Source organism: Pseudarthrobacter sp. S9, from assembly GCF_050156545.1.
Classification (GTDB): Bacteria; Actinomycetota; Actinomycetes; order Actinomycetales; family Micrococcaceae; genus Arthrobacter.
The window spans coordinates 1,868,768-1,925,606 of sequence record NZ_CP189576.1; the positions used below are offsets into that span (position 1 = coordinate 1,868,768).

The window sequence follows — 56,839 nt, forward strand, 5'->3', positions numbered from 1 at the left end:
CGATCAGGGCGAGCTCGTCGATCTCCCGCTCCCGGCCGGGGCGGTGGACATCGGACAGGGCCTCGATCCCGCCCTCCGCGTAACGGTTGCGCCACTTCAAAACCGTGGGTGCCGAAAATCCGGTGATCTTCTCGATCCGGATATTCGGGATCCCTTCGGCAGCCAACAAGACCGTGCGCGCCCGCAGGGCGACCGCCGCGGTGGATGATCTCCCACGAGTCAGCGCCTCCAGAGCTCCCCGGTCCCCTTCACGCAATTCCAATGCCCTTGCCAGATACACCATGGATCAAGTCTGACAAACAACCAGACCCAAAGAAATCAACGACACGCTACACTATGGACGTCCTGACCATTGAAGATGCCCTCGTCCTGGCGGCCCAGGTCGCCCCGTACGTGGACATCCTCGAACTGGGCACTCCCCTGGTAAAAAATGCTGGCCTCTCGGCCGTGACCGCCATCAAGAAAGCGCACCCGGACAAGATTGTCTTCGCCGACTTGAAGACGATGGACGCCGGTGAGCTTGAAGCCGACATCGCCTTCAAGGCCGGCGCCGACCTGGTCACCGTACTGGGCTGCGCAGACGACTCAACGATTGCCGGCGCGGTCAAAGCCGCCAAGACCCACAACAAGGGCATCGTCGTCGACCTCATCGGCGTCGCGGACAAGGTGTCCCGCGCAAAGGAAGTGCGTGCTCTCGGCGCAAAATTCGTTGAGTTCCACGCGGGCCTGGATGAGCAGGCCCAGCCCGGATACGACCTCAGCGTATTGCTCACGGCCGGGGAACAGGCCAAAGTCCCCTTCTCCGTCGCGGGCGGCGTCAGCCTGGACACCGTGGCCAAAGTCCAACTGGCCGGCGCGGATGTGGCCGTGGCCGGCGGAGCAATCTACGGCGCAGAGGATCCTGCAGCGGCAGCCAGGGAACTGCGCGCGGCCATCATCTAGAGCGGCTGCTTCAGGGCGTTGTGCATGGAACGGATTCTGTCATGCACAACGCCCGCAGGGCCGATTCGGGCGGACCGGTTCCCGCAGCATTCCAGGCCGCCACCGCCAACAGGCGATCCCATTACCAAATCCTGAAAGTCCGACTAATGCTTCATACAACCCCCGGCCCGAACTTTCGCCCGGATGATCCCGGCGAAGGTCACAGCGCGCCCGACGTCGGCCCGTGTGCCCTCGTGCTTTTCGGTGTCACCGGGGATCTGGCCCGCAAGAAACTGATACCCGCTGTCTATGACCTGGCCAGTCAAGGACTGCTGCCGCCCACATTTTCCTTGGTGGGATACGGGCGGCGGGGCTGGGACCATGAAGTATTCGTCAAGGAAGTCAAGGAGTCCGTGCAGGACTATGCCCGGACTCCTTTCGTTGAATCCGTCTGGCAGGAGCTGGCCCGCGGTATCCGTTTTGTCTCCGGAGACTTCAGTGATCCTTCAGGGTTCCGCCGGCTGCGTGATGTCCTGCGGGAGCTGGACGAAAACCATGGGACGGCCGGAAGCTACCTTTTCTACCTGTCCGTGGCCCCCAAGGCCTTCGGCGTCATTTGCGAACAGCTGTCACAGCAGGGGCTTGCCCGTTCCGGACGGGCGGCATGGCCCAAGGTGATCATAGAAAAGCCGTTCGGCCACGACCTGGCATCCGCGCGGGAGCTCAACCGGACGATCGAAACCTTCTTCGATGCGGCGTCGGTCTTTCGGGTGGACCACTATCTGGGGAAAGAGGCCGTTCAAAACGTCCTGACGCTGCGTTTTGCCAATCGACTGTTTGATGCCCTCTGGAACGCCGAACACATCGACCATGTACAGATCACCATGGCCGAAGACATCGGTGTCGACGGGCGGGGCGGGTACTACGAAGGTGTCGGCGCGGGCCGTGATGTGATGCAAAATCACCTCCTCCAGTTACTGGCCCTGACCGCGATGGAACGGCCGCCGTCGTTCACTGCCGAGAACATCGCTGAAGAGAAGGCCCGGGTCCTCTCCGCCGTTCGGATCCCGGCAGACTTGTCACAGCATTCCGCCCGGGGCAGATACGGCGAAGGCCGGCTCGGCGGTCAGAAGATCACGGGCTTCCTGGCGGAGGCGGGAATTCCCGCGGATTCAACAACGGAGACTTACGCGGCGGTCCGACTTGCTGTCGACACGCAGCGCTGGAAGGGGGTTCCCTTCTACCTGAGAACAGGAAAGCGTCTTGAGCGCCGCGTTACTGAGATCGCCGTTGTCTTCAAAGCCTCGCAGCACGTGTCCCCTTCCGAACTGAACTCCGAAAACGCCCTCGTGATCCGGATCCAGCCGGAACAGGGGGCCACAGCGCACCTGAGCTCGAAGGTTCCGGGGCGGGGCATGGAAATTCGGGACGTCACCATGGACTTCAATTACAGCACCGCTTTTTCAGAAGAGAGCCTGGAGGCATACGAGCGCCTCATTCTGGATGCCCTGCTGAATGATCACCTGTTGTTTCCCCCGCACCGGGAAATCGAGTTGTCATGGCAGGTGATGGATCCGATTGAACGCTACTGGGCAGCGGCGCCGGGCGCTCCGGAACACTATCAACCGGGGAGCTGGGGCCCGGCGTCGGGCGACGCCCTGATGACCCGGGACGGGCGTTCCTGGCGGCGTCCATGACTGTCTGCGGCTCTGCCGTTCGGGACCAGCGCGTTCGGGACCAGCGCGTTCGGGACCAGCGGTCAGCCTAGAAGAAGGTCGTCGCGGACGAACTCTCGCCCGGCTCGACGCCCGCCCTTCCACATCACCCCGTTGCTCTATCACTTACGGCTCCCATATGCCGGTTAGTGGGTATCCGGTCTGCTCAGGTTGGCTGGGTGCACGCTCGGACTTGAGCTAATCGCGGACTATTTTGGAGTACCAGGAAGGGTTCGGCGACGAACAGGTCTGTTTGGGGCTCTCTTTTGAGTGTCGCTGACACAACCTGAGCTAACCGGATACGCACTTGCCGGTTTTAGGGACCAGGAGTGATAGGGCAACGGACAAAGGGGGTGGTCAGCGACGATGTGAAGTCAGAACAGACTAGCGTTTGCCCTTTTTGCGGGATCCCTTGCCGCGGCCCTTGTCCGGGTTTGGCGCGTAGCGCTGGGCCACCTTGGGCTTTTTGACTCCGGTCCCCCGCCGGTCCGGCTTCGGTTCCTTCTTGGGCTTCTCTTGCTGCGCTGAGGGCTGGCGGGAGCTCGCCGCGGTGCGGCCGCGGACAATCCCGATGAACTCCTCGACCACTTCATCCGTGGACTCGCTGGGCCAGGCCAGGGCGATCGCCGTGGTGGGTGCCCCCGTGAGCTTCCGCGCCACGGTGTCCTTGACGTTGAAATGCCGGGCCACGGACATCGGCAGGATCGCGAGTCCGGCGCCGGAGGCCACCACCTGCAGGGCCATGGCGGGGCCGCCGAGTTCCTGCACGTCGAGGAAGGTCTCCGCGGACAGGTCCGCCAGCGCGACTTCCTCGAACAACGAGATCTCATGCCCCTTCGGCGCCACCACCACCGGCTGTTCCTCGTACAGCGGGATGACGCTGAGGCCTTCGCGTTCCACCGGAAGGCGGACGAAGCTGAGGTCCGCGGCGCCGTCGCGCAGGACGGTGAGCTGGGCGCCGTCGTCGGACATAAAGGAGCGCAGCGGAACGTCGGGCATCCGCTCTTCCCAGCGCCGGATCCACTTACCGGGGGTCACGCCGGCGACGTACGCGAAGCGCAGCTCGCGCACTTCAGGGGCGGGGACGTCGTGGGCTTGGGGGGATTCATCGTCAGCGGACACACGTTCACAGTACCGCCCGCACCGGCCCATGGCGCCGACGGGTGGTGCGCTGTCGGGTGGTGCGCTGTCGGGTGCCTGGGTGGTGCGCTGTGGGGGGCTTGTGTGGTGCCCTGCGGGCCCCGCGCCGGATACCCTTGAAGTATGACCTCTGCAAACTCCCAGTCCATGAAGCCGGCCACCGTTGCCAAGAAGCTTGGCATCTACCTGCCCGCAACACCCCAGGAGTTCCAGGATTCGGTTATCACCCGCGCCGATTTCGCCGAGCTCCAGGCCAACCCGCCGGAGTGGCTGGCGGAGCTGCGCCGCAACGGCCCGCACCCCCGCCCCGTGGTGGCGCAGAAGCTGAACGTCTCCATCAGCGGCCTGGCCCGCGGCGGCATCGAGGAAGCCCTCACGACGGCGGAAATCACCGCGCTGCTGCAGGCTCCCCCGGCGTGGCTGGTGGCCGAACGCTCCACCCACGCCGCGGTCCGCGCCGAAGCCCAGCGGGTCAAGGACGAGGCCGCGAAGCAGGACGCCAAGAAGGCACGCGCGACGGCCGAGTAAACTCCGGGCCGTTGGCTAGCCCACAGCCGGAATGACTGCGAGCAACGCGATGGCTGCGTCGTGTGGCTTCTGCAGGTCAAGGCCGGTGTATCTTTCGAAGGCCCCAATCCGGTTGACCACCGTATTGCGGTGGCAGCGCAACCGCTCTGCGGTCCCTACCAGACTTCCTAGTTCCAGAAATACCGTGGCTGCTTCAAGGATCCGTTCGCGTTCCTGCTCCGTGCAGGAGCGAAGCAATGGGAAGACGAGCTTCCCGGGATCGCATCCGACCTGCGCCAGCCTGTGCACTGTGATGGACAATAGCCGGTCCCGCAGGGAGAAGACTCCCACGCTGCCCATCGGGAGGTCCTTCATGATCTCCCGGGCAGCGCTGACAGCCGTCCGCAGGCCCGCAATTCCCTCGGCGTGCGGCGCAATCCCCACGGCCATCTTGTCAAAAAGTGACGCCTCCTGGAAAGTCAGCGCCTCGCCCGCAGACTTGGCGCGCCGTCGGATGACAAGTGTGTGGTGCCCTTGGTCATAAGTGAAGATGGCGGCGTCCTTCGGTGGCCGCGCGCGGAGCCGGCGGCGGATCGTAAGGCTGTCGTTCCGGTCGATGGCGGCAACCAGGAACGCTGCGTCCGCCTACACCCGCAGGGCTCCCGCAATCCGCGTCAGATCTGCAGCCGATGGCTCCCCGGGGGCGAGAAGCTGCGTGAGGTATTGGTGCTGGAGGTCGGCATCCGCCCGCTGGATTTCCTCGAGTTCCGCCACATAGCGCTCCTGGACGCAGGAGGCGAAGAGATCCACGGTCGCCCAGACCAGCTCGGCCTTCTCCACGAGCAGAGTGGGATCGGCGCCGAAGGCCGGTGCGGACAGGGCGTCCCAGAGAACTGAGAAGTCCAGGCGGATCGCCCGCACCAGGCTCTCCAGCGGAACGCCCTGCCGTGCCCGGCGCGCCCCAAGATCCGCGGCGATGGATCCCAGCACCTCCATGTCCGAACTGCCACCACCCAATGCGGCCAACATGGCCGAAAAAGAACTCTGACTGCTCCTTCGCAGGTCATCAAGGGTCAGACCGGACTCCCCATAGGCCGGATCGAGGAGAATGCGGCCCAGGAAGTTCTCCACGAACTCGGGCAGCTGCCCCGCCACCGCACCAACCAGCTCTTGCCACCGGGCGTCGTCCGTCATCTCATCCTCGGTGCAGTGCCTGTTCCCATCATCGCGGACGCCACCTTCCACGTCCTTGTACTTTCGTACATTGATTGGCCGCTTTCTGAGGCTGCTCCGTCATGGGCAGCCCGCCCCGGGCTTGGGACGATCGAAGTCAGCCGCTTCGTGGCGGCAATCACACTTTCACCGGCCAGGAGTTTCCATGACCACCATTGACCCAGTCGAGGAGCGGACAACGGCCGTCCGCCCCGACGAACAGTCCGGATACAAGAAGGGCCTGTCCAACCGGCAGGTCCAAATGATCGGCATCGGCGGGGCCATCGGCACCGGCCTCTTCCTCGGGGCCGGCGGGCGGCTCGCCACCGCCGGCCCCGTGTTGCCTGTCATCTACGCCCTGTGCGGCCTCTTCGCGTTCTTTATCTTGCGTGCCTCGGCGAACTCGTCCTGCACCGTCCATCCTCCGGCTCCTTCGTCTCCTACGCTCGCGAGTTCTACGGGGAAAAGGCGGCCTACTTTTCCGGATGGGTCTACTCGCTGTCGTGGGCGCTCACGGCGATCGTGGACATCACCGCCGTCGCGGTCTATCTGAACTACTGGACAGCTTTCAGCAGCGTTCCCCAATGGATCCTCGCCCTGGCGGCACTGCTGGTGGTCACCGGCGTCAACCTCATTTCGGTAAAGCTGTTCGGCGAGCTGGAGTTCTGGTTCGCCATCATCAAGGTGGGCGCACTCGTAGCGTTCCTGCTGGTGGGCGGGATCTTCCTGGCCGGCAACTTTCCGGTGGCGGGCCACCAGCCCGGCTTTTCCCTGATCGCCGACCACGGCGGCATGCTCCCCAACGTGCTCCTCCCCGCCGTCGTGATTGTCCTGGGCATCGTGTTCGCCTACGCCGGCATCGACATGATCGGTGTTGCCGCCGGGGAAACCAAGGAGCCCCGAAAGATCATGCCCAAGGCCGTCAATGCCGTGATCTTCCGCATCGCAGTTTTCTATGTCGGTTCCACCGCGCTGCTGGCAGTCCTCCTTCCGTACACCGCGTACAAAGCCGGCGAGTCCCCCTTCGTGACGTTCTTCGCCAGCATCGGCGTGCCGGTGACGTGATGAACTTCGTGGTGCTCACCGCGGCCCTGTCGAGCCTGAACGCCTGGCTGTACTCCACCGGCCGGATCTACCGCTCCATGGCCCAGACCGGGGCGGCCCCGCGCTTCATGGCAAGAATCAGCCGCGGGGGCGTGCCGTATGGCGGCATATTGTTCACCGCCGCGTTCACGCTGCTGGGCGTGGCCCTGAACGCCATCGGTCCCAAAATGGCGTTCGAGATCACCATCAACGCCACGGCCCTTGCCATCCTGTGCACGTGGGGCACCATCGTCCTGTGCCAGCTCAAGCTCTACAGGTGGTCCAAGGCCGGGCTCATTGCACGCCCCACGTTCCGCCTCTTCGGGGCACCGTGGACCTCGTACCTGACCTTGGCGTTCCTGGCCGCCGTGCTGGTACTGATGCTCTTTGACTTCCCGGTCGGAACGTACACCGTGGGGTCCCTCGTCATCATCATTCCGGCCCTGATAGCCGGCTGGTACGCCGTCCGCGGCCGTGTCAATGAGCTCGCCCGGACCCGCCCCCCTGACCGGCGCCTTCGCGGTCTTGGAAACATCATCAACACCCAAATCATCAACTCCCAGCAACGAGGAGCCCACGTCATGACTGCCGCAGCAACCCGCCCCGCCCACGCAGATTCCACCGCCTCCCACGGTTCGGTCACCGAATCCGGCGCTGAGTCCTTCCTCCGCGACTTCCGCAGCCTCTCGGCCATCGGCGAAACCCCCGGGACCGGCCTGGACCGCCAGGCCGCGACAACGGCAGATGCCCAAGCGCGGGCCTGGTTCACCTCGCTGGCCGCCCAGTACGGGTTCCGCACCGAAACGGACGGGATCGGCAACCTCTTCGCCCTGATCGAATGGACCCGGGAGCGCCCTACGTCCTGGTCGGATCGCACCTGGACAGCCAGCCCACCGCCGGAAAGTATGACGGCGCCTACGGCGTGGCCGCCGTGCTGCACGCCGGACGCCGGCTCGCCGAGCGCGCCGAGGAAGCCGCCACCTCCGCTGGCGCAGCGAGGCCGAGGTATAACCTCGCCGTCGTCGACTAATTCAACGAGGAAGGCTGCCGGTTCGCACCGTCCATGATGGGCAGCTCGGTCTACACCGGAAAGCTGCCCGCCGACGTCGCCCTTGCCGTGACGGACGTCGAAGGCAGCAGCGTGAGCGATGCCCTGGCCGGGATCGGTCACCTGGGCAGCGGCAAGGGGCCGGAGGCCGCCGCCTATGCCGAAATCCACATCGAGCAGGGGCGCTCACTCGAGGAATCCGGAACCACCATCGGGCTGGTCCACTCCTGCTGGGCCGCGGTGAAATACTCCGCCACGATCCACGGCGAACAGGCCCACACCGGCTCAACCGTCATCGCCGACAGGAAAGACGCCCTGCTGGGGGCATCCCGGCTGGTGGTCCTGCTGCGGGAAATCGCAGACCACTTTCCCGGCGCCGTGCTGCACACCTCTGTGGGCCAGCTGACCGTGTACCCGAACTCACCCGTCGTAGTGCCGTCCAAGGTGGAACTGGTGATGGACATGCGCACCGCGGACGAGGACGTCCTGGCCTCTGCCACGACGCTGCTGCGGGCCGGGATCGCCCGCATCGAGGCAGAAGCGAACGTCACCATCGCCGTCGAGGAATCCCATGCGTGGGGCATCAACCCCTACCAACCGGCCGGAGTGGAACTGGCCGAGGAATGCGCCGCTGAACTCGGCCTCAGCCGCCGCCGGGTCTTCACCCTGGCCGGCCACGATTCCAGTGCCGACCGTGATGCTCTTCGTCCCCAGCGTGGACGGCATTTCCCACAACGAGCGTGAATACACCAACGACGACGACGCCTGCGCCGGCGTGGACATGCTCACCCGCGTAGTGGAACGGTTGTGCAACGGCGACTTGGACGGGGCACAATGACGGCCCCCCGTGGCGACGGGCTCGGCATCGAACCCGGGAGTGACGGCACCAGGAGTGACGGCACCGGCCGCCTCAAGGTGGCCGTCCTGCAGGCCACAGGCCTGGTCAATTCTCCCCAGCAAAATCTGCACGGCCTCGCCGGCCACGCACAGGAAGCGCACCAGCAGGGGGCCGACCTCCTGGTCACGCCCGAGCTCTTCACTGCCGGCTACGCACCCAGCCTGGTCCACAGCACAGACGGGGCCCCCCAGCGCAAACGGCTGGCGGAGATCGCCTCCTCCCTGGGCATGGCACTTGTGGCCTCCACCGTGGAGCATCATGAAGGCAGGCGCTACATTTCTGCCTCCTTCTTCGACCGGGACGGCACCGAACTCACCCGCTACCGGAAGCAGCACCTCTTCGGTCCGGCCGAAAACCAGGCCTTTGACGCCGGGCAGGAACCCCCCGCCGTCGTGCCGTTTGGAGGGATCAACGTGGCCCTGGGGATCTGCTTTGACATCGAGTTTCCGGAATTCGCGCGGGCAGCCGCCGTGGCGGGCGCGGAACTGCTGTGCATCCCCACGGCAGTCCCGCTCCGTTCAGGGGACCCCTCCCGAGAGGAAGATGGCGCCGGCGGCGATGGGGATGGCGGAGTTGCCGATCCGTTCGACACCCGGCTGATCCCCTCCATGGTGGTACCCACCCGGGCCTTGGAGAACCAACTGTTCATCGCCTACGCCAACCATTCCGGGCCGAATTTCGCGGGCCTGAGCACGATCGCCGACCCCTTCGGGCGGCGCCTGGCAGCCGCAGCCGACGACTCCCAGCTCATCCAGGCCGAGGTCGAGCTGGTCACGCTCCGCGAGGCCCGGCGCAGCACGGACTACCTCGCCCACCTCAGCATCGGAACCCCCGCCGCCCGCCCACATGCCGCAGCCCATTCCAGTAAAGGACCCCAGTGACCATTGCAGCCACCAGTACATCGACTGCCAGCCCCTTGAGCATGCTTATCCCCGATTTTCCTTTTCCGTACGACGAGTACCTCGGCCACGCCGCCGGAATAGGCTCAGTCCCTGAGGACATGTACGGCACGGAAGTGGCCGTCGTCGGCGCAGGACTCTCCGGCCTCGTGGCCGCTTACGAGCTGATGAAAATGGGCCTTAAGCCTGTGGTCTACGAATCCGCGCGCATCGGCGGACGGCTCCGCGCCGGAACACAGCCGGGCCAGTCCGGACCTGTGGCCGATCTCGGCTGCATGGGCTTCCCACGGTCCGGCATGTCCTTCTTCCACTACGCCGACCTCGTGGGCATCGAGACGAAGCCGTTCCCCAACCCGCTGACGCCGGCCGCCGGCCGCCGGCCGCCGGGAGCACCGTGATCGAACTGGGCGGCAAAGCCCACTACGCCGAGACCCCGGCGGACCTTCCCGCGTTCTTCGGCGCGGTGTCCCGGGCCTGGGACGACTGCCTCGAGGAGCGCGCCCACTTCAGCGCCATGCAGGAGGCCATCCGCAGCCGGGACCTGGCAACGATCAAGAAGCTGTGGAACGAACTCGTCGCCCGGTTCGACGACGTCTCCTTCTCCGGCTACCTCGCCACGTCCCGGGCCTTCTCCGCCCTGCCGTTTGAATACCGTGAAGCGTTCGGGCAGGTCGGCTTCGGAACCGGCGGCTGGGACACCAACTTCCCGCACTCCATCCTGGAAATCCTCCGGGTGGTCTACGTGGACGCCGACGCCGATCAGCACCGCATCATCGGGGGCGCCCAGCTCCTCCCGGAACGCCTTTGGAGCCACGCCCCGGACGGCCTGGCGCACTGGCCGGAGGGCACCAGCCTCACCTCCCTGCACAACGGACACCCGCGCCCCGGCGTGTCCGCCATCCGCCGGCTCCCTGCAACGGACGGCAGCACCCCCGCCGGGCCTGGCCCGATTGAAGTCACCGACAAATGGGGAAAAACCGCCCGCTACCAGGCTGTCATCGCTACCTGCCAAAGCTGGCTCCTCTCGGCCAGGATCGACGTCGACGAATCGCTCTTCAGCCACAAACTCTGGACGGCGGTCGAACGCAGCCACTACATGCAGTCCTCCAAGACCTTCGTCGTCGTGGACCGGCCCTTCTGGAAGGACATCGATCCGGAGACCGGCCGGCAAGTCATGAGCACCACCCTGACGGACCGGCTCACCCGTGGAACCTACCTGCTGGACAACGGCCCGGGCCAGCCGGCGCTCATCTGCCTGTCCTACACCTGGAATGACGACGCCCTCAAATGGCTGCCCCTGGAGGCCGACGGACGCGTGCGGCTGATGCTCCATTCCCTCAAGCAGATCTACCCCACTGTGGACATTGCCTCACACATCGTTGGCGAACCCATCACGGTGTCCTGGGAGGACGACCCCAACTTCATGGGCGCCTTCAGCGACAATCTGCCGGGCCACTACCGCTACCAGGAACGGCTGTACACCCACTTCATGCAGGAGGGAACCGACCCCCGCCCACCGCGGCATCTATCTCGCCGGAGATGACGCTTCCCGGACGGGCGGCTGGGCCGACGGCGCAGTGACCACCGGCCTGAACGCCATGTGGGGTGTCATGACCCAGCTCGGCGGCAAGACGCACCCTGAGAACCCGGGTCCCGGTGACCGGTTCGACGAACTCAGGCCCGTCCGCCTCCCCTGACAACGACGGTTCTCTGCTGGATCGGCCACCTCCAAGGATGGCCGCTGTCAGCCCCCGCGGCGTCTCACGCAGCGGCCCTGTGCGGGTCGGCTGGTGTGGGGCGCCGCGCTGCGGTTCAGTCCTGGTGCAGCTGGACGAAGTTCCCGCAGCCGTCATCAAGCACCACGGAGGTTCCGCCAGGCCCCTCGGACGGTTCGCCCTGGAACATCACGCCCTTGGCCGTGAGCCGCTCGAATTCGGCCCGTACATCCGGCACGCCGAGGACAATCGCGGGCATCCCGGCGTCGTGGAGTCCGTTCATGTAGGCGGCCCCGATCGGGTTGTCGCTGGGCTCCAGCAGCAGGCCGACGGCGCCTGCGCCGGAGGCGGCCGGGTCCTTGACGATGAACAGGTTCTGCTCCGGCATTGCCATGAGGCTTTCAAAGCCCAGGGTCCCGGTGTAGAACTCATGGGCGGCGGCGGGATCCTTGACATGGATGCTGCACATTTTCAGTCGCATGGCCCCAAGGCTACGCCGGGACGGCCGGGGTGTGAACCGCAGGCTTGGCCGGGCCATTGACGGCCCGAACTCCAGGGATTCCAATGGAACTAGCGGAACCGCGTCCGCCCGGACTGGTTCCCTAGAAGCGTGTCCTAGACGCGCATCCTGGAGGTGTGTCGGAATGCCATCCGTATCAGAATCCGCCCCGCTTGGGATCTGGCCGTTGTTTGCCCTGGCCGCGGTGGTCGCGTGCGCTGTTGCCGTTTCCGTCTATCTGGCGCGGAAGCACATGAAGGCCGACGCCGGATTGCCGGATGCGGTGTTCTGGGACGGTTTCACAGGACTCGCCGTGGTCGCGCCCGCCGTGATTCTTCCCTCCCTGGCGTCGCCGTGGGCCGGCCTGCTGCTCGGACTCGTGGCGGCCGCCACCGCCGTCGCCGCCTACCGGTGGACGCCCCGTCTCCTGAGCCGGCAGGAATCCCTGCGGACATCCCGGGAAACGGTGGCTGCCAATGAGGCTGCGGAGGTCCGGCACCGGAGCGCCCTGGTCAGGTGGCAGCGCTACGAACTCGACCCCGCGTACTGCATCGACTTCCCCGCCATGAGCGATCCCAGGCAGCCGGAAACGGCCGCCCTCATCAGGGCGATGAAGGCGGCCGATCTCCTGGGCGGCCGCACGCAAACGGGGTACGGCCCGGCCGTGGCACGGCTGGAACAAGCCCTGGCCGACGCCGAACGCGCGGCCGGCGTCGGCCTCAACACCGGGCTGCCCGCCCCAAGACAAGTGCACGGCTGAACCTGCAATTCGCGCTCATTCCCGGAAGGAAGCACCATGACAGACATCACCATCATCGGCAGCGGCAACATGGCCAGGGCGATCGGCACCCGCGCCGTGGCAGCCGGTCGCGAGGTCCAGATACTGGACCGGACTCCGGACAATGCCGCCAAGCTCGCGGCCGAGCTCGGCGGCAACACCACGTCGGGAGGACTCGAGGAAGTTCCGGCCGGCGACATTGTGGTCGTGGCCCTCTACTTCGGCCCGGCCAAGGAAGTTGCCACCCATTTCGGCGACACCCTCAGCGGCAAGATTGTGATCGAGATCAGCAACCCGGTCAACACGGAAACCTTCGACTCGCTAGTCGTCGAGCCCGGCACGTCTGCCGCCGAACAGATCGCCGCGCTGCTTCCGGGCGCGCTTGTGGTGAAGGCTTTCAACACGACCTTTGCCGGACCGCTCACCGCGGGCTCCGCCGGCGGGCTGTCGTTGGATGTCTTCATCGCCTCCGATTCCGAGCAGGCCCGCAACGACGTCGCGGCCTTCGCGGCCGCTGCTGGCCTCCGGCCCCTGCAGGTCGGAGGACTGCACCACGCCCGTGAACTTGAGGGACTGGAACTGCTGATCATGGCGTTGCAGATCAACCCCGCCTATGAATCCTTCAATTGGGGCACGAGCCTCAAAATTATCGACTGAGGCAGCAACCGCTTAGTTTCCGCGGGGGATCAGATCCCCCGGGACAGGACCCGGCCCTTGAAGAACTCCGGCCGGATCCTGGACATGACCAGCATGAGCACCACGCCGAGCAAGATCACGCCCATGCCCAGGATGAACACGAGGCCCAATCCTCCGATGGATGAACCGGAGCCGTACTCGGGATCCATGGAGTCGTAGGCGGTCTTGACGAACATCACCAGCAGGATGACGCCGCCCAGCAGCGGTGCGAGGAACTTGAAGATGAACGAGTGTGCCCCGCTGAAGGCCTGGGCACGGAAGAACCAGACGCAGGCCAGGGCGGTGATGCCGTAGTAGAAGCAGATCATCATGCCCAGCGCCGTGATGGTGTCCCACAAGGCGTTCTCGGAGGTGGTCCGGGTGATGACGTAGAAGGCGGCGGCAGCCACGGCCGAGGCGATGGTTGCATAGCCCGGGGACTTGTGGCTCGGGCTGATCCGGCCGAACTTCTGCGGCAGCGCCTTGTAGTGGCCCATGGACAGGAGCGTACGCGCCGGGGAGACGAACGTGGACTGCAGCGACGCGGCCGAGCTGCTCAGGATGGCCAGGGACATCAGGATGGCGAAGGGGCCCATCACGGGGCCGGCGAGGACGGCGAAGATGCTGCCCTGGTTTTCCGGGTTTCCGGTTCCCGGCCCGGTGTCGCCGGTGCCGGCGAAGGACAGCGTGGCCAGGGCGACGGTCATGTAGATGATCACGATGACCAGCACCGTGACGGTGGCGGCGCGGCCAGGGGTCTTCTCCGGATTCTTGGTCTCCTCGTTCATGGTCAGCGTGACGTCCCAGCCCCAGTAGATGAAGATGGACAGCGAAACACCGGCGGCGAAGGCGGAGAAGGATTCGACGGCGAAAGGGTTGAACCAGTCCGGCGCGATGGCGGTAGCGTCAAAAGCCGTTCCGTTGGCGACATGGCTGAACGCGGCCACGGCGAACCAGCCGAGCACCAGCAGCTGGAATGCCACGAGCACGTACTGGACACTCTTGGTGGTCTCCATTCCGCGGTACGAGATCCAGCACGCCAGGGAAATGAACACGAGAGTCGTGGCGATGTTGAGCGGCAGGATCTTGCTCAGGTCGCCCAGCTCCGGATTGCCGAAGATCTGCGCCAGCATGAGGTAGAAGAAGTCGACCGCGACGGCGGCCAGGTTCGACAGCACGATGATGGTCGCCGCGATCAGGCCCCAGCCGCCCATCCAGCCGATCCACGGACCGAAGGCCCGCGAGGCCCATGTGAATGAGGTGCCGGCGTCGGGCATGGCGTTGTTCAGCTCGCGGTAACCCAGTGCCACCAGCAGCATCGGGATGAAGCCCACGAGGAAGATCGCCGGAAGGTGCACCCCGACCTCGGAGACTGTGGGGCCCAGCGCGGCCGTGAGCGTGTAGGCGGGCGCAATACAGGACACGCCGATGACGACGGCGCCGATCAGCCCCACCGACCCGGCCTTCAGTCTTTTGTCGCTCAGCCCGGTGTGTTGTTCGGTGTGCTGCTCGCGGTACTTTTCGGTGTGCTGTTCGGTCTGCGACGCCTTGGGCGTCGCGTGTTCGGTGCTCATTTTTGTGTCTTTCCGGAAGTTTCATTCGACATTGAATGGGTTGAGCCACCCGGCGCAGGGGTGGCCTCGTAGTTGCTGGGGACCACGATCATCGGCACCGGCAGGGCGCGCAGGATACGGTTGGCGGTGCTACCCAGGAAGATGGACCGGTACCGGGCCAGGCGGCTGGATCCGATCAATAGGACTTCGCCGTCTTGCCAGTCGAGGTGATCAACCGCTTCCTCAATGCTCCGGCCCTGGGCCACGACCACTTCCGGCCCGCTGGCGTCCTGGTCTGCGCTGCCGGGCCGGGCTGCGGCGATGATCTTCACCGCGTGCTCACGGGCGGCCTCGGCCGCCTTCAGCGAATCGCCGCCGTCGAGCGACAGGAGCGACACCACCCGCAGCGGCACCTTGCGTTCGGTTGCCATTCCCGCGGCGAACCCCAGCAGCTTACCGGCACCGGTCCGGCTGCCGAGGCCGCAGCTGAGCCGCGTCAAAGCCTCCGTGTGGTGGTAGCCATGCGGTGCGAGGGCCACCGGGACGGTGGCTGCGTGCAGCAGCGCACTGGCCACCGAACCGACGGTGAACCGCTTGAACAGCCCGCTGCTGGTTGCCCCGATGATCAGCATTTCCGCCTGCAGTTCCTCGCTCGCCTCGATCAGAGCCAGCGCCTCGGAATCACCGCTGCGGATATGGGCTTTGGCCGGGACGTCGTCCGGGACCAGCGCCAGGGCCTCGTCGATCCACTGGCGGGCCTGCTCGTTCAGCAAGTTCTCGAATCCCGCTTTGGGCGCATGTGCCGCGCCGAACTGCGAGACCTCGGGAACCACCAGCACGAGCTCCAGGACGGCGCCCCGGCCGCGGGCCAGAGAGACGGCAAGATTAACGGCGTCGTGTCCGCGGGCGTCGGCTGAATACCCCACTACACCGCATCCGGACGTCCTTTCTGAGCTGCTGTGCGGATACCTAGTGTCACGTGTTAATGGTTTGTTTTCGTTTGATCTTGCCCGGTAGGTAGTCGGCGTTTGACCCACCGGAACGGTTTGGCTCTCTCGTTGTAGCTGGCAATGTAGGTCTCGATGGTGTCTTCGAGGTCCTGGACCGAGTGGAAAGACCCGCGCCTGATCGCCTGGCGGGTGACAAGGCCGAAGAAGATCTCGACCATGTTCAGCCAGGAGCAGCTCGTCGGGGTGAGGTGCAGAGTCACCCGGGGGTTTTCTGCCAGCCAGTCCATGACATTCCGGTGGTTGTGGGTTGCGTAGTTGTCGCAGACGACGTGGAGCTCGACGTCCGGATGCGCGGTGGCGACCTGACCCAGGAAATCCACGAATTCCAGGCTGCTGTGCCGCTGGTAGAACGAGCTGGCACTGACCTTGCCGCTGAGCACATCCAGGGCAGCGAACAACGTGGTGGTCCCGTTGCGCCTGTAATCGTGGGTGTGCTGGGATGCATGGCCCGGGGACAGCGCCTGATCAGCATGGGTACGGTCCAGGGCCTGGATCTGCGTCTTCTCATCAATGCTGACCACGACCGCGTTCTCCGGCGGGGACATGTAGAGACCGACCACGTCCCGCAGTTTGGCCTCCAGCTGCGGGTCGGTGGAGAACTTGAACGTCTCGATCCGGTGCGGCTGGATCTTCCACTTGCGCCAGATCCGGGCCACCGAGGAAAAGGAAACCCCGAAGCGCTCAGCCATGATCCTGGCCGACCAATGCGAGATCCCCAGTTCCGCCGGCGGCTTCCCGTCGCTGGTCAGGGTTTCGGCAATCGGCGCCAACTCATCGATCACCGGTTCCCGGCCCGGTCGGGGCGAATCCTTCAGCCCCTCAACCCCGTCCCGGACGTAGCGGTTACGCCACTTCAAGACCGTGGGAGCTGTGAATCCGGTGGACTTCTCGATCCGGACATTCGGCAGCCCGTCGGCAGCCAGCAACACCGTCCGGGCCCGAAGAGCCAGCGTCGCCGAGACGGACTTCCCGCGCGTCAACGCCTCCAGCAACTCCCGGTCACCCTCACGCAATACCAGAGCCTCCGCCACATAAACCATCCTTCAAGTCTGACGGCCAACCAGACCTAAAGGAATCAACGACACGCTACACTAGGGTGTGACCGAGGCACGGTCCGCGGCGGACGCGACCCGTGCCGCCGTGCGACGGCCCATGCGCACGGCGCCGTCGACGTGCTGGTAGCCCTCGGCTGCCAGATCGGAGGAGGACCAGTAGATGGGTCCTACCGGTGCGTGCTGGTCCTTGCCGTAGCGGTGCAGGCCGCCGAGGTCGTAGCTGGAGGCGTAGGCGCCGCGGGTCCACTCCTCGGATCCCCAGTCGGACTCGTAGTAGACCTCGGGTTCGAGGGCCTTGTCGCCGAGGAAGCCGGCGATGGACTCGAGGATAGTGCGGCGTCGTTCCTCGGCGCTGAGCTCGAACATGGCGTCGGCCTTTTCGTCCGAGATGAAGCCCACCAGCGTGCCGCGGGGATCCTCGTGGTTCGTGTTGTCGTAGACCTCCTGCACCACGGCGCCGGCACCGAAGCAGGTTCCGGAGAGGCCGTCTTCGCGCCAGAACGGCGAGCTGTAGACGGCGTGCACCTTGATGACCAGGCCCAGAGACTGGTGCTGGTGCATCTGGTGCTGGCGGCGGGGCAGCGGCGGGTTGAAGGAGACCCGGGAATAGAGGTTCGGCGGCACGGCCATGATGACAAAGCGGGCGTTCACCGTGGCGCGTTCGGAAACGGCGGTCACCCGGTACCCGCCGCCGGCGGCTTCCTCCCAGTTGATCGTGCGGACCGGGCTGTCCAGGACGACGTCGTCGCCCAGTTCGGCCGCCTGCAGCAGGGACACCTGCTGCATCCCGCCGATCACCCGTTTGTCCAGGATGAAGTCCTCATCCGTCAGGTGGGTGAAGGATCCGGCGGACGCGGCCATGAGCACTGCCTGCAGCGCGGAGAAGGAGTGTGCCGGCTTGGTCAGCATGCCGCCCGCGATGAAGAGGCCGATGTTGTTGCAGGCTTCCTCGTCGGAGGAGTTCCGGCGCAGCCAATGGTGGAAAGAGATGGTGTCCAGCTCGCGGGCCTTGGGGTGTGCCCACGGCTCGGTGGGGCCGATTTCCGCTGCCAGCGAGTCGAGCAGGGCAGTGAGCTTGTCCATCTCCGCGGCGGTGGTTTCGCCGACCGGGAAGGTGTCCCCCGTGTACAGGGTGCGCCTGCCGTCGGCTCCGATGTAGACGGACTTGCCGTCGCGGTAGCGGGAATAGGTCTGCAGGCCGAGCTCGCCCAGGAGGGCCAGCAGTTCGGTCTGGTCCGGCGAGACCCACTGCCCGCCGATCTCGAGCATGGCACCGTCAATGGTGTCGGTCCAGGTGCGGCCGCCCACGCGGTCCCGCGCCTCCAGTACGGCCACGCTCAGCCCGGCCTTCTTCAGCTCCCGGGCTGCGGTCAGCCCGGCGGGGCCGGCTCCGACGATAACGACGTCGCGATCAAGTTCCAGCATGATGTCCTTTCCGTGGCCGCAAGTGATGCGAACCACCACTAAATGAATGCCGTTCATTTATGACGACTATAGCGGGTTCCGCCGCCATGGGGAAGACCCCCGCGTAAAGAAGTGCACAATGGAATAATCCTTGGGACATCGACCAGAAAGGCCAGGAATGCCGGCAGCCACCAGCGCCCCTGCAGATCCCCACCCCGCTGACGCCAAACCGCGGCGCCGGGCGGGCAGGCCGGCCGCTGCCGTGCTGGACCAGGACGGCATTACCTCGGCAGCCCTGCAGTTGGTCGGGAAGAGCGGCTACGAGGGCTTCACCATGGCCGCCCTCGCGAGGACCCTCAATGTGGCACCGTCGGCCCTTTACAACCATGTCTCGTCCAAGCGGGACGTGCTTGTCCTGGTCCAGGACCACCTGACCTCGTTTGTGGATGTGACCGCATTCGACGCCGAACCCTGGGACCAGGCCGTCCGGGACTGGGCCTGGAGCTACCGGGACGTCTTCTCCAAGCACACGCCGCTGATCCCGGTCATCGCCGTGCTGCCCGTGACCGACGCTCCGAAGACGCTGGCCATGTACGAAGCCGTGAGCGCCGGGTTCAGCCGGGCGGGCTTTCCGCAGGAGCGCATCGTCTCGGCCATCGTCGCGCTGGAGTCCTTCATCTTCGGCTCCGCCTACGACGCCACTGCGCCGGCGGACATCTTCGATGCGGGCAGCATGGCGGAGTCGACGCCGAACTTCACCTCTGCCGTCGACAGCCTCGCCCGGCAGGGATTCGAAAAGCCTGCCGATGTCGCGTTCAGCCTGGGCCTGGAAGCGCTCATTGCCGGGTTCGGGGCGTTGCGGCGGTAGGCGCGAGCCGTTCCCGGCTGAAGTGGCCCATCATTGGCCTCGACCGGCAGGCCGCGCCAGGCTCCCGCTACCGAAGGGTACCCAAAACCGGGCCAGTCCCGCAGCCCCAGGGGGTTTAAAACAAAAGAACCCCGGTCCGAAGACCGGGGTTCCCAATAATTGCGTGCGCGAGGGGGGATTTGAACCCCCACGCCCTTTCGGACACTGGCACCTGAAGCCAGCGCGTCTGCCGTTCCGCCACTCGCGCGCAACTTCTTCCACTCGGACAGGGCCCGATTTCCGGACCGCCAACCTCGTAAAAGCAGCGAGATCAAGCATAACGGACAACTGCGGGAAAACACCAATCGGGATCGCCAAGCACGGTTTTCCGGCGTTTTGCGGGAACCTGCCGCGACGCCGTCGGGACCCCGCAACCACGGCGGCGCCGCGGATGTCACCCCACGTCAGTGCCTGTTCGCCGCAGTTTTCCGCTACGGAGCGGCGGCGCCCATTAAGGCCATTCCCAGCCATGCCCAGTAGTATCTGATGTAGGAGTGCCCGGTGACAGCGGCTCCCGCAAAAGTTGGAAACCGAGTTCCGGAACGAACGCTGCCCTGCAGCCATCAGGAAAGGAGAAGGACCATGGGATTGCTGGACAAAGTCGAGCGCGGCATCGAAAAGGCCGTCCGCGGAGTCTTCTCCACCGGTTCTCGCGCCCAGGTTGAGCCCGTCGAGATCGCCAGCCGCCTCCGCAGCGAAGTAGACAACAAGGCCATCACCGTCGCCGCCGGACGCACCCTGGCCCCCAACGTTTTTGACGTCCTTCTCAGTGATGACGATTTCCAGCGGGCCCAGGAATGGGGCACCCCGCTCGCGGAAGAACTCTGCGACGTCGTCATCAACCACGTGCGCAGCCAGGGCTACACCCTCCAGGGACCGGTCCGCATCAGTTTCCGCCGGGTTGAAGAGCGCCGCGCCGGGGATTTCGAAATCACCTCCCGGACCGCGAAGACCTCCGCCCCTTCCGTCCCGGCACAGTCCGGAACGCACGCCAACCTGCCGGCGGCCCCGACACGCCAGCCGGCGCGGTTTCAGCCCGTGCTGGACATCGATGGCCAGCGCTACTCACTGAATGCGCCGTCCATCGTCCTCGGACGCTCCTCCGAGGCAGACATCCTCATTGACGACACCGGTGTTTCGCGCCGCCACCTGGAAATCCGGACAGGGCCGGGCACGGCCCAGGCCATCGACCTCGGTTCCACGAACGGCAGCTATGTCAACGGCCACAAGATCGTGGGCACTTCCGAACTCACCGATGGCTCCACCATCACGATGGGACGGACCAAGATCATCTTCCGCCTACTGTCCGCCAGCCCAGGCGGCCGCGCATGAGCGAACTGACCATCACGGCCCTGCGCTTCGGATTCCTCATCCTCCTGTGGGTGCTGATCTTCAGCATCGTCTCCGCCATGCGCCGCGATCTGATGATCGGACGCAAGGCAGCGGCCGGAGCTCCCACGGCGCGCCAGGTGCGCAAGAATCCCGCTCTGGCCGAACCGGTGCCCGCCCCCGTGAAGCATCAGGCGCGGCAGCTTGTCGTGACCGAGGGCCCGCTCAAGGGCACCACCATCGCCCTGGCAGCAAGCCCCATCCTGCTCGGCCGGGCGCAGGAAGCCACCCTGGTCCTCGAGGACGACTACGCCTCCGGGCGTCACGCGCGCCTGTTCCCCCAGGGCAGCCGCTGGTTCATCGAGGATCTCGGCTCCACTAACGGCACGTATCTGGCAGATCAGCAGCTGACCCGGGCCCTCCCGGTGGAGTTGGGTGTCCCCGTGAGAATCGGCAAGACGGTCATCGAATTGAGGCCGTAGCCGTGGCTGCACCGGACCTTCCCGCAGCCAAGGCGCCAGCCCCGAAGCGGCCGCTCATCATGCGCTACGCCGCGCGTTCCGACGTCGGCCGCGTCCGCGCCAAGAATGACGACTCCGCCTACGTAGGCCGGCACCTCGCCGTCGTCGCCGACGGCATGGGCGGCCATGCCGGCGGCGATGTTGCCTCCGCGGCCACCGTGCTGGACATGATCCACCTGGACCACGACAACTACGACGACGACGCCGGCACCGTCCTCGCCGACGAGATCCAGACCGCCAACTCCCTGTTGTCCGAGCTGGTCCACATCAATCCCAAGCTCGCCGGGATGGGCACCACGGTCACGGCCCTGCTGCTGGCGGAGGGCAAGCTGCATTTCGCCCACATCGGCGACTCCCGCGCCTACCGCCTGCGCAAGGGCGAGTTCGAACAGGTCAGTGTCGACCACACGTTCGTCCAGCGGCTCATTGACGAAGGCCGGCTGCGCCCGGAAGAGGCGGAAACGCATCCGCACAAGAACGTCCTGATGCGTGTCCTGGGCGACGTCGATGCGAGCCCCGAACTGGACCTCGACACCCTCGATGTCCACCCCGGTGAACGCTGGCTGCTCTGTTCGGACGGCCTCAACTACGTCGCCGGCCACGCCGTGGAGCGCACGGTCCGGGAGATAAAGAACCTGCGCGAGTGCGCCGAACACCTTGTTGAGCTCACCCTTGAGGCCGGCGCGCCGGATAACGTGACGGTCGTGCTGGTGGACATCGCCGAGCAGACGCCCGACGACGTCCGGACCGCCGCCGTCGACATCGTCCCCCTACCCGTGGCGGATCCCGCCCCTGCCGCGGTGCCGGAAACTGCCACAGCTGCGGTGCCGCCGACCGGGAGCACCTACGGTGCCGCGACGGCAACGGCCGAATCCCCTGAGTCAGCGGAGCCAGGGCAGAAGGCCGACGCCGGCAAGGCCGACGGGACGGAAACGGCACCCAAAGCCGGCACGGCAGCAACAGCGCCGGACCCGGACAGCGCATCAGACAGGGCATCAGGCAACACACCGGATAGGGCCGCGGACAGGAAGGAACCCGAGCCCACCACCGATCCGCACCTGGGCGAACACCTTTCTGCCGAGGTCCTGCGCGAAGAACTCTCCACCCGCCCCCACGAACTCGTGGGCGCCGCCGCCACCGCGGCGGAATCCGGCTCCATCCCGTCAATCGCCGGGCGCACCGTGGCGCGCAGGGCCGCCACCGTCCTGACCCACAAGTCGGACCAGGCACGGGAAGAGGCCGAGGAATACAAGCCGGCCGGCCGGCCCCGCCGCTGGCTGACTGTGTCCATCGCAGCCGCCATCGTGGCCCTCCTCGCGATCGGCCTTTGGCTCGGCTACGCGTGGACCCAGACGCGGTACTACATCGGCGAACACGATCAGCATGTGGCCATCTTCAACGGGGTCTCCCAGCGCCTGGGGCCCATCCAGCTTTCCACCCTCGAAGCGGTGACCAATATCCGGATGTCAGACCTGCCCGAATTTTCGCAGCAGCGCGTGCGCCAGACTGTGCCCGCCCGCGATCTCTATGACGCACAGCGGATCGTGAAAAACCTTGAGCGGACCGGCACCACCGCGCCCGCGGATGAATGCCTCACCCCCTCCCCCGCGGCCACCGCCTCCGGAACAACAGCCAGCCCAATACCCAGCCCCGGGGCGTCCGGAACGGCCCCGCCGTCGGCCTCCCCGACACAGACAGCTCCGAACTGTGAGGGGGGCAAGTGACACCGATCGACACCGTGCCCAAACCACGGCGGAACGTGGAGCTGGTCCTGCTGGTCCTGGCCCTCGCCGTCGGGATCGGCGCCAATGCCCTGGTGGGCGTGGACCGGGAGAAGGCCTTCGATACCGACTTCTGGTTCCAGTCCAGCCTGCTGGCCGCTGCAGCACTGGGCTTCCATGTTGTGCTCCGTATCCGCGCTAAATATGCCGATCCGGTAATACTTCCGATCGTGGTGGCCCTTAACGGTTTGGGCTTCGCCATGATCCACCGTCTGGACCGCGTCGGGGAGGACACCGGCAACAACCAGCTCCGCTGGACACTCGTTGCCATGGCAGTCGCAATCGTCGTGATCTGGTTCCTCAAGGACCACCGCATCCTGCGCCGCTTCACCTACATCTCTTTGGCGGTCAGCGCCGTACTGCTGGTCCTGCCGCTGGTTCCAGGCATCTCTGCCGGCGAGATCCTGGGTGCCAGCGTGTGGATCAAGATCGGTTCCATGACATTCCAGCCGGGTGAGATCGCCAAAATCACGCTGGCCATATTCTTTGCGGGTTATCTTTCCTCGAACCGTGACCTGATCCTGCTGGCGGGCCGCAAGGTCGGTCCCCTGCAGTTCCCGCGGTTCAAGGATCTGGGTCCTATGATCACGGCGTGGCTGGTGAGCATCGGCGTGCTCATCTTCCAGCGGGACCTTGGCACGTCGATCCTGTTCTTCGGTCTGTTCCTCGTCATGATCTACGTCGCGACGAGCCGCATCAGCTGGGTGCTCATCGGCGTGGCCCTCATGGTCGCCGGCAGCTTCGTGGCCGCGAAGGTGTTCTCCCACGTGGCGCTGCGGATCGACGGCTGGATCAACGCGTTTACGCCGGAAGTCTACGGCCGGGAATTCGGCGGCAGCCTCCAGATCGTGGAGGGCCTCTTCGGCATGGCCAACGGCGGACTTGTGGGCACGGGCCTAGGCCAGGGACGTCCGAACCTCGTCCCCTTCGCCAACAGCGACATGATCATCGCCTCGTTCGGCGAGGAACTCGGGCTGATCGGCCTCTTCGCAATCGTGCTGATGTACCTCCTGCTCTTCACCCGCGGCTTCCGCGCCGCGCTCGGCACACGGGACGCCTTCGGCAAGCTGCTGGCTTGTGGACTGTCCTTTGCGATCGCGCTTCAGTGCTTCGTCGTGATCGGCGGCGTCACCCGGCTCATCCCGCTCACTGGACTCACCACCCCGTTCCTGGCAGCCGGAGGTTCCTCCCTGCTGGCCAACTGGATCATCGTCGGGTTGCTGCTCATGATTTCGCACACGGCACGGAGCCCGGTGGACACCACACCGATGGCGCCCGGACAGGTCCCCGACGCCAGGAAGGGCACCCCCGCCATGCCTTCACGACCGGCAACAGCGTCCGGCGCCGGCCGGAACAGTCCGGACGCTGCCACCGAGGCGGTGAAACAACTGTGAACCAGGCCATCCGCAATGCATGGATTGCCGCGATCGCGCTGTTCGCGCTGATTTTCGGCGCCCTCAGCTACGTCCAGGTGGTGGGGGCCGACGAGCTCAAGGCCAACGCCTGGAACAAGCGAGCCATCCTGCAGACCTATTGCAACGACCGCGGCGCGATCATCGTCGGCGGCACCCCGGTGGCACAGTCGGTGGCCGCCACGGAGAGCTGCAAATTCCAGCGCACCTACACGCAGCCCCAGCTGTACGCGGGCATCACCGGTTACTTCTCGAAGAACTACGGCCTGACCGGTTTGGAGCTGGCCATGAACGACCAGCTCGCCGGCAGCTCGGACCAGCTCTTCCTGGACAGGGTCGGCCAGCTCTTCCTCGGCAACCAGCCCAAGGGCGCCTCCGTGGAGCTCACCCTGGATCCCAAGATCCAGAAACTCGCCTACGACCTCATCCCCGAAGGCCAGCGCGGGTCCATCGTGGTGACCAGCCCCAAGACCGGGGCCATCCTCGCGATGGTGTCCAAGCCGTCCTACGATCCGAACCTGGTCGCCACGCAGGATGCGGATGCCGAACAGGCCAACTACAACGAGCTGAACAAGATCCCCGGGATCAACCTGAACCAGAACGTCAGCGGACCGACCGGCGCCCTGCTGGCGCCTGGATCCGTGTTCAAGCTCGTTGACACGGCAGCAGCGCTCAGCTCGGGCAAGTACAACAAGGACAGCGTGCTGCCCAACCCGGCAGAGATGCCCTTCCCCGGCATCCAGTACAAGCTGCCCAACTACGCCGGCGGCAACTGCTACACCCGGGACACCGCTACTTTCGCCTTCGCGCTGCAGCAGTCCTGCAACACGCCGTTCGCCAGCATCGCCCTTGACCTGGGCGAGAAGGCCATCGCGGACCAGGCGGAGAAGTTCGGCTTCGGCCAGGAGTGGGGCGAGCAGCTGAAACTGGACTACGCCCGGAGCGTCTTCCCCAAGGACCTCGACCAGGCCGGGCTGGCGCAGTCCGCCATCGGCCAGCGCGATGTCCGGGCCACCCCGCTCCAGATCAACCTGATGACCGCGGCGATCGCCAACGGCGGCGTGCAGATGCAGCCGAACCTGATCAAGGCCTTGCGGTCCCCGGACCTGCGGGTGCTCAGCGAGCCCAAACCCCAGGCCCTCAGGACCTCCACCACGCCGGAAATCTCCCGCCAGATCACCGAGTGGATGACAAGCGTTGTCAGCGACGGCATCGCCGGCGGGGCGGCCGTGCGCGGGATCCAGGTGGCGGGCAAGACCGGCACCGCGGAGCTCGGTACCGGCCTGAACAACTCATGGTTTACCGGGTTCGCCCCGGCGAATGACCCGCAGGTGGCTGTCACCATCGTCATGCAAGGCGTGGACATCACCACCGGCGCAAAGCTAACCAGTCCGAACGCGAAGAAGATTTTTGAGGCGGTGTTGAATAAGTGAGGCCTTCATCAGGAATCACCCTCGGCGGCAGATTCCAGCTGACCACGCGCATTGCGATCGGCGGCATGGGAGAAGTCTGGAAAGCCAAAGACCTGATCCTTGGCCGCATTGTCGCCATCAAGGTGCTTAAGGAGGAGTACACGGGCGATCCCGGGTTCCTTCAGCGGTTCCGCGCCGAGGCACGCCACACCGCGCTCCTGAACCATGTGGGAATCGCCAATGTGTTCGACTACGGCGAGGAAGAGGGCTCCGCCTACCTCGTCATGGAACTGGTTCCGGGCCAGCCGCTGAGCAGCATCATCGAACACGAGCAGGTGCTCTCTCCGGACCGCACCCTCTCGATGATCGCGCAGACGGCGCGCGCCCTCGCGGTCGCCCACGCCCAGGGCCTCGTACACCGCGACATCAAACCGGGCAACCTGCTCATCATGCCGGACGGGCGCGTCAAGGTCACCGACTTCGGCATCGCCCGCCTGGCGGACCAGGTGCCGCTGACCCAGACCGGACAGGTGATGGGCACCGCCCAGTACCTGGCTCCGGAACAGGCCACGGGCCAGACGGCCACCGGAGCGTCGGATATTTACTCCCTTGGCGTGATCGGCTACGAGTGCCTCACCGGCCACCGCCCGTTCTCGGGCGAATCACAGATCGCCATCGCGCTGGCCCAGGTCAACGACGCCCCTCCGCCGCTGCCGGACACGCTGCCCAGGCCGGTCCGTGCCCTGCTGATGTCCATGCTGGCCAAGGACCCGAAGAACCGCCCCGCCAACGCCATCAAACTGTCCGAAGCAGCCGAGGCCATCCGCAACGGTGACATCGCCGCCGCCCACGCCGCCGTTCCCGGGATGCTCCTCTTCGAGGCGGCAACCGGGCCCATCACGGCCCCGGTTGACGTCCCCACGGCAGCCACCGGCATCATCGCGTCCAGCGCAGGCGAGGACCGGTCGACGTCGGCGACCTCCGCCCTGCCCGTGGTCGGCGCCGCCGGTGCGGGAGCCGCGGCCGGCCTCGCGGCCGGGGCGGCCGCTGCCAGCGGTTACGGGGCGCGCAACGCGCTCTCCCGCGCGGATGCCTTGGCCGCCGAGCGGAACTGGGTGCAGGAGGACGACGATTACGACGAGCCGGTTGATGAGCCCCAGCGGCGCGGCCGCAGCCCCTGGACCTGGCCGCTGATCGCCCTGATCCTGCTGGTGCTTTTCGCGCTGGTGGGCGTGGTCCTGAGCCAGGCCGGGATCCTCTTCCCCTCGCAGCCGCAGGCCAGCAGCAGTGCCGCGTCCAACAGTGCGAAGCCCAGCACCTCCAGCCCGTCGGCCTCGCCCACGTCAGCGAGTCCCAGCGCCACGAGCAGCTCTGCGACGCCCACCCAGTCCACCCCGGCGGCCATCAACCTGATTCCGGACGCCTACCGCGGCCGTCCCTACAACGATGTCCGCAACGAACTGATCGGGATGAAGCTACAAGTCACCGGTGTCGAAGTCTTCAACGACTCGACGCCGGGAACGGTCACCAACGTCGACCCCTCCGGTCCGGTCCACCCCGGGGATGTCATCACGGTGAGCTACTCCAAGGGCCCGGAAATGGTCTCGGTCCCTGCCATCCCGTCGGGCGCCAGCGAGGCCGCAACCCAGCAGGCCATCCAGAACGCCGGGCTCCGCTGGGTCAAGGGCGCCGACGTCGACCCCACCAACAAGAAAGAGGTTCCTGGCACGTTCGTCAGCTCGGACCCCGCACAGGGGGCAAAGGTCGCCGCCGGATCCGTGGTGACCTACCATCTGGCCAAGATTGTGGCCCCGAGCGCTACCAAGTCACCCTAGGAAACCGTGTCCAATACAGCCCGCACACCGTCACACAGAGAGGATCGCCGCCCCGTGAATACGCAGCGCGTCCTCAGTGGGCGTTATGAGCTGGGTGAGCTGATCGGCCGCGGCGGAATGGCGGATGTGTTCCGCGGGGTCGATACCCGGCTGGGACGCACCGTGGCCGTCAAACTGCTGCGCCCCGACCTGGCCAGGGATCCGCAGTTCCAGGCCCGGTTCAAGCGTGAGGCCCAGGCCGTGGCGGCGCTGAACCACCCGTCGATCGTGGCTATCTACGACACCGGGGACCACGCGGTCCCCGGTGACCACGACGACAGCGTCCGGGTGCCGTACATCGTGATGGAGTTTGTTTCCGGGAAGACCATCCGCGACCTCGTCAGGGCGAAGGAGGTCACCATCGATCGGGCGATCGACTTCACCCTGGGCGTTCTCTCCGCCCTTGACTACAGCCACAAGGCCGGGATCGTGCACCGCGACATCAAACCCGCCAACGTGATGTTCTGCCCGGACTCCAACAGCGTCAAGGTCATGGACTTCGGCATCGCCCGCGCCATGGCGGACTCGGCCGCGACCATGACGCAGACGCAGGCCGTCGTGGGCACGGCCCAGTACCTGTCTCCGGAACAGGCCCGCGGCGAAGCCGTCGACGCCCGCAGCGACCTGTACTCTGCCGGTTGCCTGTTGTACGAGATGCTGACCGGCCGCCCGCCGTTCATCGGGGACAGCCCCGTCTCCGTGGCCTACCAGCACGTCCGTGAGATCCCCGAGCTGGCCAGCAGCCTAAACCCCGATGTCTCCGAGGCGCTGGACAGCGTGCTGATGAAGGCCCTGGAGAAGAACCGCGCGGACCGTTTCCAGGATGCCGCCGCCTTCCGGCGCGCCCTGCGGGCAGCGCGGAGCGGCGTCGCAGTGGCCCCGCCGGCGGCCAGCGAGGCCCCCACCAACCCCACCAACACCGTTTCGCGGCACGACGGCGTTCCCCCCACCGCCGCCTTCTCGGTCACCGGGGCAAAGTTCCTGGATGACACACCCGGCGGCCGTCTCCGTCCCGCCGAGGACACGCCGGGAGACGACCACCTGTTGCCGGCCTACGGCATTGAACTGTATGGAAGTACGGACTCGGGCAGCCTTCCGCTGGCTCTGCCGGTCGAACGCGAACACACGCCAAGGCAGAAGTCGCGCCGCCGCACCTGGATCGCCACCCTGGTGGTCCTCACCATGCTGGTCCTGGCCGGAGGCGGCCTGTGGCTGTACAACATGATGAACCAGGCACCGCCGCCCGTGGCCAAGGTCCTGGTCCCGCCGGTGACGTCGCTGACGGAATCTGAGGCCCTGCAGAGGCTCTACAACGCGGGATTTAAGCCCCAGCTCAAACGGCTTCAGCACGAGACCATCCCCAAGGGCACCGCTATCGGCACGGTGCCGACGTCGGGCAGTTCCTTGGACGCCAACTCTGAGGTCACGCTCAACATTTCCGAAGGTCCGAGTGTCGTCGCCATACCGGCCGATCTACCGGGCCGCACTGAGGCGGCCGCGCGGGATGTCCTGCGGCAGAAGGGGCTGACCGGTGCGCCCACCACCTCCATGGCCAACAGCCCCACGGTTCCGGCGGGCATTGTCATCACCACCAAGCCCGCCCCGGGCCAGAACGTGGCCGTGGGCAGCGTCGTGGAAATCATCGTCTCGACCGGGAAGGTTACCGTGCCGCAGCTCATCGGGCTGCCGGTCGCTGAGGCTGAGACTGCACTCGAGGCCCTGGGACTGACGCTCAGCGCCACGGAAGTCGAGAATTCCCAGGTGGAACCGGGCAAAGTCACGGCACAGAGCGACGCCGCGGATTCACTGGTGGTGCAGGGCAAGACCATCGCCGTCACGGTGGCGAAGGCCCCGGCACCCCCGGCCACACCTGCACCGACCCCCACGCCGACGGCTACAAAGCAGGGCGCCAAGGAAAGCGCGGTCAACATCCTGGGCGGGTTCCCGTCGGGGCCGTTACACGCCGGTCAGCTCGGGGCCTAGGTCACGGACCGGGGTTCGCGGCGCGGCACAATCAGTGCTTGACACAGTCAGTGCGTGAGGCCGTCAGTGCTTGATGAGCGGGCTCAGTTCCGCTGCCCGTTCGGCGGCCCCCGCCATGCCCAGGGACTCCAGCCAGTTGCCGAGCATCTGGTAGCCGCCTTCAGTCAGCACCGATTCAGGGTGGAATTGGACCCCGCAGAGGGGGGCGGTGCGGTGCTGCAGCCCCATCACGACGCCTGTACTTGTCTCCGCGGTGATCTCGAGGACCTCGGGGATGCTCTCCCGGACAGCGGCCAGGGAGTGGTAGCGGGTCGCTGTAAGGGGAGAGGGAAGGCCGGCAAATACGCTGGTCCCGTGGTGCTCCACGAGGGACGTCTTGCCGTGCATGAGTTCCGGGGCGTGGGTCACGGTTCCCCCGTAGGCCTCTGCCAGCGCCTGGTGGCCCAGGCACACGCCGAGCATGGGCTTGCCGTGGCTGCCGCACCACTGGATCAGCTCGATGCAGACTCCGGCAGCGGCGGGGGTTCCCGGACCCGGAGAGATGAGCACGCCGTCGCGCGCGTCCGCCATCTCGACGGCCTCCGCGAGCGTGACATCGTCGTTTCGGACCACGGTGGTCTCCGCGCCGAGTTCCTGGAGGTAGCCCACCAGGGTGTAGACAAAGCTGTCGTAGTTGTCTACGACCAAGATCTTGGTTGTGCTCATGGGTGCCTTGCTGAACCAATCGTCGAGTCGGTGAACTGGGTGAACTGCGCCATCCAGGGAAAAAGGAACTGAACCATCAATACCAGTACGCCGGCAACCAGCACCAGCGCGGCAGCGATCCTGAGCCACAGGGGACCCGGAAGCTGGCGGAAGATCCAGCCGTACACGAGTCAGCCCTCCCCGAGCACGCGCGCTACCTGGCTCGCGATTTCTGCCGGCGGCCCCGCTGACGCCGGCTGCCACCACTCCAGCAGCGAGTAGGCGATGAAGCGTTCCTGCGAGCCGAAGCGCGGGTTGCAGCTGGTCATCGTGAGGTAGCCTTCCTTCGGCGTTGCGGCCGGCTGGGCCGGCACCGGCAGGAGTACGTCCGTCCTCGAGGGAAAAACGATCTGGCTGTTCCGGAACACGTAGACATAGTAGCCCGCGCGGATCTGGACGTAGATCCTGTCCCCGGGCACGAGGGAATCGATGCTGTCCAGGACCGCACCGTGGGTCTGCCGGTGGCCGGCCACGGCAAAATTCCCCACCGCACCGGGCATTGCGGTGCCCGGGTAATGGCCGATGCCCAGGGTATCCAGCACCGCCGGAGTGGTTCCCTGGACAAGGGGCCGCGTGAAATCGGCGCCGAACCTGGGGACATACATGATGCCCATCGTCACGCCGTCGGCCGGTTCGGGGCTGACAATGGCCGGGCCATAGCCGGAGGAAGAGCCAGCGGACGAGCCGTCGGAGGAGTCGTCGGCAGCTGCCGACGGCGGCGCGGACTCCAGGGGACCCGCCCCTGTCAGATCCTGTTTCAGGTCCTGCTTCAGGTCGTGGGCGAAATTCTTGACGACGCCGCGTTGCCGGGCATCGGACTCCACATTGGTCCACCACAGCTGCCACGCCACGAACAGCAGGACGATCACCCCTGCGGTCATGAGCAGCTCACCTGCCATCTGGAAGCTGCGGGAGAGGACGCCGGCGCCGCGCGCGGCCGCGGGAGCGGGAGCGGGAGCGGATCTCTCCTTTAACTGCAGCACCGTGTGTTCTCCTCCTGGGCGTTCTCGATTGACACCGGTGTGGCCTGAACTACAGCTAGAATTGGCTGCGAGTATGATTTCCACACTTGACCAAGAGCGCGTTGGCCGCCGGCCTTTCCTTCTCGCAGGATATCAAGCCCAGGTGCCGCTCCTGTTCCAGCCCGCCAAGGAGGACCCGTGCCCGAGTCAAAGCCGCGAAAAAGGACTGCCCCCGCAACGACGCAGACTTCTGCCGCGCAGGCCTACAAGCCCAACCCGGTCTGGTTCAAGCCGGTGATGTTCGGCCTGATGATCATTGGCCTGCTGTGGATCATCACGTTCTATATCAGCGAAGGCACGCTGCCTGTGCAGGCCTGGGCATCGTGGAACATCGTCGCAGGGTTCGGAATCGCCATCGTGGGCTTCCTGATGACCACGCGCTGGCGTTCCTGAGACTGGCGTTCCTGACTGCCGTTCCCGACTGCCGTTCCCGACTGCCGTTCCTGAACCAGGAACACGCTCCAGGAGCTACCCTGCCGGGCCGGTACACAGTGTGTGCCGGCCCCTGCCTTTAATGCATCATTGATGCCTGTCCGTAAGTGCCTCGACCACGCCGTCGTCCCCGGCGTGACCGATAATTCTGGAAGCGGCAAATTTCCAGCGAAGGATTCCAGATGACCCCGGCAGCAAACGGCTCCATTATCGGCGACGACGGACTGGCTCGGCCTGCGTGGGCGTCCGTGGACCCGATGCTGCGCGACTACTACGACAACGAGTGGGGCCTGCCCGTCCGGGACGAACGGGGACTGTACGAACGAATCAGCCTCGAGGCCTTCCAGGCAGGACTCTCGTGGGCTACGATCCTCCGCAAACGGCCGGCATTCCGGGCAGCGTTCAGCGACTTCCATCCCGAGACCGTGGCCGCCTTCACCGAGGCCGATGTGGAACGCCTCATGCTGGATGCCGGCATTGTCCGGAACCGGCTCAAGATCCAGGCGGCCATCACCAATGCCCGGGCTACTCTCGCGTTGAGGGACGACGGCGGGCTGGTCGACTTCGTCTGGCGGTTCCAGCCGACGAGCACGCCCGAGCCGGCATCGCTGGACCAGGTCCCGACGACCTCGGCGGAGTCGGTGGCACTCTCCAAGGCGCTGCGGAAAAAGGGGTTCGCATTCGTCGGGCCCACCACGATGTTCGCCCTCATGGAGGCCATCGGCATGGTGGACACCCATCTGCTGGACAGCCACCGGCGCGGCACCTCCGGCGTCTGGCCGCGCTGACGCCGCCGACACCGCCCTTTCCGCGGACTGGATCCGTCCTGGATCCGTCCTGGATCGGTCCGCAGTATCCACAGTTGTGCACAACTTTGGGGAAACTTATCCACAATGTTGATAACTTCCGCCAGGAAAACACCGTTTCAAGGCCGTCCCGGCGCCCCATGTAGCTCGCGGATGGCCGATTCCCGTCCGGGGACCGCATGAATTATAGCGCTGTAAGTTATTAACAGTGTGGATTGTCTGTGGATAAGTCAGACGTGCACCGCGGGCCTGCCCACAGCCCAGGGCGGGACGTCCGGAACAGCTCACCCGGCAGCGCCTTTGATGCAGGATCTGGACGCGATCCGGACGCGGGGAAAGTTATCCACTTAACAACAACCCAGTACCCACAAGTTATCCACAGCTGGGGATAACGACACTTTTCGGCCCCCCGCGCACCGCCTCGATGCCGGAACCCGGGAGTTCTTACGGGAGACACTCAGAGGATCAAGTTATTAACACTGTGAATAACCCTGTTGAAATCAGAGGAAATCAGACATCCAGGCCTGCACCGGGACGTGGCACCCGGCAGCCGGCGAAGGATTGCCGGCTCCTGGCCGGGGCACGCTGGCGAAGTTGTCCACTTAACCACAGGGCAACCCACAGCAGTTTTCCACAACTGTGGAGATCTGGAATGTTGCGTTGAAATAGTGCCCTAAATTCGCCAGCTGTGGCCATCAGATCGGGCAGGCCACTTTGAACTACAGCCATGTAAGTTATTAACAATGTGGATAACCCCTGTGGAAAACTTACAGCGGAATGGCTGGTTAGGGTGAAGTGTGCACAGGGGACCGGCACGCGACGAGCGGCCGGGCAGACCCGCCGTTCAGAGGGCAGGGACAGGGGGCTAGTGCAGGCGGGTCTAGGCGCTGACGCTCGCCATCCGGAAGACGGAGATGGCGATCAGCAGGGCCAGGACCAGCACGAGGCCGCCCGACTGCAGCAGGCCATGGCGACGGCCGCGTGGGGAGTAGGCGATGACGGCGGCGCACAGGGCACCGGTGACCAGGCCGCCAAGGTGGGCCTGCCACGCAATCTGGGGGACCATGAAGCCGATGACGCCGTTGATGGCGATCAGGACCACGAGCTGGCGGATGTCCCCGCCGCGGTGCCGTTGGACCACGAGCATGGCGCCGAAGAGGCCGAAGATCGCGCCGGAGGCTCCCACGACGCCCACGGGGCCGTTGGGCGGGTACACCGGCGTCAGCAGGAGGAAGCCGACCGAGCCGCCGATGGCGGACAGCAGGTAGACGGCGAGGAAGCGGACGCGGCCCAGCAGCGGCTCAAGGGCCTGGCCGAAGATCCAGAGGGTGTACATGTTCAGGACAATATGGAGCAGGAAGCCCTGGGAGTGCAGGAAAGCCGAGGTCAGCATCCGCCAGGGCTCGATGTCCGTGAAGGCGGGGGCGTAGGCCAGCTCCTGGTAGATCCCGTCGTTGGGGACCAGCCACTGCAGCACGTAGACGAGGGCACACAGCCCGATGATCAGGAAGGTGACGAGAGGCTTGCCGGCGGCCACGGCGCCGCCGTAGACCGTCTTGACGTCCGGCGTCGTGCGTTTTGTTTCGTTGACACAGTCAACACATTGGAATCCGACGGCGGCCGCCCGCTGGCAGTCGGGGCACGCAGGGCGCCCGCACCGCTGGCAGCGCACATAGGCGGGCCGGTCCGGGTGCCGGGGGCACACCGGGATCTGCGCGGACGGCTCTGCCGCCGGAATTCCGTAGCTCATGGGCTGGGCCTAGAGCTGTTCTACGTCAATGCTGTTGATGGTGACGTCCTCGACGGGGCGGTCACCCATTCCGGTGCGGACAGCCTCGATCGCGTCAACAACCTTCTTGGACTCCTCGTCGGCGACTTCGCCGAAGATGCTGTGCTTGCCCTGCAGCCAGCCGGTGGGGATGGTGGTAATGAAGAACTGGGAACCGTTGGTGCCCTTGCCCATCTGGACTCCGGCGTTCGCCATGGCCAGCTTGTAGGGCTCGTTGAAGGTGAGCTCCGGGTGGATTTCGTCGTCGAACTTGTAGCCCGGTCCGCCGACGCCGCGGCCCAGGGGGTCGCCTGCCTGGATCATGAAGTCCTTGATGATGCGGTGGAAGATCGTGCCGTTGTACAGCGGCGTGCCGGTCTTGTCCTCGCCCGTTTCGGGGTGGGTCCAGGCCTGCTCGCCGGTAGACAGCCCGACGAAGTTCTTGACGGTCTTGGGCGCGTGGTTGCCGAAGAGGTTGACGACGATGTCGCCGACGCTTGTGTGGATGGTTGCTTTTGCGGTTGCGATGGCAGTCATGGGCCCTATTCTTCCACGACGGGCCGCAGCGCACAGGGCCGCAGAGTCAGTTCCGCGCTGGGTGAAATCCACTGGAAATCGGCCTGAAGAATAGCCGGTGCGTTCCTAGACACGTAGGCTAACAGCAGAACCGTCACATTAATCGGGAGGTAGTTGTGAAGAAAACGGATCGTATTGCCCGTGAGCTGGAGCAGTCAGTCAGCACCGGAGTGGAAAGCGCCAAGGACTGGGCAACCCCGCGGGTTGAAGCGGCAGTGAATTGGGCCGTTCCCCGCCTGCAGCATGGACTGGATACCGCATCTCCCAAGATCCAGGAGGGGCTCAAATCGGCAGCCCACAACCTGGCCGACGGCGTCGCCACCGTTACCCCGCTCCTCCAGGACGGCCTGGCCCAGCTGGCTCCGAAGATCCACGACGCCGTCGAGGGCGCGACGCCGCGCCTGCACGAGGCCCTGGACAAGGCGACACCCGTAATCGCCCAGGCGCGGGACAGGGTGGTCGTCGAATATCTTCCCAGGCTTTCAGACCAGATCGGCCATGCCTCCGAGGCCGTTCACCGCACGCTGGAAAGCGCTCCCGCCCATGTGGACGCCGTTGCCCAGAAGCTCGTCGACTCCGGTGTTGTGCACAGCATCCAGGAGCAGGCACAGAGCGCCGGCCAGCAGTTCAAGGCTGTGGCCACCGAGGCAGGCAAGGCCGTCAGCGGGGAACTTTCCAAGCCGCAGAAGCCCAAGCACCGCGGCCTGCTGATCGTCGGCGTCATCGCCGCGGCGTTCGCGGCCGGGGTCGCAGCCTGGAAGGCCTCCAAGCCGGTCGAGGACCCGTGGAAGACCCCTTCTCCGGTAACGCCTGCCCCGGAGCCGGCGACGACCGCGAACGCCGTCAAGGATTCCGCCAAGGATTCCCTCAAGGACGCCGCAGATAGGGCCGGTACGGACACCGCCGCAAAGGCCGGCGCCGCCGCGGGCAGCGCGGCGGACGCGTCCGCAGAGGTTCCCGGTTCCGTCGCGGACGCAGCGGCCGATGTCTCGGACGCGGCCAAGGACCCGTCCGAGGACAGCAAGGAAGCCGGCAAGGAGGCCACCGCCGAGGTTGCCACGGATTCGAAGACCGCCGTGCGGAACATCGGGGCGAGCCCGAATGATGTTGCGGACAAGACCGGCAAGTAGCCGCAGCTAGCTAAGAACCGGCGGCCTGCGGGCAGCCGGGAAAGGGAGGGATTCCGCCAGGGGCGGGATCCCTCCCTTCAAATGACGGGCTAGATGCTAAATTTGTGGTGATGTCACCCAATAGATCCCCCGACGATGCCTTACTCGTTTCCGCGCTGCCGCCGGCTGTATCTATTGTCATCCCGGCATACAACGAGGAAAGTGTCATCCGGCAGTGCCTGATCGCCGCCGTGTACCAGTCCGTCCCCGCCCACGAGATCATCGTGGTGGACAACCTGTCCACGGACCGCACGGCCGATATCGTGCGGCAGATGCAGCTTGAGTACCCGGAGAGTCCCATCATCCTGCTCAGCCAGGACCGGGACCAGGGACTCATCCCCACCCGCAACTTCGGCCTGGACCACGCCACAGGCGATATCCTCGGCCGGATCGATGCCGACTCCGTGCTGGAGCCGGACTGGGTGGAACAGGTCCAGAAGGCGTTCGCGGATGAGTCGGTCCACGCCGCTACCGGCCCGGTGGTCTATTACGACATGCCGATGCGCCGCTTCGGCCTCAAAGCGGATGACAAAATGCGCCAACTGATGCTCAAGCTCGCCAAGCACCAGTATCATTTCCTCTTCGGCTCCAACATGGCGCTGCGCCGCTCCGCGTGGGAGATCATCCGGGCGGAGACCTGCCGGGATGAAAAGGACGAGATGCATGAAGACATCGACCTCTCCCTGCACCTGGCCGACCACGAGCTCCGGATCCAGTACTGGCCGCAGATGATCTCCGGCATGTCCGCGCGACGCCTCGAAGACTCGCCCCGGGACTACCGCTACTACGTGACGCGGTTCGACCGCACGTACAAGGCGCACAACGTCAAGAAGATGGCGCTGAAGGCGCCCATGGTCGTCTTCTTCTCCGTGTACTTCCCGGCGAAGCTGCTGCGCGCCATTCACACGGTCAATACGGCCCAGCCCGCCCGCCGCGGCGGCCAGTAGCCGCGCCCGCCGCGGCGCGGTGCCGTGCGCGTTTTTAGTCGGTGCCCAGTTCGGCCAGCCGGGCGGCGTTGAGCCTGACGGACCGCGAGCTCCGCTGCCCCAGGACGACGACGGCGAGCCCCACCAGGATCATCGCCAGCCCCCCGTACGTTCCGGCGGGCAATGTTTCGGCCAGGAACGCGGCGGCAAGCAGCGCGGCGCCGGGGATCTCCAGCAGGATGATCATGGACACCAGCAGCGGACTCATCGTCGCCAGCAGGTGGTTGAAGGCCGTGTGCCCCACCAGTTGTGCACACACGGTGATGGCCAGGATGCCCAGCCAGCCACCGGCGTCGAACCCGGCCAGCGGCTGCCGGGAGAACAGCGCCATTAGCGCCACTGAGGCCGCGCACATCCCATAGCAGAGCGTCGTGTACACACCAGTGCCCATGGTCTGGCGGGCCTTGCCGCCGGCCAGGGTGTAGATCCCCGCCAGGGCGCCTCCGGCCACGGCCAGGAGGTCCCCCAGGAGCGCATCCGGCGAGGTGCCCATGTCGAACCCGGTAATGGCCACGACGCCGCCGAAGGCGATACCCAGGCCGGCCAGGACCGGCCAGCGGTGCCTGACGCCCCGGAACAGCTGAAAGATCGCGATCCAGCCGGACTGCAGGCAGACCAGGGCCGTGGCGGCCGCGACGGAAGTCAGCTGCAGGGAAGTGATGAAGCAGGCGAAGTGCAGTGCCAGGGCGATTGCGGCGGCCAGGGACCAGCGGAACTCGGTCCCCGTGACCCGGGCGAATTGGAGGGGCTGCCGGACCAGCACGGGCCCCGCCATGACGGCAGCTCCGATCGCGTTGCGCCAGAAGGCGATGGCGAGGGCGCTGACCGAGGTGGCGCCCAGTGTGGCGGCGATGAGCGGTCCCGAGGAAGCCACGCCCAGCACTCCCACGGCGGCAAGAAGCAAGTTCACGGTCCAACAGTAGTAGGGCCAAGTTCCCCGGCGGGTGCGTCGGCAATTGCTGAAAGCGCGTTCTTGACCGCGTCATACCGTGGTGCCAGTCTTAAATCGCGGTCTCAAATCATCGAAGAAGGAGACCAAGATGTCTTCAATCATCCGCAAGAGCCTGGACAATCCGGAGGAGACACGTCCCGTGGCAGAAGGGATTGGTCAGGTTGACCTCGTCAATCTCGACGCCGGCGCCGTGGGACGCGCCACGTTCCTGCCTGGTTGGAAGTGGTCAGATCATGTGAAGCCGATCGCCAAAACGGATAGCTGCATGGCAAGCCACGTCGGGTACACGGTGTCGGGGCGCCTGAAGGTCGTCATGGACGACGGTGAAGAGAGCGAATTCGGTCCGGGTGACTTCGGAATCATTCCGCCCGGCCACGATGCCTGGGTGCTCGGCGACGAGCCCTACGTGTTCATCGACTGGCAGGGGATGGAGGACTACGCCAAACCCAAGGACTGAGCCGCGACGCCGGCACCGGCCGGGCTGCACGCACGGGACGCACGCACAGTCCGCAGGGACCGTCTGCAGATTCTGCACACGCAAAAGGCCCCGGACCGCGTTTCCGCTTTCCGGGGCCTTTCTTATGGTGGAGGCACGGGGACTCGAACCCCGAACCCCCTGCTTGCAAAGCAGGTGCGCTACCAATTGCGCCATGCCCCCATAAGAAGCAACCCGACAATCATACCCTAGTTCCGGAGGGCTGTTTCCAGCTCCCGGACCGGGAATCCAGGCTAATCAACCTTATCGGTTGAATCGCTCCAGACTGTTTTCCGGGCTTCGGATTCCTGCACTTTCTTGTAGAGCAGGACGCCTGCGATCGTGGCTGCAACAACCAGCAGCTTCTTCACATTCACCTCGTTCCGGTTCAGTAATGCCTGAACCTTCCCCTAACCTCTACCAGAACCTGCACAGGTTCCGTGGGCGTACCAGGACTTGAACCTGGGACCTCTTCGTTATCAGCGAAGCGCTCTAACCGCCTGAGCTATACGCCCCGATGCCTCATCGGGCCGAGATATGACTGTACAGCACATCCCGGCCCGATCTCAAATCGAGGCATTTCCCCGCAGGAATCCGGGGAAAAGTACGGCTTTAGTCGTCCGTGAGGGTGACGCCGATGCCGCCCACCAGCGTCGCGGCGATGTTGTACAGCACCGCCGAGAGCATGGACAGGGCCGTCAGCAGCACGACGTTGATCACGGCGATAATGGTGGCGAACGATGCCACCTGCCCCAGCGAGGCCACCTTCTTCAGTTCGAAGCCGCCGCCTTCGGAGCCGGCAAGGGTCCCGAGCAGGCTGTCCACCTGGTCAAAGATCCCCGTCAGGTCCAGTACGGTCCAGAGCACGATCGCCGCCACGACGGTCACAATGCCCAGGGCGACGGAGAGCAGGAAGGCCATCTTCAGCACGGACCACGGCTCCACCTTGCTGACCAGGAGACGGGCGCGGCGGACCTTGGCCTTGGGCGCAGGCTTGATCAGGCTGGCCGTGTTCTGCCCCCCGGCGTTCTGCCCGCCGGCCTGGCCGGGGCGCTGCCCCGGCGTCGCGGGCCGCGGGCCCTGCACAGGGCGCTGTCCGGGGGCCGGCGGCCGCTGTGCTGAACCGGCGGCTCCGCCAGGCACGCCGGGCCGCTGCTGCGGACGCGACGGCGCGCTCACGCGGGGGACGCCGCTGCTTGGCTTGGGATATGAGTCGGAATTACTCACTCGTTACCTCCGGTGTTGTCTTCGTCCAGCTCGGCATTGCCCGATGACTCATCTGACTCCGGGGCCGGTACTGATTCTGCCTGTGTTGATTGTGCCGCTGATTGTGCCGTTGATTCTGCGACTGCGGACCCATCGTGTGATCCGGCATCTCCAGCCAACGTTACGTCATCCGGCGCCGATGCCCGACTTCCGGATTCAGTGCCGGCTGCGTTGTCGGTGCCATTTTCCGCGCCGTCAACGGTCTCGGCGTCGTCGCCGTCGTCCGCCGTTTCATCGCTTTCCAGGCCGCGTTCGCTGTTGCGCGCGACCGCGATGATGCGGTCATTTTTGTCCGGCTTGGCAAAGATCACCCCCATGGTGTCGCGGCCCTTCGCGGGCACGCCGGTGACCGAGGAACGGACCACCTTGCCGCCTTCCATGACCACCAGGACCTCATCCTCCTCGTGGACAATCAGGGCACCGACCAGATGCCCGCGCTCCTCCTGGTACTTGCCGACCTTGATGCCGAGGCCGCCACGGCCTTGGAGCCGGTATTCCTCCACGGCGGTCCGCTTCGCGAAGCCGCCCTCGGTGACGATGAAGACAAACGAACCGTCCTTGACGACGTCGGCCGCGAGCAGTTCGTCATCCTCGCGGAACTTCATGCCCGTGACACCGGAGGTGGCCCGGCCCATGGGGCGCAGGGCTTCATCCGTGGCGGTGAAACGGATGGACTGCCCCTTTCGGGACACCAGCATGAGGTCGTCGGTTTCCGAGACCAGCTGAGCGGAGACGAGCTCGTCGCCGTCACGCAGGTTGATCGCGATGACGCCCGCGGAGCGGTTGGTGTCGTAGTCCTCCAGCCGCGTCTTCTTGACCAGGCCGCGCTTGGTGGCCAGCACCAGGTAGGGCGAGTGCTGGTAGTCCCGCAGGTCCAGCACCTGGGCGATGTGCTCATCGGGCTGGAAGGCGAGCAGGTTGGCCACGTGCTGGCCCTTGGCGTCACGTCCCGCTTCCGCGAGCTCGTAGGCCTTGGCCCGGTAGACGCGTCCCAGGTTCGTGAAGAACAGCAGCCAGTGGTGCGTCGTTGTAACGAAGAAGTGCTCGACGACGTCGTCGCCGCGCAGCTGCGCGCCCTTGATGCCCTTGCCGCCGCGCTGTTGCGAGCGGTAGTTGTCACTACGGGTGCGCTTGACGTAGCCGCCGCGGGTGATCGTGACCACCATTTCCTCTTCGGGGATCAGGTCTTCCATCGACATGTCCCCGTCAAAGCCCATCAGGACCTTGGTGCGGCGGTCGTCCCCGTGCTTGGCCACGATCTCGGCCAGCTCGGTGCTGATGATCTCGCGCTGCCGTTCCTCGGAGGCCAGGATCGAGTTGTACTCGGCGATCAGGGCTTCCAATTCGGCGTGCCGGTCCTGGATCTTCTGGCGTTCCAGGGCCGCGAGCCGGCGCAGCTGCATGTCCAGGATCGCCCGGGACTGGAGCTCGTCAATATCCAGGAGCTGCATCAGGCCGTCGCGGGCGGCTTCGGTAGTGTTGGACGCGCGGATGAGGGCGATGACCTCGTCGAGCATGTCCAGCGCCTTGAGCAGGGCACGCAGGATGTGTGCCTCTTCCTCGGCCTTGCGCAAGCGGTAGCGCGTCCGACGGGCAATGACGTCCATCTGATGGGTAACCCAGTGGCGGATGAACGCGTCGAGGCTCAGCGTGCGCGGTACGCCGTCAACGATCGCCAGCATGTTGGCCGCGAAGTTGTCCTGCAGCTGGGTGTGCTTGTACAGGTTGTTCAGCACCACCTTCGCCACGGCGTCGCGCTTGAGCACGATCACCAGGCGCTGGCCGGTGCGGCCGGAGGTTTCGTCGCGGAGGTCGGCGATCCCCGAGATCTTGCCGTCCTTGACGAGCTCGGCGATCTTGATCGCCAGGTTGTCGGGGTTGGCCTGGTACGGCAGCTCGGTGACCACGAGACACGTGCGGCCCTGGAGTTCCTCGACGTTGACGACGGCACGCATGGTGATGGAGCCGCGGCCCGTGCGGTAGGCGTCCTCGATGCCCTTGTGGCCCAGGATAGTGGCGCCGGTCGGGAAGTCGGGGCCCTTGATGCGCAGGATCAGCTCTTCGAGCAGCTCCTCCCGGCTGGCGCCCGGGTTGACCAGGTACCACTGCACACCGTCGGCAACTTCGCGGAGGTTATGCGGCGGGATGTTGGTGGCCATGCCGACGGCGATGCCCGAGGAGCCGTTGACCAGCAGGTTGGGGAACCGCGCCGGCAGGATCGTCGGTTCCTGGTTCTTGCCGTCGTAGTTGTCCTGGAAATCGACGGTTTCCTCATCGATGTCCCGGACCATTTCCATCGCCAGCGGCGCCATCTTGGTTTCGGTGTACCGCGGTGCGGCCGCGCCGTCGTTCCCAGGTGAGCCGAAGTTGCCCTGGCCGAGGGCCAGCGGGTAGCGCATGGTCCAGTCCTGGATCAGCCGGACCAGCGCATCGTAGATGGCGGTGTCGCCGTGCGGATGGTACTGGCCCATGACCTCGCCGACCACGCGGGCGCACTTATTGAAGGAGCGGTCCGGGCGGTAGCCGCCGTCGAACATCGCATACAGGACACGGCGGTGGACGGGCTTGAGGCCGTCGCGGACGTCCGGCAGGGCGCGTCCGACGATCACGGCCATGGCGTAGTCGAGGTAGGAGCGCTGCATTTCCGTCTGCAGGTCCACCTGTTCGACGCGGTCGGTCAGCACGGCCTCGTCCAAAACGGTGCCTTCAAGAACGGGCTCGGCACCGGCGGAGCCGGCCGGAACCTCGGGTGTTTCGTCACTCATAGTCTATATTTTCCGTTTCAGGTATATATCAGTCCGGGAATATTTGAGGCTGCGGTGAGCCGCTAGATATCGAGGAACCGAACGTCCTTGGCGTTCTGCTGAATGAAATTCCGGCGGGATTCGACGTCCTCGCCCATCAGTACGGAGAAGGTCTGGTCGGCGGCGAGAGCGTCATCCATGGTGACCTGCAGCAGCGTGCGGTGCTCCGGATCCATCGTGGTGTCCCAAAGTTCGGTGTAATCCATCTCACCGAGACCCTTGTAGCGCTGGATGCCGTTGTCCTTGGGGATGCGCCGGCCGGCGGCCTGGCCGGAGAGGAGCCGGGCGTCGCGTTCGCGGTCGCTGTACACGTAGTCGTGCGGGGCGTTGGACCACTTGATGCGGTACAGCGGCGGCTGGGCGAGGTACACGTAACCGTTTTCGATCAGCGGACGCATGTAGCGGAACAGCAGGGTCATCAGCAGGGTGGTGATGTGCTGGCCGTCGACGTCGGCATCGGCCATCAGCACGATCTTGTGGTACCGCAGCTTGCTCAGGTCGAAGTCCTCGCCGATGCCCGTGCCGAAGGCCGTGATCATGGACTGGACTTCATTGTTGCCCAGGGCCTTGTCCAGCCGGGCCCGCTCCACGTTCAGGATCTTGCCGCGCAGCGGCAGGATGGCCTGGGTTTCCGGGTTCCGGCCGCGCTTGGCGGAGCCGCCGGCGGAGTCACCCTCCACGATGTACACCTCGCACTTGGCCGGGTCCTTCGAGGAGCAGTCGGAAAGCTTGCCGGGCATGCCGAAGGATTCCAGCGGGCTCTTGCGGCGGGCATTGTCGCGGGCCTTGCGGGCGGCCATCCGGGCCTGGGCCGCGGAAATGGCCTTGCGGATCACGTCCCGGGCCGGGCCGGGGTTGCGTTCCAGCCAGTCGCCGAGACCGTCGGTGACCACGCGCTGGACAAAGCCTTTGACCTCGGAGTTGCCGAGCTTGGTCTTGGTCTGGCCCTCGAACTGCGGCTCGGCAAGCTTTACCGAGATGACAGCCGTCAGGCCTTCACGGATGTCGTCACCGGTGAGGTTGTCGTCCTTTTCCTTGATGATGCTCTTCTCCCGCGCGTAGCGGTTGATGAGCGAGGTCATCGCGGCTCGGAAACCCTCTTCGTGGGTGCCGCCCTCATGGGTGTTGATGGTGTTGGCGTAGGTGTGGACGCTCTCGGAGTACGCGTTGGTCCACTGCATCGCCATCTCCAGGGCGATGTGCCGTTCCTTGTCTTCGGTTTCGAAGGCGATGACGTCCTCGTGGACCACATCGACCTTCTTGCCGGAGTTCAGGTGCTTCACGTAGTCCAGCAGGCCGTCGTCGTACTGGTAGACCACGGTGTGGAACTCCGCGGGTACTTCGCCTTCGGTCGGAACGGTGTCCAGATCCAGGTCGCCGTCTTCGGACGGTTCCTCCGGGGCGCGGCGCTCATCGGTCAGTGTGATGCGCAGGCCCTTGTTCAGGAAGGCCATCTGCTGGAAACGGGCACGCAGCGTCTCGAATTCGAACTCAGTGCTCTCGAAGATGCTGGCATCCGGGTAGAACGTCTGGGTGGTCCCGGTCTCCGTGGCTTCCTCGCCCTTGACCAGACCGCCCTGGGGCTTGCCGCCGTCGGCGAAGGACATCCGCCAGACATGTCCCTGACGGCGGACCTCGGTATCGACCCGGCTGGAAAGCGCATTGACTACCGAAATGCCGACGCCGTGCAGGCCGCCGGACACGGCGTAGCCGCCGCCGCCGAATTTGCCGCCGGCGTGCAGGATGGTCATGACGACTTCCACCGTGGGCTTGTGCTCGGTCGGATGCATGTCCACCGGGATGCCGCGGCCGTCGTCGACCACCTTGACGCCGCCGTCGGCCTGCAGAACGATTTCGATGTGGGTGCAGTAGCCGGCCAGGGCCTCGTCAACCGAGTTGTCCACCACTTCATAGACCAGGTGGTGCAGGCCGCGCGGACCGGTGGATCCGATGTACATACCCGGACGTTTCCGGACAGCCTCCAGGCCCTCGAGGACCGTGATGTCGCTGGCGCCATACCCGTGCGGCGTCACGGCCTCCGGCGAAGCATCAACCGTCAGGGCTTCCTCCGCTACTGCTTCCACTGCCGGGATATCTGCATTGTCGTTAGCCACAGGCGCTTTCGACTCCTCTACGTTCGTTGAAGGCCGGCCGTTGCCTCTTCCGGGGGAAGGGCTTCTGCCAACAGGAGCGTCACTGATGGCCCCGGCTGGTCCGCTGACTCGAGGAACCGTCTGCCGCACGCTGGTATTGCGTCGGAAACGGACTCAGTCAACGTTTCACCGGCGCCCAGTTATCAACCACGATTCTACCGTGTTAGAGAGCGTAAACCCGCATTCCAGGGCCCCAAACGGCCGGGAAAGTGCCGCTGAGAGGCCGTTGGCTCCCCCTGCAAGGCTTTGGGGGTCCCGCCCTAGGGTGCAATACGGCTCCCGGGCGTTCGAGCGCCCTACACGCCGTTTCCGCATTTTTCAAGAGTTTTGCAAGGAGCGCAAGAGACCCGGCAGACCGCCGGCGCCGTGGGGACTATCCGTAGGTGTCGCGGGGGCCCCGGCCGTTGACCGTCCGGAGGCCCTTGCGCCAGCTCGGAGCCGCGGGTCCGAGCACCTGGATGCGGGTCACGACGCCGTCGCCGAGTTCGGTGCGGAACTTCTCCAGCAGGCTGATGCTCAGCAGGCGCAGCTGTGTGGCCCAGGCCGTGGAATCACAGCGCACATGCAGGGTGGTGTCGGTGAAACTCTCCGGGGTGCAGTGGGCGGAGATTTCCGGTCCCACCAGGGTGGCCCACTGTGCCATCACGGAACCGACGGCCACGGGAGAGCTCCAGCCGCGCTCGGCGACGAGGCGTCCCACGACCTTGCCCAGTCCGAGCGGGTCCCGGCCGGTGCCGTGGAACTGCCCGAAACCCCTGGTCCCTCCGGCGCTGCGACCGGGCTTCTGCGGCTTCGCACCGGGGCGCGGCGGGGCTTTCCGCCGGATTTCGCCGCGGGCCGCGGCGGCGTCGCGCATCCTGTTCAGCGCCGCCTGGGCAGCATCGATGTCATCGGGGTCGCGGCCAGGCTGCAGGCCGCCGTCGGTATCCTTATTCATCGATATTCCGGCTCATCGATTCCTCCCGGGATGACCTTCACCCGCCGTCCGGCCAGTTCCGCCGGGATATCGTCCTCGACGGCGGCAGTCACCAGCACCTGCTCGGCACCGGATACTATTGCCGCCAGTTTACGCCGCCGCTGGACGTCCAGCTCAGCGAAAACATCATCCAGGATCAGGATCGGAGCGGAACCGCCGGTGCGGGCATCGTCCAGCATGACGTAGTACGAGGCCAGGCGCAGGGACAGGCACATGGACCACGTTTCCCCATGGGAGGCATAACCCTTGGCGGGCGCCATCCCCAGCACCAGTTCAAGCTCGTCGCGGTGCGGCCCCACCAAGGAGATCCCGCGTTCGAGTTCCTTGCGGCGTGAGGCCGCGAAGGCCTGAACATAGCGGGCCGTGAGCTCGTCGATGGAGAGCAGACGGAGATCCTCCGACGACGCGGCCGTTTCTCCTGCGGTCGTCCCGCCGTCCGCCGCGAAAGCAGGCTGCGGCGTGGCGCCGTCGTCGTCCATCACATCCTGCAGCGTGGAGCGGTAGACGGCGCCGGCTTCCTTGGAACCGTCGGTGAGCTGCGCATAGGCGTTTTTCAGGTGCGGCCGTAGCCGTTCCACCAGCTCCAGCCGCGCGTGCAGCAGCTCCGCCCCGGCCCGGGCCATGTGCTGGTCCCAGACATCCAGCGTCGCCTCGTGGCCGGAGGTGAATTTGCCGGCCCGGGCTGATTTGAGCAGCGCATTGCGCTGCTTCAGGACGCGGTCATAGTCGCTCCGGGTGGCGGCGTGCCGCGGAATGAGGCTGACCAGGAGCTCGTCAAGGAACCGGCGGCGGTTGGACGGATCCCCCTTGACCAATGCCAGGTCTTCCGGCGCAAAGAGCACGGTCTGGCAGATGCCGAGGATGTCGCGTGCCCTGACCGGGTTGCTCCGGTTGATGCGCGCGCGGTTGGGCCGGCCGGCGTTGATTTCCAGCTCGAGCACCGTGGACTGCCCGCCGCGGACCAGCCTGGCCCGGATCATTGCCCGGTCCGTGCCGAACCGCAAGAGCGGCGCATCCGTGCTGACCCGGTGCGAGCTCAGCGTGGCAAGGTAGCCGATCGCTTCCATCAGGTTCGTCTTACCGATGCCGTTGGATCCGACCAGGACGGTGACGCCGGGTTCCAGACTCAGCTCCACCTGGTCGTAACTGCGGAAATCTGTCAGCGAAAGCTGTTCTAGGTACACGCCGGGGTCAGGACTTCAGGGCAGGACTATTTTGCCGGGCGGGTCGCATGGCCGCCGAACTGGTGGCGCAGCGCGGAAACCATCTTCATGGCCGGCGAATTGTCCTCGCGGGAGGAGAAGCGGGCAAACAGCGCCGCCGTGATCGCCGGTGCGGGCACCGCGTTGGCGATCGCTTCCTCGACGGTCCACCGGCCTTCGCCGGAATCTTCGACGTAGTCGTCAATGGATTCCAGGCCGGGGTCTTCGTCGAGTGCCTTGACCATGAGGTCCAGCAGCCAGGAACGCACAACGGTGCCCTTCTGCCAGGCCCGGAATGTTCCAGGAAGATCGGTGACGATGTCTTTCGCGGCCAGGAGTTCATAGCCTTCGGCATACGCCTGCATCAGCCCGTATTCGATCCCGTTGTGGACCATTTTGGCGTAGTGCCCGGCACCGATGCCGCCCACATGGACGAAGCTGTCGGCGCGGTCGCCGTCGGGACGGAGGGCATCGAAGACGGGAAGGGCCCGTTCGATGTCCGCGGCGTCCCCGCCTGCCATCAGGCCGTAGCCGTTCTGGAGCCCCCAGACACCGCCGGAAACGCCGCAGTCGGCGAAGCGGATTCCCTTTTCGGCCAGCGCGGCACCGTGTTTCTGGTCCTCAGTGAACCGGGAGTTGCCGCCATCGATCACGAGGTCTCCGGCGTCGAGCTTGCTGCCGAGTTCCGTGATGACGGCGTCGGTGATGTCGCCGGAAGGAACCATGACCCAGATGAGTCGCGGCGCCGGGACGGCGGCAATGAGTTCGTCCACACTGGCCACATCCGTGACATCCGGATTGCGGTCAAAGCCGGTGACCTCGATTCCACCCTTGCGCATGCGTTCGCGCATGTTGAAACCCATTTTTCCAAGACCGATCAATCCGATGTGCACGGTATGAACTCTTTTCTGCGCTGGCAGTCTGCGCTGGCGGGTGTGGGTGGGTTCTAGAGCGGCGACAGCTCGCCGACCGGGTCGCAGTTGTTGTCGTTATGAGGGCTAATAGCGACACCAGGTGCCAGCTAGTTGGGCAGCCGGACCGGCATGACCAGGTAACGGTAGTCGCCCTGGTCTTCGCCCTCGGCGTCATGCTGGGCCGTGATCATGGCGGGCTTGGGGGCCGATGTGAAGGAGAAGCGCACGAATTTGGTTTCGATGACGGTCAAGCCTTCGACCAGGTAGTGCGGGTTGAAGGCGACCGTGATGTCGTCGCCGGTCAGCTGGGCCTCGAGCTCCTCCGAGGCCTGGGCATCTTCGCCGGTGCCGGCATCCAGGTGCAGCTGACCCTGGGTGAAGGCGAGCCGGACGGGGGTGTTGCGTTCGGCCACAAGCGACACACGGCGCACTGCTTCGACCAGTTCCTGGGTCTGGACGGTGGCGTGGATCGGAGTCGAGTCCGGGAAGAGCGATCGGATCTTGGGGTAGTCCCCGTCGACCAGGAGCGAAGTGGTGGTGCGGCCGCCGCTCTCAAAACCGATGAGCCGGCTGTCGTCGTCGGCAAGGGCGAGGTTGATGTCGCCGCTGGGGCCGAGGGTCTTCGCCACTTCGTTGAGGGTCTTGGCCTTGACCAGGGCGCTCGTGGAAATTCCCGGGGTGACGGGCTTCCAGGGGAGTTCGCGCATGGCCAGTCGGTAGCGGTCCGTTGCCAGCAGGGTGATGAGATCGTCCTCGATCTCCATCCGGACGCCGGTGAGGATCGGCAGGGTGTCGTCCTTGCTGGCCGCGATGATCACCTGGGACACGGCCTGGGCGAAGGAATCGCCCGCAACGGTGCCGCTGATCGGGGGCAGGGCCGGCAAGGGCGGGTATTCGGCTTCCGGCATCGTGGCCAGGTGGAAGCTGCTTCGGCGGCAGGTGAGCGTGACCTTGTTGCCGTCCGTTTCGACGTCGACGGGTGCGGAGGGCAGGCTGCGGCAGATGTCTGCGAGCAGGCGGCCCGAAACCAGGATGGTGCCTTCGGTGGTGATGTCAGCGGCGATTTCGAGCCTCGCGGAGGTCTCGTAGTCGAAGCTCGAGAGGCTGACGGTACCGGCCTCGGCCTTGAGGAGCAGGCCTGAAAGTACGGGTACTGGCGGCCGCGGAGACAACGACCGGGCGGTCCATGTCACGGCTTCTGCCAGGACGTCCCGTTCGACTCTGAACTTCACGGAAGGGTGCCGCCTTTCATTGCTGCTGTCATCGCTAAATACTCGTCGAACTGCTGCGGACTTCGGCAGGGCTGCCGAACACCGTCAACAAGGGAAGTGCCCGCCCTCCCCGGGTTCCATGGACCAGCTGGGACCTACAAAAGATGTCCGGGACGGAGGCACTGCAGACAGCTTAGCCCCAAGATGTGCGTTTCTCCCATCCCTGGGTTACATCTGTGTTGTTCGACGCCCCGGTCCCCGGCGCCGGTCCGGAACGGGCCTGGGCGCTGTTTGGGCGGTGGATCGAAACTGTTGTTTGAGGGAATTTCATTTTCTTGGGATTAGTAGTGTTAATAACTGCTGTGGAAACTGTGGATAACTCGGTTTCGCGGTGTGATTCCGGGGTTAAGCCCTGTTCATGGATTGTGGGCTGGGCAGGTTTTAAACAGGCTGTGGATGGGGATAACATTTTTGGCCGATTCGCCGATCCACAGATGCCTTAAGGGTTTTAAGCCCATTAAGCGCGGTTGTCCCCTTAACTATCCACAGGGTTGTCCACAGGTGCCTGTTAATAAGGTAGGGAGTACACGGCGGAGCGGCTCACGAATTGCGTTGCTGCTGCTTGATCCGGTTGGTCAGCTCGGTCACCTGGTTGTAGATGACCCGGCGCTCGGCCATCAGTTCGCGGATCTTGCGGTCCGCGTGGATCACCGTGGTGTGGTCGCGGCCGCCCAGCTCCTGCCCGATTTTGGGAAGGGACATGTCCGTGAGCTCCCGGCACAGGTACATCGCGATCTGACGGGCGGTCACCAGGGTCCTCGTCCGTGACTTGCTGCAGAGCTCTTCCATGCTGAGCTTGAAGTAGTCGGCGGTTTGGGTCAGGATCTGCCCGGACGTGATTTCCTGGGCGCCGTCGTCGGTGATGAGGTCCTTGAGCACCATCTCGGCCAGGGCCACATCCACTGGCTGCCGGTTCAGGCTCGCGAAGGCGGTGACGCGGATGAGTGCGCCTTCAAGTTCGCGGATGTTGCTGGAGATCTTGGATGCGATGTATTCCAGCGCGTCGTCCGGTGCGGAGAGACCCTCGCTGAGGGCCTTCTTCCTCAGGATCGCGATCCGGGTTTCCAGTTCGGGCGGCTGGATGTCGGTCAGCAGGCCCCACTCGAAGCGTGACTTCATCCGGTCTTCGAAACCGGCGAGCAGCTTCGGCGGCTGGTCGGACGTGATGACAACCTGCTTGTTGTTGTTGTGCAGGGCGTTGAACGTGTGGAAGAACTCCTCCAGCGTCCGGTCCTTGCCGGCCAGGAACTGGATGTCATCGATCAGCAGGACGTCGACGTTGCGGTACGTGGTCTTGAAGCTGGTGCCTTCATCGTCACGGATCGAGTTGATGAAGTCGTTGGTGAATTCCTCGGAGTTCACGTACCGGACCCGGATTCCGCTGTAGAGCCTGCGGGCGTAGTGGCCGATCGCGTGCAGCAGGTGCGTCTTGCCCAGTCCGGAGTCACCGTAGATGAACAGCGGGTTGTAGGCCTTCGCCGGAGCCTCGGCCACGGCCACGGCGGCTGCGTGGGCGAAGCGGTTGGAGGATCCGATCACGAAGGTGTCGAACACGTACTTCGGGTTGAGGCGGCCGAACTCATGCGAGGTGCTCGGCAGCATCGGCTGCGGCTTCAGCTCCACGGTCGGGTCGGCGGCAAGGGAAAGTTCGACGGCGGGTTCCGGCTCGGTGTGGAGCGGCACCAGATCGGTGTCGACGTCGATGGCACAGCGGATTTCGTCGGAGAATACATTCCGGAGCGCGTCGTCGAGGGCTTCCTTGACCTGGGTCTGCAGGACCTCGCGGGTGAGTTCGTTCGGCACGGCCACCAGGAGGGTGGAACCGATGAGACCCTGGGCCTGGGCCAGGATGACGAAGCCGCGCTGCCGGGGTGAGACACGGTGGTCGTTCTCCAGAAGGCTCACTACCCGCCGCCAGGAACTTCCGACAGTGTTGGCTTGGTTGGCTTCGTCTACTGTCATCAATCAGTTCCTCAAACTTGCTTGCCTGCATTACCTGCAGCGGCACGACCCGGACCAGCGCACTGGCCCGGCTTAATCCACAGGGTTATGCACAGTCCGTGGATAATGGGCTACTGAGCCACTGTAGGGGATGAAAACGCTAGAAGATAGCTGGGTTCAGTCCTGTGGATAATTACACCGTTGTGGTTCTCAAACAGGGCCTGTGACCCGGTTCATCCACAGGTTGGGAGGGGAGTTAGCCACAGCTGGGGAAAGTCTGCGCAGCGTCCCCCGGTTTGACTCTGGAGGCGAATTTGGCCTAACGTTGTGAAGTCCTTTGTGTCCGCTTTTGGCCCTCAGTTGAATCTCTCCCCGACGCCCCGCGTCTTGCGAGTCGAGGGTGGCGGCACATATAAAACTTAGCGTCGGCCAGTTCTTCCCCCTGATCGGGTGGGCGCACCTTTGATCCACTGGAGTAACTAACGTGAGCAAGCGGACTTTTCAGCCGAATAACCGCCGTCGAGCCAAGAAGCACGGCTTCCGCCTTCGTATGCGTACCCGTGCCGGCCGTGCCATCCTGGCAGCCCGTCGTGGCAAGGGCCGCACCGAACTGTCGGCCTAAATAACGGACTCGTCGGTCCACATCCCTGTGCGAGTTTAACGGTGCTAGCCACCCGGAACCGTCTGAGGACATCAACCGATTTTTCAACAACTGTACGTTCCGGTGTCCGCAATGGACGCCGGAACGTAGTGTTATATACGGCAGCTCTCGCTGCCGATGAACCAAGCCGGATCGGATTCATCGTTTCCAAGAGTGTCGGGAACGCTGTTGTCAGGAACCTCGTTAAGAGGAGACTGAGAGAAGCTGGCGCATTGTCGTTGCAGAAATACGGCAGCGGGTTTGCCATCGTGGTCCGGGCCCTGCCCGCCGCGGCGGCTGCCAGCTGGGACCAACTGCTCTCCGACTATGACGCCGCTTTGGAGACAACAATGAAACGGCTGGGCAACCGCCTTCCACAGGCTGCTTCATCAGTTTCTTACGAGACAACACAGGAAGGGACCCCGCGTGCGTAACTCAACTGCCGCCGTCGTCCCTGATCCGAAGCATGCTCCGAAGTCTGCTCTGAGTCGCCTGGGCGCTGCGGTCTGGAACCTGCCCCGCAATATCCTCATCGTGCTGCTGATCGCCTACCGCAAAGTGGTCTCGCCGCTGTACGGCCAGGTCTGCCGCTTCTTCCCCAGCTGTTCGGCCTACGCTCTCGAGGCGATCACCGTCCACGGTGCGGTCAAGGGAAGCTGGCTTGCTGCCAGGCGCCTCGGGCGCTGCCATCCATGGAACGCCGGTGGTGTGGACCACGTCCCCGCCGGCCACCGGGAATGGCCTGAAAACCAGACCCCCACAATTGTTGTGCTGAACAATCCGGACAAGTACCTGGCTGCTCAGGCTGATGGAGAAGGCCGCCTTGCGGCCTAACGAATAGGGATATCGTATGGACATCTTTGGAACAATCATGGCCCCGTTCAAGTGGCTGGTTTCAGTCATCATGGTCGGGTTCCATGACGGACTCAGCGTCATCGGCCTGCCGGCCGCGAACGGCTGGACCTGGACACTCTCCATCATCGGGCTGGTGCTGGTCATCCGCGCCGCCCTGATTCCCGTCTTCGTCAAGCAGATCAAGGCCCAGCGGGGCATGCAGCTCCTGCAGCCTGACCTGAAGAAGATGCAGGACAAGTACAAGGGCAAGTCCGACCAGCTGTCCCGCCAGGCCATGGCGCAGGAACAGATGGCCCTGTACAAGAAGCACGGCACCAACCCGTTCTCGGCGTGCCTGCCGATGCTGATCCAGATGCCCTTCTTCTTCGCACTGTTCCAGGTCCTCTCCGGTATCAGCACCGCCAAGGCGGGCGGCCAGGGCATCGGTGCCATGAGCGTCGAGCAGGTCAGGCAGTTCGATGAATCGAGCATCTTCGGCGCTCCCCTGTCGGCGTCGCTGCTTCACGGCAGCACCGCAGGCGGCGAGGTTGCTGTGTGGATCCTGTCGATCGTGATGATCCTCGCCATGACGGCGTCGCAGTTCATCACGCAGAAGCAGATCATGGCCAAGAACATGTCGGAAGAGGCCATGGCCAGCCCGTTCATGAAGCAGCAGAAGATGATGCTCTACATCCTGCCGCTCGTGTTCGGTGTGGGTGGCATCAACTTCCCCATCGGTGTCCTGATCTACTGGACCACCACTAACCTCTGGACCATGGGACAGCAGTTCTTCGTGATCCGCCGCATGCCGACGCCGGGATCCCCCGCAGCCAAGGCCCTGGCCGAACGCCGGGCCGCCCGGGGCCTGCCTGCCCTTCCCCTGATGGGCGCGAAGAAAGCCGACGCCGAGGCAGCCGAAGCTGCTGCCGCCGCGGCCGTAGATGCCAAGAGCCAGCGCGTCCAGCCACAACGTAAAAACAGGAAGAGGAAGTAATGTCCGCCGAGAGCACTGAACACGCTATTTCCGCCGAGTTCGACGAAGACCGTGAGGATGCTCAGGTCGCAGTCCAGGGCGCAGGCCAGGACTCGGACCAGGACTCTGCCGAGGACTCGGAGGACAGCCCGGCAAAAGGTGTTTCCGCAAGCCGGTTGGAGGAAGAAGGGGACGTCGCCGCGGACTACCTCGAGGAACTGCTGGACATAGCCGACATTGATGGCGACATTGACATCGAGGTCCGTAACGGGCGCACCTACATCTCCATCGTTGCCGAGGAAGAATCGGCCGGTCTCGAGAACCTCGTGGGCCGCGACGGAGAAGTCCTGGAAGCCCTGCAGGAACTGACGCGCTTGTCAGTCCTGTCCGCGACGGAGAACCGTTCCCGCCTGGTACTGGATATCAACGGTTACCGCGCGGAGCGGGCCGGCGACCTGCAGAAGATCGCAGAAGACGCCGTCGCCTCCGTCAAGGAGTCCGGCAAGGCGGTGGCTCTGGCACCGATGAGCGCCTACGAGCGGAAGATCGTGCACGACGCCGTCGCCGAGCTGGGGCTCGTCAGCGAGTCCGAGGGCGAAGGTGCCGACCGGCACATCGTTGTTTCCGCAGACTGAATCCGCTGATTAGTTTGATGGTTGAAATTACTGCTGCCGAACTGCAGGCAGCACAGTCGATCTTCGGTGACCGCTTGGATCTTGCCAGGCGCTACGTCGAGCATCTGGCCACCTCCGGCACCGAACGGGGACTGATCGGTCCGCGCGAAGTGCCGCGGCTATGGAGCAGACATGTGCTGAACTGTGCGGTCATTGAGAGCCAGATTGCCAAGGGCAGCCACGTTGCCGACGTCGGAAGCGGTGCCGGCCTGCCCGGCCTCTGCCTTGCGATTGCCCGGCCGGATCTGGAACTGACCCTGATTGAGCCGCTGGAACGCCGCGTCATTTGGCTCCAGGAAGTCGTGGACGACCTGGGCCTGGACAATGTCACGATCATGCGCACCCGCGCGGAACTGGCCGTGGGGATGGTGGACGCCGACGTCGTCACGGCGCGCGCCGTATCGGCGCTGTCCAATCTTGCCGGCCTGACCATTCCGCTGCTTGCCGGCAAAGGTGAAGTCGTGGCCATCAAGGGCCGCAGCGCCGGCGAGGAAATAGAGAAGGCGGCGAAGGTCATCCGGAAGCTGGGTGGCATTGAGACGTCCGTTGTCCTGGTGGGTGAGGAACTGCTGGAAGAACCCACTACCGTTGTCCGAATCGTAGTGAATAAGCCTCAAAAGATTGCCTAGCACCGGGCCCGGTGCCCTCGGAGTCTAAGGGGAAGAGGTTAGTCTAGTAACGGCAGTAGAAGCCGAATGAGAGTGAGTGTGTCACAGTGACCAGTAGCGAAGCCTCCACACAACGGATCCCCCCGTTTGTGTCCCTGGGGTCCGCACGGGCGTTTACCGTGCCCGCAGTCGCTCATGATTATTCCGGAAATCACACGGCATCAGTTGCAAAGAGCATGGGGATGGCGGGTGTTTCACGTGAAACGTCGATTGCACGCTCCGGGAATGTCTTGGACTCCATCGACGATTCCAGCCCCATCGCCCGGGAGCTGGCGCACGAGAACAGGCGCCGCGAGCGTCTGTTGGGCCGCGACCTGCCCAAGCCGGAGAAGACTCGGATCTTCACCGTGTCGAACCAGAAGGGTGGTGTCGGCAAGACCACGACGACGGTCAACATTGCCGCCGCCCTGGCTGCCGCCGGCCTAAACGTCCTGGTCATTGATATCGATCCCCAGGGCAATGCCTCGACGGCGCTGGGGATCGAACACCACGCCGATGTGGACAGCATCTACGACGTCCTGATCAACGATCTCCCACTAAAGGATGTCGTGGCCCCGTGCCCCGATATCGCCAATCTGATCTGCGCCCCGGCCACCATCCACCTCGCCGGCGCGGAAATCGAGCTGGTCAGCCTCGTTGCGCGGGAACAGCGTCTGCGACGGGCTATCGATGTGTATTCCAAGGAGCGCGCCAAGAACGGTGAGGAGCGCCTGGACTATATCTTCATTGACTGCCCTCCAAGCCTGGGCCTGCTGACCGTCAACGCTTTCTGCGCGGCGAACGAAGTACTGATCCCTATCCAGTGCGAGTACTACGCACTGGAGGGCTTGAGCCAGCTCCTGAAGAACATCGAGATGATCCAGAAGCATCTGAATGCGGATCTGGTTGTTTCCACGATTCTGCTGACCATGTACGACGGCCGCACGAACCTCGCTGCCCAAGTGGCGGCGGAGGTCCGCGAGCATTTCCCGGAGCAGGTACTGGGCGCCGTGGTTCCGCGCTCAGTGCGCATTTCCGAAGCGCCCAGCTACCAGCAGACCGTCATGACGTATGATCCTTCTTCCAGCGGTGCCCTGTCCTATCTGGAAGCCGCAGCGGAAATCGCTGAACGTTAGAATCTTTTCAAGAATTGCACTAGCCAGAGCCAGGTGATGCCCGGCTCTTCCACTGGAGGGATTTATCCATGAGCGATAAGCGACGCGGCCTCGGCCGTGGACTTGGCGCACTCATTCCAAGTTCCGCCTCGGCTAATGCCTCCGGAAACGGCTCGGTGCCGTCTCGGCCCGTGGATCTATTCTTTCCCGAAGCGCGGAAGAAGACTTCCGACGCCGACCCTCCCGAGACTCTTGTGGACGTACCCGAGCAGGATGCTGCAGTGTCGCAGACGTCTACTGCCAAGGCTGCCACTGGTGATTCTTCAGACGCAGCTGTTTCTTCCGCAGATGCGGATGCCGCTCGTGCTGCCAAGAAGTCGGCGGCCCCGAAGTCTTCCTCGCTGAAATCTGCTGCTCCGAAATTTGCGGCACCGGCAGCTGACGAGCCGGAGACGCCGGATCCTGTGCGCGAGTCCGCACCAGGCTCGGACGTGGAACTCGTCGAAGTCCCTGGTGTCTGGTTCGCCGAAATACCCGTCACGGACATTCATCCCAACCGCAAGCAGCCGCGTTCCGTCTTCGATGAGGACGACATGGCGGAGCTGGTCCACTCGGTGAGGGAAATTGGTGTGCTCCAGCCAATTGTGGTCCGTACTTCAACCGAAAAGGGTGGGGAACCCTACGAGCTCGTCATGGGCGAACGCCGCTGGCGTGCAGTGCAGGCCGCCGGTCTGGAAACCATCCCCGCAATTGTCCGTGACACCACGGATGATGATCTCCTGCGCGATGCCTTGCTCGAGAACCTGCACCGCAGCCAGCTGAACCCTCTTGAGGAGGCTGCCGCCTACCAGCAGTTACTGGAGGACTTCGGGACTACCCACGAGCAGTTGGCTGACCGCATCGGACGCTCGCGGCCCCAGGTGTCCAACACTCTCCGGCTGCTGAAGCTACCTCCGCTGGTGCAGCGCCGCGTGGCCGCAAGCGTCATTTCTGCCGGTCACGCTCGTGCACTGCTGGCCCTGCCCGACGCCGCGGCAATGGAGCGGCTGGCTCAGAAAATTGTTGCTGAGGGCATGTCCGTACGTGCCACCGAAGAAGCCGTGACCCTGTACCAAAGCCCCGCCTCGCCGGCTAAGAATAATATTCCCCGGCCGGGGGCGCGGCATGA

53 protein-coding genes, 3 tRNA genes and 2 pseudogenes (2 of these 58 cut by a window edge) are annotated in these 56,839 nt (G+C 65.0%); 31 read left to right on the forward strand and 27 right to left on the reverse strand.

What is annotated here, in order from left to right; genetic code table 11:
• A protein-coding gene (locus tag ACQCSY_RS08850) for an IS630 family transposase (protein ID WP_427134940.1) crosses the window boundary here: on the reverse strand, positions 1 to 283 show its 5' portion. Its footprint begins 800 nt before the window's first position; the window shows 283 of its 1,083 coding nt (coding positions 1–283); its start codon is at positions 281 to 283; the stop codon falls past the left edge of the window.
• Positions 284 to 336: 53 nt separating this feature from the next.
• Between ACQCSY_RS08850 and hxlA the strand changes: the two genes are divergently transcribed.
• Together hxlA and zwf are read left to right on the forward strand one after the other, a co-directional pair.
• Positions 337 to 942, forward strand: coding sequence for a 3-hexulose-6-phosphate synthase (hxlA, locus tag ACQCSY_RS08855; RefSeq protein ID WP_427134942.1), 606 nt, complete (start codon positions 337 to 339; stop codon positions 940 to 942).
• A 146-nt stretch (positions 943 to 1,088) separates the two neighbouring features.
• Positions 1,089 to 2,618 (forward strand): glucose-6-phosphate dehydrogenase, encoded by a 1,530-nt coding sequence (gene zwf / locus ACQCSY_RS08860; RefSeq protein ID WP_427134944.1) that lies wholly within the window; start codon positions 1,089 to 1,091, stop codon positions 2,616 to 2,618.
• Positions 2,619 to 3,020: 402 nt separating this feature from the next.
• Here zwf and ACQCSY_RS08865 read toward each other — a convergent pair whose 3' ends face one another.
• Positions 3,021 to 3,758, reverse strand: coding sequence for a LysR family substrate-binding domain-containing protein (locus tag ACQCSY_RS08865; RefSeq protein WP_427134946.1), 738 nt, complete (start codon positions 3,756 to 3,758; stop codon positions 3,021 to 3,023).
• 141 nt (positions 3,759 to 3,899) lie between these two features.
• Here ACQCSY_RS08865 and ACQCSY_RS08870 point away from each other — a divergent pair, with 141 nt between their 5' ends.
• Positions 3,900 to 4,304, forward strand: a complete 405-nt coding sequence (locus ACQCSY_RS08870) for a DUF5997 family protein (RefSeq protein ID WP_427134948.1) — start codon at positions 3,900 to 3,902, stop codon at positions 4,302 to 4,304.
• Between the two features lie 15 nt (positions 4,305 to 4,319).
• Here the strand turns inward: ACQCSY_RS08870 and ACQCSY_RS08875 are convergent, their stop codons facing one another.
• Both ACQCSY_RS08875 and ACQCSY_RS08880 read right to left on the reverse strand, forming a co-directional pair.
• Entirely contained in the window at positions 4,320 to 4,727 is a 408-nt protein-coding gene (locus tag ACQCSY_RS08875) for a helix-turn-helix domain-containing protein (RefSeq protein WP_427134950.1), read from the reverse strand.
• A 201-nt stretch (positions 4,728 to 4,928) separates the two neighbouring features.
• Entirely contained in the window at positions 4,929 to 5,477 is a 549-nt protein-coding gene (locus tag ACQCSY_RS08880; protein ID WP_427134952.1) for a hypothetical protein, read from the reverse strand.
• A gap of 184 nt (positions 5,478 to 5,661) precedes the next feature.
• On the opposite strand from ACQCSY_RS08880, the pseudogene ACQCSY_RS08885 reads away from it, so the two are divergent.
• The 5 genes and pseudogenes from ACQCSY_RS08885 to ACQCSY_RS08905 form a co-directional block, all read left to right on the forward strand.
• Positions 5,662 to 7,078 (forward strand): annotated as a pseudogene (locus ACQCSY_RS08885) (amino acid permease); the annotation flags it as partial.
• 563 nt (positions 7,079 to 7,641) lie between these two features.
• Positions 7,642 to 8,370 (forward strand): hypothetical protein, encoded by a 729-nt coding sequence (locus ACQCSY_RS08890; protein WP_427134954.1) that lies wholly within the window; start codon positions 7,642 to 7,644, stop codon positions 8,368 to 8,370.
• Positions 8,342 to 8,464 (forward strand): hypothetical protein, encoded by a 123-nt coding sequence (locus ACQCSY_RS08895; protein WP_427134955.1) that lies wholly within the window; start codon positions 8,342 to 8,344, stop codon positions 8,462 to 8,464. The genes ACQCSY_RS08890 and ACQCSY_RS08895 overlap by 29 nt, the downstream gene beginning before the upstream one ends.
• The gene (locus ACQCSY_RS08900; protein ID WP_427134957.1) at positions 8,461 to 9,405 is read left to right on the forward strand and encodes a nitrilase-related carbon-nitrogen hydrolase; all 945 of its coding nucleotides are present in this window, start codon (positions 8,461 to 8,463) and stop codon (positions 9,403 to 9,405) included. Before ACQCSY_RS08895 ends, ACQCSY_RS08900 begins: the two co-directional genes overlap by 4 nt.
• Positions 9,406 to 9,446: 41 nt before the next feature.
• Positions 9,447 to 11,120 (forward strand): annotated as a pseudogene (locus ACQCSY_RS08905) (flavin monoamine oxidase family protein).
• A 115-nt stretch (positions 11,121 to 11,235) separates the two neighbouring features.
• On the opposite strand, the gene ACQCSY_RS08910 reads toward ACQCSY_RS08905, so the two are convergent.
• On the reverse strand, positions 11,236 to 11,619 hold the full coding sequence (locus tag ACQCSY_RS08910) for a VOC family protein (RefSeq protein ID WP_427134959.1): 384 nt from the start codon (positions 11,617 to 11,619) through the stop codon (positions 11,236 to 11,238).
• Positions 11,620 to 11,782: 163 nt separating this feature from the next.
• Here ACQCSY_RS08910 and ACQCSY_RS08915 point away from each other — a divergent pair, with 163 nt between their 5' ends.
• Entirely contained in the window at positions 11,783 to 12,397 is a 615-nt protein-coding gene (locus ACQCSY_RS08915) for a hypothetical protein (RefSeq protein ID WP_427134961.1), read from the forward strand.
• Positions 12,398 to 12,433: 36 nt separating this feature from the next.
• Complete coding sequence (locus tag ACQCSY_RS08920) at positions 12,434 to 13,072, forward strand: NADPH-dependent F420 reductase (protein ID WP_427134963.1); 639 nt, start codon at positions 12,434 to 12,436, stop codon at positions 13,070 to 13,072.
• 29 nt (positions 13,073 to 13,101) lie between these two features.
• On the opposite strand, the gene ACQCSY_RS08925 is transcribed toward ACQCSY_RS08920, so the two are convergent.
• From ACQCSY_RS08925 to ACQCSY_RS08940, 4 genes are read right to left on the reverse strand one after another with little or no spacing between them, the layout of a single operon-like run.
• The gene (locus ACQCSY_RS08925) at positions 13,102 to 14,664 is read right to left on the reverse strand and encodes an APC family permease (protein WP_427134965.1); all 1,563 of its coding nucleotides are present in this window, start codon (positions 14,662 to 14,664) and stop codon (positions 13,102 to 13,104) included.
• Entirely contained in the window at positions 14,661 to 15,569 is a 909-nt protein-coding gene (locus tag ACQCSY_RS08930) for a universal stress protein (protein ID WP_427134967.1), read from the reverse strand. The genes ACQCSY_RS08925 and ACQCSY_RS08930 overlap by 4 nt, the downstream gene beginning before the upstream one ends.
• A 56-nt stretch (positions 15,570 to 15,625) precedes the next feature.
• Positions 15,626 to 16,693, reverse strand: coding sequence for an IS630 family transposase (locus ACQCSY_RS08935; protein WP_427134969.1), 1,068 nt, complete (start codon positions 16,691 to 16,693; stop codon positions 15,626 to 15,628).
• Between the two features lie 51 nt (positions 16,694 to 16,744).
• The gene (locus tag ACQCSY_RS08940) at positions 16,745 to 18,133 is read right to left on the reverse strand and encodes a flavin monoamine oxidase family protein (protein WP_427134970.1); all 1,389 of its coding nucleotides are present in this window, start codon (positions 18,131 to 18,133) and stop codon (positions 16,745 to 16,747) included.
• 157 nt (positions 18,134 to 18,290) lie between these two features.
• Here ACQCSY_RS08940 and ACQCSY_RS08945 point away from each other — a divergent pair, with 157 nt between their 5' ends.
• Positions 18,291 to 18,980: a TetR/AcrR family transcriptional regulator gene (locus ACQCSY_RS08945; protein ID WP_427134972.1), complete on the forward strand. Its 690-nt coding sequence runs from the start codon at positions 18,291 to 18,293 to the stop codon at positions 18,978 to 18,980.
• Between the two features lie 164 nt (positions 18,981 to 19,144).
• Here ACQCSY_RS08945 and ACQCSY_RS08950 read toward each other — a convergent pair.
• Positions 19,145 to 19,227: transfer RNA gene (locus tag ACQCSY_RS08950), tRNA-Leu, on the reverse strand.
• 374 nt (positions 19,228 to 19,601) lie between these two features.
• Here ACQCSY_RS08950 and ACQCSY_RS08955 point away from each other — a divergent pair.
• Genes ACQCSY_RS08955 through pknB form a run of 7 tightly spaced genes read left to right on the forward strand, consistent with a single transcriptional unit; the run spans position 19,602 to position 29,331 of the window.
• Positions 19,602 to 20,351 (forward strand): FhaA domain-containing protein, encoded by a 750-nt coding sequence (locus ACQCSY_RS08955; protein WP_427134973.1) that lies wholly within the window; start codon positions 19,602 to 19,604, stop codon positions 20,349 to 20,351.
• Positions 20,348 to 20,830 (forward strand): FHA domain-containing protein FhaB/FipA, encoded by a 483-nt coding sequence (locus ACQCSY_RS08960; RefSeq protein ID WP_427134975.1) that lies wholly within the window; start codon positions 20,348 to 20,350, stop codon positions 20,828 to 20,830. Before ACQCSY_RS08955 ends, ACQCSY_RS08960 begins: the two co-directional genes overlap by 4 nt.
• Positions 20,831 to 20,832: 2 nt before the next feature.
• Positions 20,833 to 22,593 carry a protein phosphatase 2C domain-containing protein gene (locus tag ACQCSY_RS08965; protein ID WP_427134977.1) on the forward strand — a complete coding sequence of 587 codons (1,761 nt, stop codon included), beginning with the start codon at positions 20,833 to 20,835 and terminating at the stop codon, positions 22,591 to 22,593.
• A complete protein-coding gene (locus tag ACQCSY_RS08970; protein WP_427134978.1) occupies positions 22,590 to 24,044 on the forward strand; it encodes an FtsW/RodA/SpoVE family cell cycle protein in 1,455 nt (484 codons plus the stop codon). The genes ACQCSY_RS08965 and ACQCSY_RS08970 overlap by 4 nt, the downstream gene beginning before the upstream one ends.
• A complete protein-coding gene (locus tag ACQCSY_RS08975) occupies positions 24,041 to 25,495 on the forward strand; it encodes a penicillin-binding transpeptidase domain-containing protein (RefSeq protein ID WP_427134980.1) in 1,455 nt (484 codons plus the stop codon). Before ACQCSY_RS08970 ends, ACQCSY_RS08975 begins: the two co-directional genes overlap by 4 nt.
• The gene (locus tag ACQCSY_RS08980) at positions 25,492 to 27,309 is read left to right on the forward strand and encodes a protein kinase domain-containing protein (protein WP_427134982.1); all 1,818 of its coding nucleotides are present in this window, start codon (positions 25,492 to 25,494) and stop codon (positions 27,307 to 27,309) included. Before ACQCSY_RS08975 ends, ACQCSY_RS08980 begins: the two co-directional genes overlap by 4 nt.
• 54 nt (positions 27,310 to 27,363) lie before the next feature.
• Positions 27,364 to 29,331, forward strand: coding sequence for a Stk1 family PASTA domain-containing Ser/Thr kinase (gene pknB / locus ACQCSY_RS08985; RefSeq protein ID WP_427134984.1), 1,968 nt, complete (start codon positions 27,364 to 27,366; stop codon positions 29,329 to 29,331).
• Between the two features lie 63 nt (positions 29,332 to 29,394).
• On the opposite strand, the gene ACQCSY_RS08990 is transcribed toward pknB, so the two are convergent.
• From ACQCSY_RS08990 to ACQCSY_RS09000, 3 genes are read right to left on the reverse strand one after another with little or no spacing between them, the layout of a single operon-like run.
• The gene (locus ACQCSY_RS08990; RefSeq protein ID WP_427134986.1) at positions 29,395 to 30,036 is read right to left on the reverse strand and encodes an aminodeoxychorismate/anthranilate synthase component II; all 642 of its coding nucleotides are present in this window, start codon (positions 30,034 to 30,036) and stop codon (positions 29,395 to 29,397) included.
• Positions 30,033 to 30,203, reverse strand: coding sequence for a hypothetical protein (locus ACQCSY_RS08995; protein WP_427134988.1), 171 nt, complete (start codon positions 30,201 to 30,203; stop codon positions 30,033 to 30,035). Before ACQCSY_RS08995 ends, ACQCSY_RS08990 begins: the two co-directional genes overlap by 4 nt.
• A 3-nt stretch (positions 30,204 to 30,206) precedes the next feature.
• A complete protein-coding gene (locus ACQCSY_RS09000) occupies positions 30,207 to 31,055 on the reverse strand; it encodes a class E sortase (protein ID WP_427135757.1) in 849 nt (282 codons plus the stop codon).
• 180 nt (positions 31,056 to 31,235) lie between these two features.
• On the opposite strand from ACQCSY_RS09000, the gene ACQCSY_RS09005 reads away from it, so the two are divergent.
• A complete protein-coding gene (locus ACQCSY_RS09005; protein WP_427134990.1) occupies positions 31,236 to 31,490 on the forward strand; it encodes a cell division protein CrgA in 255 nt (84 codons plus the stop codon).
• 221 nt (positions 31,491 to 31,711) lie between these two features.
• Positions 31,712 to 32,317 (forward strand): DNA-3-methyladenine glycosylase I, encoded by a 606-nt coding sequence (locus ACQCSY_RS09010; protein WP_427134992.1) that lies wholly within the window; start codon positions 31,712 to 31,714, stop codon positions 32,315 to 32,317.
• 898 nt (positions 32,318 to 33,215) lie between these two features.
• Here ACQCSY_RS09010 and ACQCSY_RS09015 read toward each other — a convergent pair.
• Positions 33,216 to 34,085 carry a rhomboid family intramembrane serine protease gene (locus ACQCSY_RS09015; protein ID WP_427134994.1) on the reverse strand — a complete coding sequence of 290 codons (870 nt, stop codon included), beginning with the start codon at positions 34,083 to 34,085 and terminating at the stop codon, positions 33,216 to 33,218.
• A 9-nt stretch (positions 34,086 to 34,094) separates the two neighbouring features.
• Complete coding sequence (locus ACQCSY_RS09020) at positions 34,095 to 34,640, reverse strand: peptidylprolyl isomerase (protein ID WP_427134996.1); 546 nt, start codon at positions 34,638 to 34,640, stop codon at positions 34,095 to 34,097.
• A 155-nt stretch (positions 34,641 to 34,795) separates the two neighbouring features.
• On the opposite strand from ACQCSY_RS09020, the gene ACQCSY_RS09025 reads away from it, so the two are divergent.
• The gene (locus ACQCSY_RS09025) at positions 34,796 to 35,809 is read left to right on the forward strand and encodes a hypothetical protein (RefSeq protein WP_427134998.1); all 1,014 of its coding nucleotides are present in this window, start codon (positions 34,796 to 34,798) and stop codon (positions 35,807 to 35,809) included.
• A 110-nt stretch (positions 35,810 to 35,919) separates the two neighbouring features.
• On the forward strand, positions 35,920 to 36,795 hold the full coding sequence (locus ACQCSY_RS09030) for a glycosyltransferase (protein ID WP_427135000.1): 876 nt from the start codon (positions 35,920 to 35,922) through the stop codon (positions 36,793 to 36,795).
• A gap of 34 nt (positions 36,796 to 36,829) precedes the next feature.
• Here ACQCSY_RS09030 and ACQCSY_RS09035 read toward each other — a convergent pair whose 3' ends face one another.
• Positions 36,830 to 37,744, reverse strand: coding sequence for a DMT family transporter (locus ACQCSY_RS09035; RefSeq protein ID WP_427135002.1), 915 nt, complete (start codon positions 37,742 to 37,744; stop codon positions 36,830 to 36,832).
• A 130-nt stretch (positions 37,745 to 37,874) separates the two neighbouring features.
• On the opposite strand from ACQCSY_RS09035, the gene ACQCSY_RS09040 reads away from it, so the two are divergent.
• The gene (locus tag ACQCSY_RS09040) at positions 37,875 to 38,243 is read left to right on the forward strand and encodes a cupin domain-containing protein (RefSeq protein ID WP_427135004.1); all 369 of its coding nucleotides are present in this window, start codon (positions 37,875 to 37,877) and stop codon (positions 38,241 to 38,243) included.
• Positions 38,244 to 38,368: 125 nt separating this feature from the next.
• Here the strand turns inward: ACQCSY_RS09040 and ACQCSY_RS09045 are convergent.
• From ACQCSY_RS09045 to dnaA, 11 genes are all read right to left on the reverse strand, one after another.
• A tRNA-Ala gene (locus tag ACQCSY_RS09045) sits at positions 38,369 to 38,444 on the reverse strand.
• 71 nt (positions 38,445 to 38,515) lie between these two features.
• Positions 38,516 to 38,632, reverse strand: a complete 117-nt coding sequence (locus ACQCSY_RS09050) for a DLW-39 family protein (protein WP_427135006.1) — start codon at positions 38,630 to 38,632, stop codon at positions 38,516 to 38,518.
• A 70-nt stretch (positions 38,633 to 38,702) separates the two neighbouring features.
• A tRNA-Ile gene (locus ACQCSY_RS09055) sits at positions 38,703 to 38,776 on the reverse strand.
• A 97-nt stretch (positions 38,777 to 38,873) separates the two neighbouring features.
• Complete coding sequence (locus ACQCSY_RS09060) at positions 38,874 to 39,488, reverse strand: DUF3566 domain-containing protein (RefSeq protein WP_427135008.1); 615 nt, start codon at positions 39,486 to 39,488, stop codon at positions 38,874 to 38,876.
• Positions 39,485 to 42,292 (reverse strand): DNA gyrase subunit A, encoded by a 2,808-nt coding sequence (gyrA, locus tag ACQCSY_RS09065; protein WP_427135009.1) that lies wholly within the window; start codon positions 42,290 to 42,292, stop codon positions 39,485 to 39,487. The genes ACQCSY_RS09060 and gyrA overlap by 4 nt, the downstream gene beginning before the upstream one ends.
• Positions 42,293 to 42,354: 62 nt before the next feature.
• Positions 42,355 to 44,445 (reverse strand): DNA topoisomerase (ATP-hydrolyzing) subunit B, encoded by a 2,091-nt coding sequence (gyrB, locus tag ACQCSY_RS09070; RefSeq protein WP_427135011.1) that lies wholly within the window; start codon positions 44,443 to 44,445, stop codon positions 42,355 to 42,357.
• 412 nt (positions 44,446 to 44,857) lie between these two features.
• Positions 44,858 to 45,421 carry a DUF721 domain-containing protein gene (locus tag ACQCSY_RS09075; protein WP_427135013.1) on the reverse strand — a complete coding sequence of 188 codons (564 nt, stop codon included), beginning with the start codon at positions 45,419 to 45,421 and terminating at the stop codon, positions 44,858 to 44,860.
• Positions 45,418 to 46,644: a DNA replication/repair protein RecF gene (recF, locus tag ACQCSY_RS09080; RefSeq protein WP_427135014.1), complete on the reverse strand. Its 1,227-nt coding sequence runs from the start codon at positions 46,642 to 46,644 to the stop codon at positions 45,418 to 45,420. The genes ACQCSY_RS09075 and recF overlap by 4 nt, the downstream gene beginning before the upstream one ends.
• 26 nt (positions 46,645 to 46,670) lie before the next feature.
• Positions 46,671 to 47,555, reverse strand: coding sequence for a phosphogluconate dehydrogenase (NAD(+)-dependent, decarboxylating) (gene gnd / locus ACQCSY_RS09085; RefSeq protein ID WP_427135016.1), 885 nt, complete (start codon positions 47,553 to 47,555; stop codon positions 46,671 to 46,673).
• A 128-nt stretch (positions 47,556 to 47,683) separates the two neighbouring features.
• Entirely contained in the window at positions 47,684 to 48,808 is a 1,125-nt protein-coding gene (dnaN, locus tag ACQCSY_RS09090; protein ID WP_427135018.1) for a DNA polymerase III subunit beta, read from the reverse strand.
• Positions 48,809 to 49,387: 579 nt separating this feature from the next.
• On the reverse strand, positions 49,388 to 50,809 hold the full coding sequence (dnaA, locus tag ACQCSY_RS09095) for a chromosomal replication initiator protein DnaA (RefSeq protein WP_427135020.1): 1,422 nt from the start codon (positions 50,807 to 50,809) through the stop codon (positions 49,388 to 49,390).
• Positions 50,810 to 51,272: 463 nt separating this feature from the next.
• On the opposite strand from dnaA, the gene rpmH reads away from it, so the two are divergent.
• From rpmH to ACQCSY_RS09135, 8 genes are all read left to right on the forward strand, one after another.
• Positions 51,273 to 51,410 carry a 50S ribosomal protein L34 gene (rpmH, locus tag ACQCSY_RS09100; RefSeq protein WP_003800212.1) on the forward strand — a complete coding sequence of 46 codons (138 nt, stop codon included), beginning with the start codon at positions 51,273 to 51,275 and terminating at the stop codon, positions 51,408 to 51,410.
• A gap of 41 nt (positions 51,411 to 51,451) precedes the next feature.
• Positions 51,452 to 51,862 (forward strand): ribonuclease P protein component, encoded by a 411-nt coding sequence (gene rnpA / locus ACQCSY_RS09105; RefSeq protein ID WP_354238907.1) that lies wholly within the window; start codon positions 51,452 to 51,454, stop codon positions 51,860 to 51,862.
• On the forward strand, positions 51,855 to 52,262 hold the full coding sequence (gene yidD, locus ACQCSY_RS09110; protein ID WP_427135022.1) for a membrane protein insertion efficiency factor YidD: 408 nt from the start codon (positions 51,855 to 51,857) through the stop codon (positions 52,260 to 52,262). Before rnpA ends, yidD begins: the two co-directional genes overlap by 8 nt.
• A gap of 16 nt (positions 52,263 to 52,278) precedes the next feature.
• On the forward strand, positions 52,279 to 53,256 hold the full coding sequence (yidC, locus tag ACQCSY_RS09115; RefSeq protein ID WP_427135024.1) for a membrane protein insertase YidC: 978 nt from the start codon (positions 52,279 to 52,281) through the stop codon (positions 53,254 to 53,256).
• Positions 53,256 to 53,870: a protein jag gene (locus ACQCSY_RS09120; protein WP_427135026.1), complete on the forward strand. Its 615-nt coding sequence runs from the start codon at positions 53,256 to 53,258 to the stop codon at positions 53,868 to 53,870. The genes yidC and ACQCSY_RS09120 overlap by 1 nt, the downstream gene beginning before the upstream one ends.
• Before the next feature lie 17 nt (positions 53,871 to 53,887).
• On the forward strand, positions 53,888 to 54,538 hold the full coding sequence (gene rsmG / locus ACQCSY_RS09125) for a 16S rRNA (guanine(527)-N(7))-methyltransferase RsmG (protein WP_427135028.1): 651 nt from the start codon (positions 53,888 to 53,890) through the stop codon (positions 54,536 to 54,538).
• Positions 54,539 to 54,624: 86 nt separating this feature from the next.
• Positions 54,625 to 55,692 (forward strand): ParA family protein, encoded by a 1,068-nt coding sequence (locus tag ACQCSY_RS09130; protein ID WP_427135030.1) that lies wholly within the window; start codon positions 54,625 to 54,627, stop codon positions 55,690 to 55,692.
• Positions 55,693 to 55,760: 68 nt separating this feature from the next.
• Positions 55,761 to 56,839: the 5' portion of a ParB/RepB/Spo0J family partition protein gene (locus ACQCSY_RS09135; protein ID WP_427135032.1), read on the forward strand. 157 nt of this gene lie beyond the right edge of the window; only the first 1,079 of its 1,236 coding nucleotides appear in the window; the start codon lies at positions 55,761 to 55,763; its stop codon lies off the right edge, out of view.

Coding starts and splice junctions, on each gene's coding strand:
- hxlA (WP_427134942.1), top strand. CDS start 337: ATGGACGTCCTGACCATTGAAGATGCCCTCGTCCTGGCGGCCCAGGTC.
- zwf (WP_427134944.1), top strand. CDS start 1,089: ATGCTTCATACAACCCCCGGCCCGAACTTTCGCCCGGATGATCCCGGC.
- ACQCSY_RS08870 (WP_427134948.1), top strand. CDS start 3,900: ATGACCTCTGCAAACTCCCAGTCCATGAAGCCGGCCACCGTTGCCAAG.
- ACQCSY_RS08880 (WP_427134952.1), bottom strand. CDS start 5,477: ATGACGGACGACGCCCGGTGGCAAGAGCTGGTTGGTGCGGTGGCGGGG.
- ACQCSY_RS08890 (WP_427134954.1), top strand. CDS start 7,642: ATGATGGGCAGCTCGGTCTACACCGGAAAGCTGCCCGCCGACGTCGCC.
- ACQCSY_RS08900 (WP_427134957.1), top strand. CDS start 8,461: ATGACGGCCCCCCGTGGCGACGGGCTCGGCATCGAACCCGGGAGTGAC.
- ACQCSY_RS08910 (WP_427134959.1), bottom strand. CDS start 11,619: ATGCGACTGAAAATGTGCAGCATCCATGTCAAGGATCCCGCCGCCGCC.
- ACQCSY_RS08915 (WP_427134961.1), top strand. CDS start 11,783: ATGCCATCCGTATCAGAATCCGCCCCGCTTGGGATCTGGCCGTTGTTT.
- ACQCSY_RS08920 (WP_427134963.1), top strand. CDS start 12,434: ATGACAGACATCACCATCATCGGCAGCGGCAACATGGCCAGGGCGATC.
- ACQCSY_RS08925 (WP_427134965.1), bottom strand. CDS start 14,664: ATGAGCACCGAACACGCGACGCCCAAGGCGTCGCAGACCGAACAGCAC.
- ACQCSY_RS08935 (WP_427134969.1), bottom strand. CDS start 16,693: ATGGTTTATGTGGCGGAGGCTCTGGTATTGCGTGAGGGTGACCGGGAG.
- ACQCSY_RS08940 (WP_427134970.1), bottom strand. CDS start 18,133: ATGCTGGAACTTGATCGCGACGTCGTTATCGTCGGAGCCGGCCCCGCC.
- ACQCSY_RS08945 (WP_427134972.1), top strand. CDS start 18,291: ATGCCGGCAGCCACCAGCGCCCCTGCAGATCCCCACCCCGCTGACGCC.
- ACQCSY_RS08955 (WP_427134973.1), top strand. CDS start 19,602: ATGGGATTGCTGGACAAAGTCGAGCGCGGCATCGAAAAGGCCGTCCGC.
- ACQCSY_RS08960 (WP_427134975.1), top strand. CDS start 20,348: ATGAGCGAACTGACCATCACGGCCCTGCGCTTCGGATTCCTCATCCTC.
- ACQCSY_RS08990 (WP_427134986.1), bottom strand. CDS start 30,036: ATGAGCACAACCAAGATCTTGGTCGTAGACAACTACGACAGCTTTGTC.
- ACQCSY_RS09010 (WP_427134992.1), top strand. CDS start 31,712: ATGACCCCGGCAGCAAACGGCTCCATTATCGGCGACGACGGACTGGCT.
- ACQCSY_RS09015 (WP_427134994.1), bottom strand. CDS start 34,085: ATGAGCTACGGAATTCCGGCGGCAGAGCCGTCCGCGCAGATCCCGGTG.
- ACQCSY_RS09020 (WP_427134996.1), bottom strand. CDS start 34,640: ATGACTGCCATCGCAACCGCAAAAGCAACCATCCACACAAGCGTCGGC.
- ACQCSY_RS09030 (WP_427135000.1), top strand. CDS start 35,920: ATGTCACCCAATAGATCCCCCGACGATGCCTTACTCGTTTCCGCGCTG.
- ACQCSY_RS09040 (WP_427135004.1), top strand. CDS start 37,875: ATGTCTTCAATCATCCGCAAGAGCCTGGACAATCCGGAGGAGACACGT.
- gyrA (WP_427135009.1), bottom strand. CDS start 42,292: ATGAGTGACGAAACACCCGAGGTTCCGGCCGGCTCCGCCGGTGCCGAG.
- ACQCSY_RS09075 (WP_427135013.1), bottom strand. CDS start 45,421: ATGAATAAGGATACCGACGGCGGCCTGCAGCCTGGCCGCGACCCCGAT.
- dnaA (WP_427135020.1), bottom strand. CDS start 50,809: ATGACAGTAGACGAAGCCAACCAAGCCAACACTGTCGGAAGTTCCTGG.
- yidC (WP_427135024.1), top strand. CDS start 52,279: ATGGACATCTTTGGAACAATCATGGCCCCGTTCAAGTGGCTGGTTTCA.
- ACQCSY_RS09120 (WP_427135026.1), top strand. CDS start 53,256: ATGTCCGCCGAGAGCACTGAACACGCTATTTCCGCCGAGTTCGACGAA.
- rsmG (WP_427135028.1), top strand. CDS start 53,888: ATGGTTGAAATTACTGCTGCCGAACTGCAGGCAGCACAGTCGATCTTC.